General features: G+C 31.8%; 60 protein-coding genes, 1 tRNA gene, 1 other RNA gene and 1 riboswitch (2 of these 63 only partly in view). Of the genes, 32 read left to right on the forward strand and 30 right to left on the reverse strand.

What is annotated here, in order from left to right; translation table 11 throughout:
- A protein-coding gene (locus VRU49_RS09250) for an FUSC family protein (protein ID WP_330146496.1) crosses the window boundary here: on the forward strand, positions 1-997 show its end. The gene continues 1,157 nt to the left of window position 1, outside the view; the window shows 997 of its 2,154 coding nt (coding positions 1,158-2,154); the start codon falls outside the window, past its left edge; its stop codon occupies positions 995-997.
- 1 nt (position 998) lies between these two features.
- Here VRU49_RS09250 and mgtE read toward each other — a convergent pair whose 3' ends face one another.
- From mgtE to VRU49_RS09265, 3 genes are read right to left on the reverse strand one after another with little or no spacing between them, the layout of a single operon-like run.
- Positions 999-2,348, reverse strand: a complete 1,350-nt coding sequence (gene mgtE, locus VRU49_RS09255) for a magnesium transporter (RefSeq protein WP_330146497.1) — start codon at positions 2,346-2,348, stop codon at positions 999-1,001.
- A 35-nt stretch (positions 2,349-2,383) separates the two neighbouring features.
- Entirely contained in the window at positions 2,384-3,502 is a 1,119-nt protein-coding gene (corA, locus tag VRU49_RS09260; protein WP_330146498.1) for a magnesium/cobalt transporter CorA, read from the reverse strand.
- Positions 3,502-4,116, reverse strand: coding sequence for a WbqC family protein (locus tag VRU49_RS09265; protein WP_330146499.1), 615 nt, complete (start codon positions 4,114-4,116; stop codon positions 3,502-3,504). The genes corA and VRU49_RS09265 overlap by 1 nt, the downstream gene beginning before the upstream one ends.
- 38 nt (positions 4,117-4,154) lie before the next feature.
- Between VRU49_RS09265 and VRU49_RS09270 the strand changes: the two genes are divergently transcribed.
- Together VRU49_RS09270 and VRU49_RS09275 are read left to right on the forward strand one after the other, a co-directional pair.
- Positions 4,155-5,030 carry a lysophospholipid acyltransferase family protein gene (locus VRU49_RS09270; protein ID WP_330146500.1) on the forward strand — a complete coding sequence of 292 codons (876 nt, stop codon included), beginning with the start codon at positions 4,155-4,157 and terminating at the stop codon, positions 5,028-5,030.
- Position 5,031: 1 nt separating this feature from the next.
- Positions 5,032-6,063 carry a glycosyltransferase family 2 protein gene (locus VRU49_RS09275; protein ID WP_330146501.1) on the forward strand — a complete coding sequence of 344 codons (1,032 nt, stop codon included), beginning with the start codon at positions 5,032-5,034 and terminating at the stop codon, positions 6,061-6,063.
- Here VRU49_RS09275 and aroQ read toward each other — a convergent pair.
- Positions 6,051-6,479, reverse strand: a complete 429-nt coding sequence (aroQ, locus tag VRU49_RS09280) for a type II 3-dehydroquinate dehydratase (protein WP_330146502.1) — start codon at positions 6,477-6,479, stop codon at positions 6,051-6,053. The two genes, VRU49_RS09275 and aroQ, sit on opposite strands and share 13 nt — an antisense overlap.
- Positions 6,480-6,542: 63 nt before the next feature.
- Between aroQ and xerD the strand changes: the two genes are divergently transcribed.
- The gene (gene xerD / locus VRU49_RS09285; RefSeq protein WP_330146503.1) at positions 6,543-7,436 is read left to right on the forward strand and encodes a site-specific tyrosine recombinase XerD; all 894 of its coding nucleotides are present in this window, start codon (positions 6,543-6,545) and stop codon (positions 7,434-7,436) included.
- On the opposite strand, the gene prmC is transcribed toward xerD, so the two are convergent.
- Complete coding sequence (gene prmC / locus VRU49_RS09290) at positions 7,433-8,320, reverse strand: peptide chain release factor N(5)-glutamine methyltransferase (protein ID WP_330146504.1); 888 nt, start codon at positions 8,318-8,320, stop codon at positions 7,433-7,435. The genes xerD and prmC overlap by 4 nt on opposite strands.
- 21 nt (positions 8,321-8,341) lie before the next feature.
- Here prmC and ribD point away from each other — a divergent pair, with 21 nt between their 5' ends.
- The 16 genes from ribD to VRU49_RS09370 all read left to right on the forward strand — a co-directional run bounded on the left by ribD (position 8,342) and on the right by VRU49_RS09370 (position 20,193).
- Positions 8,342-9,391 carry a bifunctional diaminohydroxyphosphoribosylaminopyrimidine deaminase/5-amino-6-(5-phosphoribosylamino)uracil reductase RibD gene (gene ribD, locus VRU49_RS09295; protein ID WP_330146505.1) on the forward strand — a complete coding sequence of 350 codons (1,050 nt, stop codon included), beginning with the start codon at positions 8,342-8,344 and terminating at the stop codon, positions 9,389-9,391.
- Positions 9,388-10,248, forward strand: a complete 861-nt coding sequence (locus tag VRU49_RS09300) for an EamA family transporter (protein WP_330146506.1) — start codon at positions 9,388-9,390, stop codon at positions 10,246-10,248. Before ribD ends, VRU49_RS09300 begins: the two co-directional genes overlap by 4 nt.
- Complete coding sequence (locus tag VRU49_RS09305; RefSeq protein WP_330146507.1) at positions 10,238-10,852, forward strand: IMPACT family protein; 615 nt, start codon at positions 10,238-10,240, stop codon at positions 10,850-10,852. Before VRU49_RS09300 ends, VRU49_RS09305 begins: the two co-directional genes overlap by 11 nt.
- Before the next feature lie 16 nt (positions 10,853-10,868).
- A complete protein-coding gene (locus VRU49_RS09310) occupies positions 10,869-11,735 on the forward strand; it encodes a nucleoside phosphorylase (protein ID WP_330146508.1) in 867 nt (288 codons plus the stop codon).
- Between the two features lie 55 nt (positions 11,736-11,790).
- Positions 11,791-12,417, forward strand: coding sequence for a hypothetical protein (locus VRU49_RS09315; protein ID WP_330146509.1), 627 nt, complete (start codon positions 11,791-11,793; stop codon positions 12,415-12,417).
- 81 nt (positions 12,418-12,498) lie between these two features.
- Positions 12,499-13,032, forward strand: coding sequence for an RNA methyltransferase (locus tag VRU49_RS09320; RefSeq protein WP_330146510.1), 534 nt, complete (start codon positions 12,499-12,501; stop codon positions 13,030-13,032).
- A gap of 167 nt (positions 13,033-13,199) precedes the next feature.
- Positions 13,200-13,298, forward strand: an RNA gene (gene ffs / locus VRU49_RS09325) — signal recognition particle sRNA small type.
- A 60-nt stretch (positions 13,299-13,358) separates the two neighbouring features.
- Entirely contained in the window at positions 13,359-14,018 is a 660-nt protein-coding gene (gene fsa / locus VRU49_RS09330) for a fructose-6-phosphate aldolase (protein ID WP_330146511.1), read from the forward strand.
- 115 nt (positions 14,019-14,133) lie between these two features.
- Entirely contained in the window at positions 14,134-14,679 is a 546-nt protein-coding gene (locus tag VRU49_RS09335; RefSeq protein ID WP_330146512.1) for a hypothetical protein, read from the forward strand.
- A gap of 12 nt (positions 14,680-14,691) precedes the next feature.
- On the forward strand, positions 14,692-15,216 hold the full coding sequence (locus tag VRU49_RS09340) for a hypothetical protein (RefSeq protein WP_330146513.1): 525 nt from the start codon (positions 14,692-14,694) through the stop codon (positions 15,214-15,216).
- 167 nt (positions 15,217-15,383) lie between these two features.
- Entirely contained in the window at positions 15,384-16,307 is a 924-nt protein-coding gene (locus VRU49_RS09345) for a VOC family protein (protein ID WP_330146514.1), read from the forward strand.
- 11 nt (positions 16,308-16,318) lie between these two features.
- Complete coding sequence (locus VRU49_RS09350) at positions 16,319-16,609, forward strand: GNAT family N-acetyltransferase (protein WP_330146515.1); 291 nt, start codon at positions 16,319-16,321, stop codon at positions 16,607-16,609.
- Positions 16,610-16,618: 9 nt separating this feature from the next.
- The gene (locus tag VRU49_RS09355; RefSeq protein WP_330146516.1) at positions 16,619-17,230 is read left to right on the forward strand and encodes an alpha/beta hydrolase; all 612 of its coding nucleotides are present in this window, start codon (positions 16,619-16,621) and stop codon (positions 17,228-17,230) included.
- Positions 17,231-17,239: 9 nt separating this feature from the next.
- A complete protein-coding gene (locus VRU49_RS09360) occupies positions 17,240-17,788 on the forward strand; it encodes an NADPH-dependent FMN reductase (protein WP_330146517.1) in 549 nt (182 codons plus the stop codon).
- 345 nt (positions 17,789-18,133) lie between these two features.
- A tRNA-Lys gene (locus VRU49_RS09365) sits at positions 18,134-18,206 on the forward strand.
- Between the two features lie 691 nt (positions 18,207-18,897).
- Positions 18,898-20,193, forward strand: coding sequence for a DUF389 domain-containing protein (locus tag VRU49_RS09370; protein WP_330146518.1), 1,296 nt, complete (start codon positions 18,898-18,900; stop codon positions 20,191-20,193).
- Positions 20,194-20,546: 353 nt separating this feature from the next.
- Here VRU49_RS09370 and VRU49_RS09375 read toward each other — a convergent pair whose 3' ends face one another.
- Together VRU49_RS09375 and VRU49_RS09380 are read right to left on the reverse strand one after the other, a co-directional pair.
- The gene (locus VRU49_RS09375) at positions 20,547-20,822 is read right to left on the reverse strand and encodes an amidohydrolase family protein (RefSeq protein WP_330146519.1); all 276 of its coding nucleotides are present in this window, start codon (positions 20,820-20,822) and stop codon (positions 20,547-20,549) included.
- Between the two features lie 21 nt (positions 20,823-20,843).
- The gene (locus tag VRU49_RS09380) at positions 20,844-21,035 is read right to left on the reverse strand and encodes an amidohydrolase family protein (RefSeq protein ID WP_330146520.1); all 192 of its coding nucleotides are present in this window, start codon (positions 21,033-21,035) and stop codon (positions 20,844-20,846) included.
- Between the two features lie 279 nt (positions 21,036-21,314).
- Between VRU49_RS09380 and VRU49_RS09385 the strand changes: the two genes are divergently transcribed.
- Entirely contained in the window at positions 21,315-21,797 is a 483-nt protein-coding gene (locus VRU49_RS09385; RefSeq protein ID WP_330146521.1) for a DNA-deoxyinosine glycosylase, read from the forward strand.
- A 68-nt stretch (positions 21,798-21,865) separates the two neighbouring features.
- On the opposite strand, the gene VRU49_RS09390 is transcribed toward VRU49_RS09385, so the two are convergent.
- From VRU49_RS09390 to VRU49_RS09415, 6 genes are all read right to left on the reverse strand, one after another.
- Positions 21,866-23,503 carry a RagB/SusD family nutrient uptake outer membrane protein gene (locus tag VRU49_RS09390; protein WP_330146522.1) on the reverse strand — a complete coding sequence of 546 codons (1,638 nt, stop codon included), beginning with the start codon at positions 23,501-23,503 and terminating at the stop codon, positions 21,866-21,868.
- A 33-nt stretch (positions 23,504-23,536) separates the two neighbouring features.
- Positions 23,537-26,641: a SusC/RagA family TonB-linked outer membrane protein gene (locus VRU49_RS09395; protein WP_330146523.1), complete on the reverse strand. Its 3,105-nt coding sequence runs from the start codon at positions 26,639-26,641 to the stop codon at positions 23,537-23,539.
- Between the two features lie 344 nt (positions 26,642-26,985).
- Complete coding sequence (locus tag VRU49_RS09400; protein WP_330146524.1) at positions 26,986-27,513, reverse strand: OmpA family protein; 528 nt, start codon at positions 27,511-27,513, stop codon at positions 26,986-26,988.
- A gap of 174 nt (positions 27,514-27,687) precedes the next feature.
- The gene (katG, locus tag VRU49_RS09405; RefSeq protein WP_330146525.1) at positions 27,688-29,958 is read right to left on the reverse strand and encodes a catalase/peroxidase HPI; all 2,271 of its coding nucleotides are present in this window, start codon (positions 29,956-29,958) and stop codon (positions 27,688-27,690) included.
- A 178-nt stretch (positions 29,959-30,136) separates the two neighbouring features.
- Entirely contained in the window at positions 30,137-30,553 is a 417-nt protein-coding gene (locus tag VRU49_RS09410) for a DUF779 domain-containing protein (protein WP_330146526.1), read from the reverse strand.
- A gap of 9 nt (positions 30,554-30,562) precedes the next feature.
- Positions 30,563-32,068 carry an aldehyde dehydrogenase family protein gene (locus tag VRU49_RS09415; protein ID WP_330146527.1) on the reverse strand — a complete coding sequence of 502 codons (1,506 nt, stop codon included), beginning with the start codon at positions 32,066-32,068 and terminating at the stop codon, positions 30,563-30,565.
- A gap of 279 nt (positions 32,069-32,347) precedes the next feature.
- Between VRU49_RS09415 and VRU49_RS09420 the strand changes: the two genes are divergently transcribed.
- Both VRU49_RS09420 and VRU49_RS09425 read left to right on the forward strand, forming a co-directional pair.
- Positions 32,348-33,583 (forward strand): mechanosensitive ion channel family protein, encoded by a 1,236-nt coding sequence (locus tag VRU49_RS09420; RefSeq protein WP_330146528.1) that lies wholly within the window; start codon positions 32,348-32,350, stop codon positions 33,581-33,583.
- 54 nt (positions 33,584-33,637) lie between these two features.
- A complete protein-coding gene (locus VRU49_RS09425) occupies positions 33,638-35,194 on the forward strand; it encodes a SulP family inorganic anion transporter (RefSeq protein ID WP_330146529.1) in 1,557 nt (518 codons plus the stop codon).
- A gap of 21 nt (positions 35,195-35,215) precedes the next feature.
- Here the strand turns inward: VRU49_RS09425 and VRU49_RS09430 are convergent, their stop codons facing one another.
- From VRU49_RS09430 to VRU49_RS09445, 4 genes are all read right to left on the reverse strand, one after another.
- Positions 35,216-35,791, reverse strand: coding sequence for a PhnA domain-containing protein (locus VRU49_RS09430; RefSeq protein ID WP_330146530.1), 576 nt, complete (start codon positions 35,789-35,791; stop codon positions 35,216-35,218).
- Between the two features lie 193 nt (positions 35,792-35,984).
- Positions 35,985-36,143, reverse strand: a complete 159-nt coding sequence (locus VRU49_RS09435) for a YtxH domain-containing protein (RefSeq protein WP_330146531.1) — start codon at positions 36,141-36,143, stop codon at positions 35,985-35,987.
- 63 nt (positions 36,144-36,206) lie between these two features.
- Positions 36,207-36,602: a GreA/GreB family elongation factor gene (locus VRU49_RS09440; RefSeq protein WP_330146532.1), complete on the reverse strand. Its 396-nt coding sequence runs from the start codon at positions 36,600-36,602 to the stop codon at positions 36,207-36,209.
- A gap of 169 nt (positions 36,603-36,771) precedes the next feature.
- On the reverse strand, positions 36,772-37,158 hold the full coding sequence (locus tag VRU49_RS09445) for a GreA/GreB family elongation factor (RefSeq protein WP_330146533.1): 387 nt from the start codon (positions 37,156-37,158) through the stop codon (positions 36,772-36,774).
- 497 nt (positions 37,159-37,655) lie between these two features.
- On the opposite strand from VRU49_RS09445, the gene VRU49_RS09450 reads away from it, so the two are divergent.
- Entirely contained in the window at positions 37,656-38,240 is a 585-nt protein-coding gene (locus tag VRU49_RS09450; protein WP_330146534.1) for a Crp/Fnr family transcriptional regulator, read from the forward strand.
- 193 nt (positions 38,241-38,433) lie between these two features.
- Here VRU49_RS09450 and VRU49_RS09455 read toward each other — a convergent pair whose 3' ends face one another.
- Positions 38,434-39,624 carry a BaiN/RdsA family NAD(P)/FAD-dependent oxidoreductase gene (locus VRU49_RS09455; protein ID WP_330146535.1) on the reverse strand — a complete coding sequence of 397 codons (1,191 nt, stop codon included), beginning with the start codon at positions 39,622-39,624 and terminating at the stop codon, positions 38,434-38,436.
- 57 nt (positions 39,625-39,681) lie between these two features.
- Between VRU49_RS09455 and VRU49_RS09460 the strand changes: the two genes are divergently transcribed.
- Together VRU49_RS09460 and purE are read left to right on the forward strand one after the other, a co-directional pair.
- Positions 39,682-40,824, forward strand: a complete 1,143-nt coding sequence (locus VRU49_RS09460; protein WP_330146536.1) for a 5-(carboxyamino)imidazole ribonucleotide synthase — start codon at positions 39,682-39,684, stop codon at positions 40,822-40,824.
- Positions 40,821-41,300, forward strand: a complete 480-nt coding sequence (gene purE, locus VRU49_RS09465; protein ID WP_330146537.1) for a 5-(carboxyamino)imidazole ribonucleotide mutase — start codon at positions 40,821-40,823, stop codon at positions 41,298-41,300. Before VRU49_RS09460 ends, purE begins: the two co-directional genes overlap by 4 nt.
- A 46-nt stretch (positions 41,301-41,346) precedes the next feature.
- Here purE and VRU49_RS09470 read toward each other — a convergent pair whose 3' ends face one another.
- Positions 41,347-41,910 (reverse strand): YqgE/AlgH family protein, encoded by a 564-nt coding sequence (locus VRU49_RS09470; protein WP_330146538.1) that lies wholly within the window; start codon positions 41,908-41,910, stop codon positions 41,347-41,349.
- 47 nt (positions 41,911-41,957) lie between these two features.
- Between VRU49_RS09470 and pdxH the strand changes: the two genes are divergently transcribed.
- The 3 genes from pdxH (at position 41,958) to ruvB (ending at position 44,863) form a co-directional block, all read left to right on the forward strand.
- Positions 41,958-42,608 carry a pyridoxamine 5'-phosphate oxidase gene (gene pdxH, locus VRU49_RS09475; RefSeq protein WP_330146539.1) on the forward strand — a complete coding sequence of 217 codons (651 nt, stop codon included), beginning with the start codon at positions 41,958-41,960 and terminating at the stop codon, positions 42,606-42,608.
- Positions 42,609-42,923: 315 nt separating this feature from the next.
- Positions 42,924-43,811, forward strand: coding sequence for a 3-hydroxyacyl-CoA dehydrogenase family protein (locus VRU49_RS09480; protein ID WP_330146540.1), 888 nt, complete (start codon positions 42,924-42,926; stop codon positions 43,809-43,811).
- A gap of 29 nt (positions 43,812-43,840) precedes the next feature.
- On the forward strand, positions 43,841-44,863 hold the full coding sequence (ruvB, locus tag VRU49_RS09485) for a Holliday junction branch migration DNA helicase RuvB (RefSeq protein ID WP_330146541.1): 1,023 nt from the start codon (positions 43,841-43,843) through the stop codon (positions 44,861-44,863).
- A 2-nt stretch (positions 44,864-44,865) separates the two neighbouring features.
- Here the strand turns inward: ruvB and VRU49_RS09490 are convergent, their stop codons facing one another.
- Entirely contained in the window at positions 44,866-45,075 is a 210-nt protein-coding gene (locus VRU49_RS09490) for a hypothetical protein (protein WP_330146542.1), read from the reverse strand.
- A gap of 75 nt (positions 45,076-45,150) precedes the next feature.
- Here VRU49_RS09490 and queG point away from each other — a divergent pair, with 75 nt between their 5' ends.
- On the forward strand, positions 45,151-46,080 hold the full coding sequence (gene queG, locus VRU49_RS09495) for a tRNA epoxyqueuosine(34) reductase QueG (RefSeq protein ID WP_330146543.1): 930 nt from the start codon (positions 45,151-45,153) through the stop codon (positions 46,078-46,080).
- A 50-nt stretch (positions 46,081-46,130) separates the two neighbouring features.
- Here queG and VRU49_RS09500 read toward each other — a convergent pair whose 3' ends face one another.
- The 9 genes from VRU49_RS09500 to VRU49_RS09540 form a co-directional block, all read right to left on the reverse strand.
- Positions 46,131-47,087, reverse strand: a complete 957-nt coding sequence (locus tag VRU49_RS09500) for an exonuclease domain-containing protein (protein WP_330146544.1) — start codon at positions 47,085-47,087, stop codon at positions 46,131-46,133.
- 207 nt (positions 47,088-47,294) lie between these two features.
- Positions 47,295-47,900 (reverse strand): thioredoxin family protein, encoded by a 606-nt coding sequence (locus VRU49_RS09505; RefSeq protein WP_330146545.1) that lies wholly within the window; start codon positions 47,898-47,900, stop codon positions 47,295-47,297.
- 20 nt (positions 47,901-47,920) lie between these two features.
- Positions 47,921-48,403: a TlpA disulfide reductase family protein gene (locus VRU49_RS09510; RefSeq protein ID WP_330146546.1), complete on the reverse strand. Its 483-nt coding sequence runs from the start codon at positions 48,401-48,403 to the stop codon at positions 47,921-47,923.
- An 18-nt stretch (positions 48,404-48,421) separates the two neighbouring features.
- Positions 48,422-48,919 (reverse strand): C40 family peptidase, encoded by a 498-nt coding sequence (locus VRU49_RS09515; protein WP_330146547.1) that lies wholly within the window; start codon positions 48,917-48,919, stop codon positions 48,422-48,424.
- A gap of 3 nt (positions 48,920-48,922) precedes the next feature.
- Positions 48,923-51,529, reverse strand: coding sequence for a DNA mismatch repair protein MutS (mutS, locus tag VRU49_RS09520; protein WP_330146548.1), 2,607 nt, complete (start codon positions 51,527-51,529; stop codon positions 48,923-48,925).
- A 79-nt stretch (positions 51,530-51,608) separates the two neighbouring features.
- Positions 51,609-52,343 (reverse strand): menaquinone biosynthetic enzyme MqnA/MqnD family protein, encoded by a 735-nt coding sequence (locus VRU49_RS09525; protein ID WP_330146549.1) that lies wholly within the window; start codon positions 52,341-52,343, stop codon positions 51,609-51,611.
- Positions 52,336-52,986, reverse strand: a complete 651-nt coding sequence (locus VRU49_RS09530) for a histidine phosphatase family protein (protein WP_330146550.1) — start codon at positions 52,984-52,986, stop codon at positions 52,336-52,338. Before VRU49_RS09530 ends, VRU49_RS09525 begins: the two co-directional genes overlap by 8 nt.
- Before the next feature lie 5 nt (positions 52,987-52,991).
- Positions 52,992-54,173 (reverse strand): aminofutalosine synthase MqnE, encoded by a 1,182-nt coding sequence (gene mqnE / locus VRU49_RS09535; protein WP_330146551.1) that lies wholly within the window; start codon positions 54,171-54,173, stop codon positions 52,992-52,994.
- Between the two features lie 83 nt (positions 54,174-54,256).
- On the reverse strand, positions 54,257-54,745 hold the full coding sequence (locus VRU49_RS09540; protein WP_330146552.1) for a hypothetical protein: 489 nt from the start codon (positions 54,743-54,745) through the stop codon (positions 54,257-54,259).
- Between the two features lie 102 nt (positions 54,746-54,847).
- On the opposite strand from VRU49_RS09540, the gene VRU49_RS09545 reads away from it, so the two are divergent.
- Positions 54,848-55,969, forward strand: a complete 1,122-nt coding sequence (locus VRU49_RS09545) for a trans-sulfuration enzyme family protein (RefSeq protein WP_330146553.1) — start codon at positions 54,848-54,850, stop codon at positions 55,967-55,969.
- Here the strand turns inward: VRU49_RS09545 and VRU49_RS09550 are convergent, their stop codons facing one another.
- A complete protein-coding gene (locus VRU49_RS09550) occupies positions 55,970-56,260 on the reverse strand; it encodes a hypothetical protein (protein WP_330146554.1) in 291 nt (96 codons plus the stop codon).
- 212 nt (positions 56,261-56,472) lie between these two features.
- Positions 56,473-56,586, forward strand: a riboswitch (SAM riboswitch).
- A 222-nt stretch (positions 56,587-56,808) separates the two neighbouring features.
- Between VRU49_RS09550 and VRU49_RS09555 the strand changes: the two genes are divergently transcribed.
- A protein-coding gene (locus VRU49_RS09555; RefSeq protein WP_330146555.1) for an O-acetylhomoserine aminocarboxypropyltransferase/cysteine synthase family protein crosses the window boundary here: on the forward strand, positions 56,809-57,671 show its 5' portion. Its footprint extends 451 nt past the window's final position; only the first 863 of its 1,314 coding nucleotides appear in the window; it begins with the start codon at positions 56,809-56,811; the stop codon falls past the right edge of the window.

Raw genomic sequence — 57,671 nt, forward strand, 5'->3', positions numbered from 1 at the left:
CTTTGTAAGTAATTTAACTTTAAAGTCATCTATTTTTAGACATGCCTTACGAGTAAGCATAGTTATGCTCATTGGTTTTATTATTGGTAGAAATATAGATTCTGCACATAGTTACTGGATATTGTTAACCATTCTGGTAATTTCTAAACCAGGCTTTAGTTTAACCAAAAAGCGGAATTATGAAAGGATAATTGGAACATTAGCGGGGTCGTTAATTGGTATTGCCATCATGTATTTTATTAAAGATAGAAATGCATTATTTATCATTTTAATGATATGCATGATTTTCAGCTATAGTTTCCAAAGGAAAAACTATGTTGTAAGTGTTATTTTTATTACGCCATATAGTTTATTGTTATTTTATTTTTTAGGTATGGGTACGCTTTCTGTAGCCACAGAAAGAATATACGATACATTGATTGGTTGTGGTATAGCTTTTACTTCTAGTTATTTTCTATTCCCAAGTTGGGAATCTGAGAATTTAAAAAAGGGAATGTTGGGTGTATTAAATGCCAATAAAGATTATTATGAACAAGTATTACGCTTTTATTTTGAAGAAAATCCGAGTTTAACAGCCTATAAAGTATCCAGAAAAGAACTTTATGTACAAACTGCAAATTTGGCTTCATTATTTCAAAGAATGCTTTCAGAACCAAAAAGTAAACAAGTTCATATTCAGGAGTTACATCAATTTACTTCCTTAAATCATCAATTATCATCATTTATCGCCACATTATCTTTGTATTATAAAGATCATGCTTATAAAATTACAGATCAACAAGAATTAAGAGTATTGGCAGATAATACACTTTATTTATTTTCATTAGCTGAGAAAAGAATAAATAAAAAAACAGATTCTATAGAAAATGTACCATTAATTAGATCTAATAATGAAGAGGTTAAGGAATTAATGGAAGTAAGTGTTTCTGAACAATTTATTCTAATTCAGAAAGTGGTTTACGATATATTTAAATTAACAGAGAAGTTTAAGTTTTAGCTTATAAAAGCAATTTACTTGCGAGGCCAAGTAATAATAAAAACCCAAAAACATCCGTAAAAGTGGATATTATTATAGATGAAGCTATGGCTGGATCTATACCTATTCTTTTCAATAATAACGGAATTCCTGATCCAGTAATCCCCGCAATTACCATGTTTCCTGTCATCGCTAAAAATATAACAATACCCAACATAGGATTACCATCAAAATATAATGCAAATCCTAAAACTATTAATCCAATAACTGCCCCATTTATTAATCCAACCGAAAATTCTTTTAATACGGTTTTATAAGCCTGTTTATCTGTTAAATCGAATAATGAAATTCTTCGAACGGTAACCGCTAATGCTTGTGTGGCAGCGTTCCCTCCCATTCCTGCAATAACAACCATGTATGCAGAAATTATGCTTAATTGTTCGATAGTAGATTCATAATATCTAACAACAAATGCGGCTAAAAATGCTGTAGCTAGGTTTACTATAAGCCAAGGCAATCTAGATTTCACAGCTTCTATCCAATTACCACTTAATTCCTCATCCTCAGAAACCCCAGAAATTTTAAGTATATCTTCTGTGTTTTCTTCCTCTAAAACATCAATAACATCATCAAACGTTACTCTACCTAATAGCTTATTATCTTCATCAAGTACCGGAATGCTGGTTATATTGTATTGAGCAATTAATTTAGCAACTTCTTCCTGGTCGGTATTAGAATAAACATAAACAGCATCAGGCTTTACCAAATCAACAATCGGTGTATTTACTTTAGCTTTTATTATATCTTTCAAAGAAATAATTCCCTTAAAAGTGTTGAATTCATCCACCACAAAAACGGTATAAAATTCTTCTATTTCTTCGCTTTGTCTTATAATTTCGTCAATTGCATTTTTCTTGGTCATCCCCAATTCCACTTTAATAAATTGGGTATTCATTAATCCACCTGCTGTATCATCAGCATATTTCAGTAGATTTCTTATGCTAGAAGCATCTTCAATATTTAAATCATCTAAGATTTCCGATTGATCTTCTTCATCTAATTGAGATAAAATATCTGTAGCATCGTCGTAGTTTAAATCTTCTACAATCTCCGCCCTTTTTTCGGGTTCTAAATTATATAGTAAAGTAGCAGGATCACTTTCTTCATCCATCTCAGAAAGGACATCAGAGGCCATTTCTATAGATAAAAGATTAATAATTCTAACTTTCTCTTCAGCGTTTAGGTTTTCGAATAAAATAGCTATCTCCGAGGCATGATATTCACTTAATAAGGATTTCAAGGCATTATCGTCCTGCAACAAGGCTTCCTTAATTTTGGTAATATCAGTTTTATCTATCTCAAAAGACTGCATCTAATTCGTTTTATCTAATCAAAATTTTAAGTGATTTATCTAAACCATCCTTTTCGCCAAAAATAAATAATTTGGCCAATGGCGATGATAAACATAACGATTAATGTATATAAATATCCATTTGCCGAATATAATTCAGGCATATTTAATGGCAATACTTGTTGGGTTTCTGGATCAACTCTTTCAAAATTCATCCCATAAATTCCAGCAATAAAAGTTAAAGGAATAAAAATAGATGAAATGATGGTTAAAAACTTCATAATTTCATTCATCCTATTACTTATTATAGATAAATACATATCAATTATATTGGCGGATATTTCTTTTAATGATTCTAAAACATCAATTATTTGAACGCAATGATCGTAGGCATCTTTGAAATATAATTTTGAAGATGCACTTATTAAATCATTATCACTTCTAATTATATCATTTAATTTATCGCGCTCTGGCCAAGCTATCCGTCTGATGGTAATAATCTTACGTTTAATTTGCTGTGTGTGAAACATGATGGTTTTAGTTGGACGAATTAATAGTTGATCTTCCAAATCGTCCAATTCTTCTCCTATAGAATTTAATAATTTAAAGTAGTTATCTACTATGGTATCCATTATGGCATACATTAAATAACTGGATCCTGAGGTTCTTATGTTACCTTTTCCTGCGATTAATCTATTTATTACACCATCGTAATTAGATGAATAGGTTTCTTTAAAGGTGAATAATATGTTTTTTTTAAGAATAAAAGCAAGCTGTTCATTGAGTAATTCCTTGCTCTCTGCATCTAAATCTAAAATTCTACTTACCGCATAAATATAATCGGGATATTCTTGTAAAGTTGGACGCTGATAAGTTTGAGTTAAATCTTCTAAAACTAGTTTATTTATGCCATGATTTTTTTCTAATTCGGCATAAAGTCGCAATGATTTTAACCCTTTAATGTCCACCCAATAAAAGTAATCTGGATCTAGAATTATTTCTTTTAATTCACTTAAACTAGATAACTCTATGTTTTTGTAAATCTGATGGTTATAAACATGAAGTAATATAACCGTATCTAATGCATTTGGATCTAAAATAAGCGTACCCGGACTGCTTCCTGGTTCTGGAAACGAATACTTTTTCCGCAATTTTTTCCTGTTTTTATGTTGCATTAAATATAGTTTAAACTTTGTGGTCCTTGGTTAAAAAGTAAATCAATTATACTCAGATTCGGCTGAAATCCGCTTCTATCATCAAATACCTGAAAATAAGGTTTTTGTTTTAATTCTACTACTTTTTTAGCACTAAAACTTCTTCTAAAATCGTTTTCAACAGAATCGTATGGTAAAAATTCTTCTGTGAAATTTAAAGGCTGTTTCTTTTTTAATTTTTCTAATAACCAAGTAAATAATTCAATATTTAAATCGATTAGAAATTCATGTTTTTTAAATAAAATTTTATGAAATTCTGCTTCATAATACTCGAAATAGGCAGAACTACGATAACAACTTTCATAGCTTTTCCAATGTAAACGTTGCCATTGTGCATCGTAACTTATTTTTACATCTTTTAATTTGGTATGTCCCAATGATGATGAACCTCTAATAACAGGAATTATTAAATCTAGTTTACCATTGGGTGATAAAATTGTGGTTCTATTTCTATAAGTTTGCTTTGGAAAATGTTCATGTATTTCTATTAAAAGTTGATTTTGGAAAGCTAAAAAATCTTTAAAATAGCTTACTGGAGGTAGATAAAACAATGGAAAAATAACCGAACTTTGCATAAAATTAAGTGTACTATTTTGTACTGCGTGGCAAATTAATGATAAATAAACTGTTTTCTAAGCTTGGAGTGTTTTTTTTAGGGTTATTATCCTATGTTCCATTTCCTGTTTTATTCTTTATTTCTTCCCTCCTATATTATCCATTATATTATTTAATTAGATATAGACGTAAAGTTGTTCGAAAGAATTTAACACTTTCATTCCCTGAAAAATCTATAAACGAAATTATTAAGATTGAGAAAGAATACTATAGGTTCTTTACAGATATGATATTTGAAAATATAAAGTTTCATAGTATTTCTAAAAAGGAAGTTTTAAAAAGAGTAAAAATTAATGGGATAGAACAATTTAAGAAGCATTATAGTGAAGGTAAAAAAGTAATGCTTTGTGGTGCTCATTATGGGAATTGGGAATTTTTATCATTAGCATTTACAATAGATAACCCTGCTACTACTATGGTTATTTATAAACCATTAAATAACAAGGTGTTCGATAAATGGTATCATTACTGGAGAACAAGATTTGGAACCATTATGGTGCCTATGCGGAATACTTTAAGAGCAATTTCTTTACACCAAAATGAACCTTATACTTTGTGTTTTGCTGCAGATCAATCTCCGTCTAAACAGGAATCACTTTATTTTATTGATTTCTTAAACCAGAAAACAGCTGTAATGTTAGGCGTAGAGAAGATTTCGCGTAAAACGGATAGCCCAATTTATTATTTTAAAACAACTAGGTTGGGAAGAGGTAAATATCAAGTAGATTTAACGCCAGTATGTTTAAATCCTACTGAAACAGTAGATATGGAAATTACTAAATTACATTTTACTATTTTAGAGGAAATAATTAAAGAGACTCCTGCTTATTGGTTGTGGAGTCATAATCGTTGGAAAAATCAACCTACTCAATAATATGGTAGAACCTTTAGTAGCGGTAGTAATATTAAATTGGAATGGGCAATTATTATTGCAAAAATTTCTTCCTTCTGTAGTAAATTCTACCTATAAAAATTTAAAGATTGTTGTTGGCGATAATGCTTCTACTGATGATTCTGTAGCTTTTGTTAAAGAAAATTATCCGTTTATAGACTTAGTTGTTAACGATAAGAATTATGGTTTTGCCGAAGGGTATAATAGGGTTTTAAATGAGGTTGAGGCAGATTATTATATTCTACTTAACTCAGATGTAGAGGTTTCACATAATTGGATAGAGCCTTTGGTAGAATTATTAGAGTCTGACAAATCTATAGGTGCTGCTCAACCTATTTTAAGATCTTATACTGATAGAAATCATTTTGAGTACGCGGGTGCCGCTGGTGGTTTTATGGATGCTTATGGCTATCCATTTTGTAGAGGTAGAATTTTTGACACCTGTGAAGAAGATAAAGGGCAATATGTACAACCGATTGAAATTTTTTGGGCCAGTGGAGCAGCTTTATGTATAAAAAAATCTGCTTGGATTAATTCTGGTGGATTTGATGCTGATCTATTTGCCCATATGGAAGAAATAGATTTATGCTGGAGATTAAAGAATTTAGACTATAAAATTATGAGTTGTCCTTCTTCTGTGGTTTACCATGTTGGTGGGGCTACTTTAACCACTAGCAATCCTTATAAAACGTATTTAAATTTTAGAAATAACTTAATTATACTTCAAAAAAATCTACCTAGCTCAGAAGCTACTAAAGTGATTTTTGTAAGGTTTATACTTGATTTTATAGCGTGGCTAAAGTTCTTATTTACTGGAAAAATTAGACATACCGTAGCTATTTCGAGAGCACATTTTAATTTCTTAAGAACTATTTCTTCCAACAAATTAAAACGAACACAGTTGGTTAAACCATTTCATCAACATACAGGAATTTATAAAAAGAGTATTGTTTACGCTTATTTTATTAATAAAATAAAGAAGTTCAACAACTTAGATAAAAATTATTTGCAGTAATTAATCAGGCTTTCAATTGCCAAATTATAACCAAATAACCCAAACCCTGTAATTACACCAATACAATTTTTCCCGGTTAAGGAATTATGTCTGAATTCTTCCCTTGCGTAAATATTAGATATATGCACTTCAACAACAGGTGTTTTTATGGCAGCAATAGCATCAGCAATGGCTACTGAAGTATGAGTATAACCCCCTGCATTTAGTACTATTCCGTCCACTTCAGAAAATCCCACTTGATGAAGTTGGTTTATTATTTCGCCCTCAACATTAGATTGATAGTAAGCAATATCTATTACAGAATAAATAGATTTAAGTTCTTCTAAATAATCCTCAAAATTTAATTGGCCATAAATTTCTGGTTCTCTTTTTCCTAATAAATTTAAATTTGGACCATTTAAAATAAGCAACTTCATCTTTAGATATTTTAATTTTCTTACAATGTTACGTACTTTGTAGCCTAAACTCAAAAAATAGTCGTGATATTTCAACTCCCCTCTTATAAAGTTTATTTAAGCCTAGAACGCGGATTGTCTAAACATACCGTAAAAGCTTACATAAATGATATAAGTAAGTTATTTTCTTATTTAAGTAACTCAGAAAATACAGAAATTAGCTACGACAATATTACCGATAAACATTTAATCCAATTTCTTGCTGCTATTAATGAATTGGGAATTGAGGCCAGTTCACAAGCCCGTATGGTTTCTGGGATTAAATCTTATTTTCAATTTTTAGTATTAAGTAATTACTTAGAAGAAGATCCTACTATACTCCTTGAAAGTCCAAGGTTAAAAAGAAAATTACCAGAAACTTTAAGTCTTCATGAAATAGATAAAATAATGGAAATTATAGATTTATCTACTCCAGAGGGTATTAGAAATAAGGCAATGATAGAATTACTGTACGGATGTGGACTAAGAGTAACTGAACTTTGTGAGTTAAAAATTTCCAATGTTTATACAGATGTTGAGTTTATTAAAATTATAGGTAAGGGAAATAAAGAAAGATTGGTACCTATTGGTACATCTGCCTTAAAGCATTTAACTATTTATTTAAACGAACGAAGAAAAATAGTAGCTGCAAATGGGTTCAGTGATTTTGTTTTTTTAAATCGATTTAAGAAAAGTCTTTCTAGAATAAGTGTTTTTAATTTTGTGAAAGAATTGGCCTTAAAAGCTGGAATTCAAAAAAATATTAGTCCACATACCTTCAGACATTCGTTTGCTACGCATTTAATTGAAGGTGGGGCCGATTTATATGCTGTTCAAGAAATGTTAGGACATTCTAGTATTACCACAACCGAAATATACACCCACTTAGATCGTGATTATTTAAAATCAGTTGTATTACAATATCATCCGAGAAGTTAATTTATTTTTAGCGCTCTGATCATCCTATCCTTACCCTGCATATCTTTTCTGAGAATCACCTCATTAAAACCAACTTCCTTTAATAAATTAACCACCTCCGCTCCAAAAGCTGCATTAACTTCAAAAAACAAATACCCGTTTGGGTTTAGTTTTTTAATAGCTTGATTAGCAATTACCCTATAAAAAAGTAAAGGATCATGATTATCAACAAATAGTGCCAAATGAGGTTCATTATCTAATACATTAGGCTCCATATCACTTGCTTCTTCCCATTTGATGTACGGCGGATTACTGATAATTATGTCAAAATTTCCATCAATCTCTTTAGATAAAATATCCAATTCAATAAAGTCTACATCAACACCGTTAAGCAAGGCATTTTGTTTTGCTATACTTAAGGCCTCTTTAGAAATATCTATTGCATATAAATTAGAATTAGGTGATTTTTTCTTGATGGTAATAGGAATACATCCAGATCCTGTCCCTATATCCAAAATGCAAAGAGCGTTCGTATGATTTATGCTTTCTAAGCACCAATTAACCAGTTCTTCAGTTTCGGGTCTTGGAATTAAAACATGATGATCTACCTTAAATTTTAATCCATAAAACTCAGCTTCACCAACAACATATTGAATAGGTACATGCTTTTTAATAGAAGATAAAGCATTCATTAATAAACGAATATGCTGTTCATCTAAATTATCAGTTTTATTAATAATCAATGAATTAACTGAGCAATTTAATAGCATTGAAATAAAATGGAGACATTCATTTTCAGAATAAATGCCCGACAATTCTTTTTTATAAATATTTATGGCTTCAGCTAAGATCATTTGCAAAGCTAATAAAGAAAAAGAAATTGTAGATTTTGGTAATTCAGCCAATCACTTTCTTATTTTTGTTAAATGCACAATGAAATTTACATGCAGCGTTGCCTAGACTTGGCCATTAGAGGTATAGGAATGGTTAGTCCAAACCCAATGGTAGGTTGTGTAATCGTACACAATAACGAAATTATAGGTGAAGGTTGGCATGAAATGTATGGATCAGCACATGCTGAAGTAAACGCAATAAACGCTGTATTAAATAGATTTGGAGAGAACGCCGCTTCTATTTTAAAAGAATCAACAATTTATGTAAGCTTAGAGCCCTGTGCACATTTTGGTAAAACACCACCTTGTGCAGATCTTATTATTAAACATCAATTAAAGAAAGTTTATGTAGGTTGCAGAGATCCATTTCCGGCAGTTGCGGGAAAAGGAATAGAAAGAATCCTTGAAAATGGCATTGAAGTAGAAGTTGGCATTAAAGAAAATGCTTGTTTAGAACTTAATAAAAGATTTTTTACTAGGGTTTTAAAACAACGACCTTATATAATTTTAAAATGGGCACAAACTAAGAATGGGTTTTATGCACCGTTAGACAGAAGTCAGAATTGGATTTCCGGAAAAGCAGCCAAAAACTTAGTTCATAAATGGAGAGCCGAAGAGGATGCTATTTTAATTGGAAAAAATACCGCCTTAATAGATAACCCAAGCTTAACCACACGAAATTGGACTGGAAAAAACCCTATTAGAGTGGTTGTAGATAGAAATTTGGACATTCCAAAACATTATAACCTCTATAATAACGAAGCCCAAACTATTATTTTAAATGCCAATAAAACAGATATTTCTAATAATATTCGCTTCATCTCTATTGAAGATATGGACTATTACTTACCTCAAAAAATCCTTTATCAATTGCATTTATTAGATATACAATCTGTTATAATAGAAGGTGGTTCTCAATTATTAAATACCTTTATAAATGAAGGTTTATGGGATGAAGCAAGGGTATTTACCTCCCCAAAAAATTGGGAAAATGGGTTGTTTGCACCAATTATTAAGCAAAAACCATTAGAAAATATTAACGTAGGTAAAGACATACTTAGCATATATAAAAACACCAAATGATTTATTTAATAATTAGCATTGTTTGCAGTGTATCTGTAGGTGTACTTTTAAAACTATATAGAAGGTACGATATTAATATTTATCAGGCGATTAACTGGAATTATGTTGCTGCCCTAATTTTAAGCTGGTATTACTTTAATCCACAGGTAGACTTTACAGTAAAACAACCTGTAAATTTATACATCACACTAGGCATTTTATTACCTTTATTATTCTGGATATTAAATCAATCTCTAAAAACTCAAGGATTAGCAAGAACAGACATTGCACAACGATTATCCTTAATTATACCCTTAACAGCGGCTTGGTTATTATTTAATGAAGAAATATCCTTATTTAAATGTATTGGCTTATTAATAGGCTTAGTTGGTGTAATATTAGTTTTGAGGAAAGCTCAAAGCGCTAACAATAAGAACCATTATATTTATCCAGTTTTGGTATTTATAGGTTATGGAATTGTAGATATTTTATTTAAAATCGTTGCAAAAAACACTAACATCCCCTATCCTACGGCATTATTTCAAATATTTATAATAGCCTGCTTAATAACTTTACTTTTCCTAACCATTCAATTCTTAAGAAAGAAACAAGCCTTCCAATTACATGCTATTATTCCTGGATTAGTGTTAGGTATGTTCAATTTTGGAAATATTTATAGTTACTTAAAAGCTCATCAGCACTATTCTAATCATCCTTCAACAGTATTTGCTGCCATGAATTTAGGCGTTATCTTGATAGGGAGTTTTTTAGGAATAATGGTCTTCAGAGAAAAATTTAAACCACTAAACTACCTAGGGTTTATTTTAGTAATTATTGCTGTAATATTTATAGCCATCGCACAGAAATATGCTATTTAACGACACGTATAAAACCATAAATCAGCCTGCTACGGGCATTTTTAGAGATAAAGGAAGTAAATTTATTGCAACGGCTTATCCTATTAAATCAACAGAAGAAGTAAAGCCAATTATAGAAAAATTAAGAACCGAACATCCTAAGGCTAATCACCATTGTTGGGCATTAAGATTAACAACAGACAGAAGTAATTTTAAATTCAGTGATGATGGAGAACCTTCTGGAACCGCTGGAAGACCCATTTTAAATTCACTTTTATCTGCAGATATCACCAATATTTTAGTCGTTGTAACCCGGTATTTTGGTGGTACATTGTTAGGCGTTACTGGCTTAATTAATGCATATAAAGCTTCAACCATCGAAGTTCTAAATCAGGCAGAAATAGTAGAAAAAACTATAAATGACATATATCAGTTTTCATTTGATCATATTCAAATGAATGCTATAATGCGAATTATCAAGGAAAGAAATCTAAAAATTAGAGCGCAATCTTACACACACCAAAACGTATTAGAAGTAGAAATAAGGCGATCAGCAGTTAAAAACAGTCTGGAAGCAATCGAAAATCTTCGAGACATAGAAATAAAGTACTTATATTCGGATTAATCAAGTATTAAAAATCATGAAAGAATTATCATCCAGCGACTTAGTAATCAATCCTGACGGCAGTATTTATCATTTAAATATTAGACCAGAAGACCTAGCCCATACTATAATAACCGTTGGTGATCCTGATCGTGTAGCTGTGGTTTCTAAATATTTTGATCTTATTGAATTAAAGAAAGGAAAAAGAGAATTTAAAACACATACCGGATATATAGGCAATAAGCGAATTTCAGTAATATCAACAGGTATTGGTACCGATAATATCGATATTGTGATGAACGAATTAGATGCGTTGGTCAATATCAATTTTAACACCAGAACGATAAAACCTAACCCTATATCATTAGATATTATTAGAATAGGAACATCTGGAGCTATTCAGCCTGATGTAGAAATGGGAACCATTCTCGCTTCGACCCATGGTATAGGATTAGATGCACTTATGCATTATTATACTTTAAATTTAAATAATGAGGAACAACTAATACATGATGATTTACAAACCTACTTTAGTGATCTTAATGGCATAAACCCATATATTTCTAAAGCAAGTGAAGATTTATTAGCCTCTATCGGGAAAAACATGGCACAAGGTATTACCGTTACTGCTCCAGGTTTTTATGCACCACAAGGCCGCTTAGTTAGAGCAGAAAATGTACATAAAAATTGGATCGAAAAATTAAATTCATTTAGATCTAATGATTTAAGAATTACCAATTTAGAAATGGAAACAGCCGGTATTTATGCTTTAGCTAAAGTACTCGGACATAAAGCTTTATCTGTAAACGCCATACTTGCAAGTAGAGTTAAATTAGAATTTAGTAAACAACCTGATGTAATTGTAGAAAAGGCGATTAAACAAGTATTAGAAAGATTAAGCTAATCATCACTTAAAACAATTCGAATAAACCAATGTTCTAAATCATTGAAACTCATTTATGAAAAAAATATTTACTCTATTATTTGTTTTAACTATTGTATTTCAAGTAAATGCCCAAAAAAATGAGCGAACAGATCATTTTTACACCATGAGTGGATTTGGTTTTACCTTCCCTGTTGGAGAAACAAATGATTATTTAAGTGCGAAATTTTCTAATACATTAGGCTTAAATATTGCATTAGGACCTACAGGAGGTTGGTTTTTATATCCAAAAGTTAATCTTCATGCCTTTAAATTTGACCAGCTTGTACCAGAAAACGGGAATCCATACTTAGTAAAAAGTGGTCGATCTACTACCTATGTAGCTAATTTAAACTTGGGACATAGATTTACTAAAAATCAATTTTCATATTATGGATATTTAGGATTAGGCGGTGGAATAATTTTAACTCAAAGAGGAGATGTTAACCAAACTAATGGTCATGTTTTATTAAGAAACGAAAGCACTACCCTGGCATCATTAGAAACTGGCGCTGGAATTGAATATAAAATAGGCACTTTTATTTTATTCTCTGAAATGAGCTATTGGCATGGCTTCTCAAAATTAGAACAAAAGGATTTTAATCTTGTACCCTTAACTGTGGGATTTAAAACAGATTTGAGTAAGGTTTTTCGAAAAAATTAATTGCTTTAAAATAACAGAATACCGGCCAGAAATAAATCAATTTCTGGCCTTTGTTTTTTCAAAACCTTATCTTTGTCGAATATGAGAAAACTTAAGACAACCGAATTAAATAGAATAGATATTGATGGATTTAAATCACAAGAAAAACTACCTATTGTAGTTGTCTTAGACAATGTAAGGAGCATGCACAATATAGGCTCCATCTTTAGAACCTCCGATGGATTTGCTGTAGAATGTATTTATTTATGTGGTATTACGGCCAAGCCACCCCATAGAGATATAGAAAAAACGGCATTAGGTGCAACACAATCTGTAGATTGGAAATACTTTGAGCATACAGAAGATGCTTTATTAGAATTGAAAAATTTGGGTTATCAGATTATTGCTATTGAACAAGCAGAAGGCAGCACCATGTTGCATACATTTTCTCCGGATTCGGGTCATAAATATGCTTTAATTTTAGGTAATGAGGTAGATGGTGTTAGTGAAGCAGCAATGCAAATGTCAGATTTATGTATAGAAATACCACAATTTGGAACAAAACATTCATTTAATGTGGTTATTTCAGCCGGAATTGTGCTATGGGATTTCTTTGCTAAAATAAAACTCAGCTAAATTCTAATCTCATTTCTTTAAAAACATAAAATTTAAGGCTGTTTATTTAAAAAATTAAAAATATTTTTAGCACATAAACCCTTAAATTACTGATTATTGCAAGATTTTTAAAGAAATCACCTTTTTAAAAAACTATTTATATCGAATAATTTTTCTACTTTTGTGGTGGGCAAGTCTTTTACGACCAGCTCCTTTCGAACTCCCCCAGGGTGGGAACACAGCAAGGGTAGAAAGTTGAGCGGTGCGATAGAAGTTGCTTGCCCTTTTTATATTCTCTACTACAGTAAAATTCAATACTGACCATAACCTAACTTATTTATTACCTTATGAAATTCTTCATAGACACAGCAAATTTAGATCAAATAAAAGAAGCTCAAGATTTAGGCATTTTAGATGGTGTAACCACTAACCCTAGCTTAATGGCTAAAGAAGGTATTACTGGAGATGAGCATATATTAAATCATTATAAACAGATTTGTTCTATAGTAGATGATAATGTAAGTGCCGAAGTTATTGCTACTACTTATGCTGAAATAATTAAAGAAGGTGAAGCTTTAGCAGCACTAAATCCAAAAATCGTGGTTAAAGTTCCCATGATTAAAGACGGATTAAAAGCAATTAAATACTTTTCAGGAAAAGGTATTAGAACCAATTGTACCTTAATATTTTCACCAGGTCAGGCTTTATTAGCTGCAAAAGCAGGTGCTACTTATGTTTCTCCTTTCTTAGGTAGATTAGACGATATTTCTACGGATGGTTTACAGTTAATAGAGGATATTCGTTTAATATTTGACAATTACGGTTACGAGACTCAAATTTTAGCCGCTTCTATTCGCGGACCATTACACATTGTAAATTGTGCAAAATTAGGGGCTGATGTAATTACAGCACCATTATCGGCCATAACCGCATTATTAAAACATCCACTTACAGATAGTGGATTAGCTACATTCTTAGCAGATCACAATAAAGCAGCAGGAAAATAGATTAGATTTTATCTTTCATACAATACAACTCCAATTAAATTGGAGTTTTTTTTTCCAAAATTATAGTTCCATAATTCATTTATTTTTAATTACTTTAATCTAAAATTGGAGTAATATGAAAAAATCTATCTCGTTAAATTTTATAAAAATAATTACGGCTTTATTTTTATTAATTGCGGTAAATGAAAAATCTTCTGCTCAGCTAACTTACAGCGAAACCATTACCTATTTAGAGAATATAGCCAAGAACACCGAGAATCTCACTAAAAAATATGATGAGAAATTTACTTATCGTATAACCAAGACTAAATTCGGAACCTATAAAACAGATCCTAAAAAAGTATTATTTGAGTACACAAGGGAATTTTCAGATAATACAACAGATGTAATTCAATTTATTTTCAATCCTAAATACATTGAATCTTTTACTAAGGATACAGAAACTTCTACCAATGGATATAACTTTGCTACCGTAAGATTATCTGGAAACTTTGTTCTAAAAGTTGTTAAACAATCTGATGTTAAAGATTATACACAAAATACGTTCTCATTCCCGTACATTTCTGGTGATAATTTAGTTTTTGAAAGATTAAAAGCGGCTTTTTTAAGTCTTAAATCAAAAAGCTTAGCTCAAGATACCTTAGATCCATTTGCCAATTAATTCTACTCCAATATGAAATATTTTATACTTTCTTGTTTCATCTTATGTTCAGTTCTAAACTCTCATGCGCAATTAACTAGATCTGAAACCATAAAATATATTCACGATAAAATTAACGATACTGAGTTTTTAAAAAGGACTTACGACAGTCAGTTTACTTATACTTTGACCGATTTAAGTTTTAAAACATCTTCTTCCCAGCCTAATAAAATAGTCTTAAGCTATAAAAGAAATTTTTCTGATAACACTATTGATTATCAGGAATTCACTTTATTACCTCAATATATTTCATCTTTTGAAAAATCTACTGAAAAAGCAGGTGATGCAGTTGGATTAATGAAGGTAATCTTTACTGGCCCTAATGTTGCGAGTTATTTTAAAAGCACTAACAGTACTATTTATTATACTTCCAAAAATCATATCTTTATCCCATATCTACAGGGTGATCCTATCCACTACGAACGTCTTATGAAAGCACTACAACATTTAAAAACTATTAGTTTAGAAATTTTGGGAAATGACCCATTTGTAAATTAAGTAGTTAAACAACTAAAGACCGAATTTTTTAATACCGAATTAAAAATCAGCCTATTTGTTGGCTAAACGTAATATAATTTATTTTATATTTTAATAATATAAGAAGTAAAACTTTCCTTAAAAACATTGGTTATATTTAACTTAAGTTTTTACAAAACTTCTTAATTATGGAATCTAAAATTTTAGGGCTTCATCACATTACAGCTATTGCAAATAATGCGAAAGTAAACCATCATTTTTATACCCAGGTCTTGGGCCTAAGATTGGTTAAGAAAACTGTAAATTTTGATGATCCTGGCACTTACCATTTTTATTTTGGAAACGAAAAAGGTGAACCAGGTACTATTTTAACATTTTTTCCATGGGAAGGCATTGGAAAAGGAAGAAATGGTAGAGGTTTAGCCACCAATATTACTTATTCCGTACCCACTGGAAGTTTAATTTTTTGGACAGATCGATTAAAATCTTTCAATATTCCATCTCAAATAATTACTAATAATTTTAACGAAAATTTATTGGTATTTGAAGATCCAGATGGTTTAAACTTGTCGTTTAAAGAAGATAATACCGACACAAGATTACCCTGGAAAAATAAAGAAATAGATGAAAAGGCATTAATTTATGGATTTAGTGGAGTTACTTTAACGGTTAAAGATCTAGACCCAACTGCCAAAATATTAACAGATATATTAGATTACGAATACGTACAAGATCATGTTAATGAATTTCGATTCAAGAATAAAAATATTACTACAGCTAACCTAGTTGACATAAAACTTGCTCCTACACCTGGCTATAATGCCGCTGGAACTAATCACCACGTAGCTTTTAGAGTAAAGGACGAAGCAACCCTAATGCATTACCGAGAAAAAGTATTGGCGTATGGGCTAGATATAACCCCAAAAATTGATAGGGATTACTTTTTCTCTTTATATTTTAGAGAACCAGGAGGCGTTTTATTTGAAATAGCCACCGATAACCCGGGTTTCGATGTCGACGAAAGTGTAGAAACATTGGGCACAGCATTAAAACTTCCAAAACGTTACGAATCTTCAAGAAATGAAATAGTAAGAATATTGCCAGAACTTTAAACCTACTTTTTATGTTGGAAACTAAAATTCAATTAAACGAAGAAGGAGACGGAAAAATACTCATCGAAGAAAGGGGGACTGAAATTGCCTTTATGGAAATCAGCATCGCTAAAAACTTCATTACAGTTTACCATACTGAGGTAAATCCTTCGGCAGCAGGTAGAGGATTGGGGAAGAAACTACTCCAATTTGTTGTTAATTACGCAAAAAATAATGATTTAAAAATAATTCCATTATGTCCATTTGTATTGGCACAATTTAAACGTAACGAAGCCGAATACACGGATATTTGGGCAAAATAAAAGGATAAAATGGACCATAATTTCATCACCAAAGGCGATATTAATAATTCTAACAAGGCAGTAATCTTTGTTCATGGAAGAGGTGCAACTGCGCAAGACATCATAAGTTTGGCGGCATATTTTCCAGTTGCAACGTATTATTTAATTGCACCACAAGCCCCCAATAATACTTGGTACCCCTACTCCTTTATGGCTAAAATTGAAGATAATGAACCTTATTTAAGTCATTCATTATCAACTTTAGATAAAACCGTTAAAGAATTAGAAAACAATGGTATTAATACTGAGAACATTTACTTCATTGGGTTTTCACAAGGTGCCTGTTTAACTCTAGACTATAATGCTAGAAATGCTAAAAAATACGGTGGTATTATTGCCTTTACAGGTGGATTAATTGGAGAACAATTAGACCCTAAAAATTATACTGGCGATTTTAATTCGACACCCATTTATATTGGTAGTAGTAACCCTGATCAGCATGTTCCAGTTTCTAGAGTTCATGAAAGTTCAAGCCTTTTAACGAATATGGGGGCATTAGTAAAAGAAGAAATATTCGATTATATGGGGCATACCATCACCAAGGAAGAAATAGATTCTGCAAAATCATTTATTTTTAAATAAATTAGTGTTATGTATCAAATAGTTATCCTATCATCGAGCATTAGAAAAGGCAGGGACAGTCATCGTGCTGCACTTTATTTAGCTAAATTTTTTAATCAGCAAAACGAAATTAAGGCCGAATTACTCGACCTTCAGGCATATAATTTCCCTTTATTTAATGAAAGATTGAGATTTCTGGAAAACCCAGATCAACAAGTAATTGAATTTGCAGAGAAAATTAAAAATGCGGATGCCATTATCATCGTAACACCAGAATACAATGGTGGTTATCCAGCAAGTTTAAAAAACGTTGTTGATTTATTGTATGATGAATGGAAAAACAAACCCATTGCTTTTTGCACTTGCTCATCGGGAAATTATGCAGGGACACAAGTTTTGGTACAAATGCAGTCCATATTTCTTAAAATAGGTGCATTAATTGTTCCTTCTACCCTACCTATAGCACAAGTTCAAAACACATTTAGTGAAAATGGCGAATTAGTAGAAACCGGATTATTGGAAGGAAGAACCCAAAAATACTACAAGGATATTATAAATTATATCGAAAGATTTAATTAATCATAACGAATAGAAAAAAAATAACACTGATAATGAAGTTTTTATAGACTCTAAGGTAATTTAAACCGTTTTTTATATAAAAGCTGATTATAAAATTCTTAAGTTTGTACAAGTTTTAGGATTAAAACTGGCATAATTGAAGGTTTAAAAAAGATTTTTGCGACTCGAAAGTGTCAAAATAGCTCAAATTGAGGATCAGAAAAAAGGAGTAATTAATTTTTTCGCATTAATAATCAGCTTTTTGAAAGAATATTGAAACTTTTATTTGCAAGATATTAATCTTAACCCTATATTTGCACCACTTTAAAGGGAAACACTTTTAAGGTTTAGTTTTAAAAACTAATAGATTCCGTAGCTCAGCTGGTAGAGCATTACACTTTTAATGTAGTGGTCCTGGGTTCGAATCCCAGCGGGATCACAAAAAGCCTCCAAATTTATATTTGGAGGCTTTTTTGCGTTTAAAGGTTTTTGAATACCTCTCCTATTCTAAATTTAGTTAAAAAATGAATCAGTGATTATTCTATGAGATCCTACCACTGCATTGAATTCCGTTTCAGATTACCCCAGATCGGTTCTCTTGGAGGCTAACTTTGAGTACAACGAAAAGTTGCCGATAGGATCTAATGAACCAATCTATGAGATCCTACCGCTGCATTGCATTCCGCTTCAGGAGGAAGGATTGTGGGGAATGTTACTGTAAATTGCAAGTTACAAGACGATACTCATACAAGACTGGGGATCTGTTATCGTTTATCAATTAAGCATGTTCTGAAGAATTATCCCAAAACATGATCTACAATTAAATCCGAATTTTTCGTTTTCAATAGTTGAATATAATACCCGAAAGAAGATTTGTATATTAGATACTTAAATTATAGGTAAAGTATTAAGATTACGAGCAATAAAGCAATTATATAAATATTATTGTACGATTAAATATTTTGCTCCTAAGCAGACAAATTTAACTTATTTAGGTACAAAATAAATATTATAATTTAGGTTTTAAATACCACCATAGGTATTGCTTTTGAAAACAAATTACCTATAACCATTTTGAAAAGTGTTTTAAAAATCAAGGCTGATCAAATAGCGAATAAATAATTCTGTATATGACTAATAAACTATTAAACTTTATCGATCTACACAGCGGAGAGGAACAAAAGAAAAAAGTACTGGAAAATGTTTTCAATAATATATCTTTCAGAGGTTCTAATCTATGGATCTTAGCTTGCGCCATTATTATAGCATCTATTGGTTTAAATGTTAATTCTACGGCAGTTATTATAGGAGCTATGTTGATATCACCCCTAATGGGACCAATTGTAGGTGCAGGTTTTGCGCTTGGCACCTATGATTTTACATTATTAAAGAAGTCTGCCAAAAATTTATTCATTGCAACTGTAGTAAGTTTATTAGTATCAGCTATCTACTTTTACCTTAGTCCTTTTAAAGATGTTCAATCGGAGTTGCTTGCCAGAACATCTCCCAATATTTATGATGTGCTAATTGCTTTTTTTGGTGGATTAGTTGGCGTAATAGCGATTACAAGAGTAGAAAAAGGAAATCCCATCCCAGGTGTAGCTATTGCTACTGCCCTTATGCCACCTTTATGTACAGCAGGTTATGGACTGGCGACATTTAATTTCCAATATTTCGTCGGTGCGTTTTATTTATATACCATTAATTGTTTTTTTATATGCATAGCCACTTTTTTTGTTGTTAAATACTTAAAATATCCAGCTGTAAGTTTTATAGGTAAACGTTTTGAAAAGAAGATAAGATTCGGCATCACAGCACTTATAGTAATTATGATTGTACCGAGTTTCTATTTAGCCTATAATCTTTTTCGAGAGAGAAAATTCACAAATACTGTGGAAGCATTTATTAATAACGAATTTACCAATAAAGGCTATACGGTTATTTACAAAAAATTAAGCTACAACTCCAACCCTAAAACTGTAGATATTGCATTTTTGAACAAGAAATTAAACAAGGAAGAAATCAAAATGTACAATCAACTTTTAAGTAGTAAAGGTTTAAACAATACCATTTTGAATTTTAGACAAGACGATAAAGATAATAAGGAAGAAATTTTAAAAGAAATCAATCAGCAAAATGCTTCAGTTTCTGAAAAAGATATTACGATCAACAATTTAAGAATTGAATTGCAGAAATATCAGATGAATGAACCTGGAATAATTAAGGAACTGAATGTTTTGTTTCCAGAACTTAAAGACGTTTCACTAGGGAAAATTGAAAGAGCTGGAGGTACAGACAGTGCAAAAATTGAATGGTTAGTTCTTTATAAATTGGATATACGTGAAAAAGTATCCAACAAATCAAAAATTGAAAATTGGCTGAAACAAAGATTACAAGTTAATAAGGTTGTGGTGTTGCAAGAATGATAATCTTGAATTGATTTACTCTATTGTATATCAATTCAAGATTAAAAATTTGATCGATGAGATCCTACCGCTTCATTTCATTTCGCTCCAGGAGGACGAGTCGGGAGGGATTCTGCTACATTTCATACCGCTTCAATATGACCAAGCCGTGCCCCCCTATTTAAAATATTATTTTAAAGAGTTTTTAAAGATCTCCCCATTTTTCATAATCATAAAAAGTTCTTCTCTGGATTGGTAATTAAGGATAAATCTTTTAATGGATCGCCATCTACCAATAACAAATCATCGAATACTTGTTCTTCTATTACACCAATTTTCCCTATGTATGGACTTCTTAATCCAGAAAGTTGTAATTATTCACCATTTTGTTGTGTAATCATTTTTAAAATTTCTGCATTGGTAAACCATTTTTGTAGTCGTAGGATATAGCTATTTTGATCTTTATTTAGTTCTGGCTCAAAAAGAAAATCTATTCCCCAAGCTAAATTAACACCCAATTTTTTCGCCAAAGGCCAAACTTTATCTTGCCCTTCTAATACAAGTTTGCGTTTTTCTTTACGTTGCACATCCATATTATCATTGTTGTCCATTAAGTTTTGAAGACTTAACCATACATTTTTTTCAGCCAATAATTTTAAAGTTTCTTCATCCTAAATCTGACCATGTTCTATAGATTTCACACCTTCTTCAACAGCACGCTTTACCGCTCTTGGCATATAAGCATGAACCATAACATATGTCCCCCAATCTTCCGCTGCATCTACTGCAGCTTTCATTTCATCAAATGTATATTGAGTTACATCTATCGGATCGTAAGTAGAAGAAGTTCCGCCACCAGCCATAAGTTTAATCTGAACAATATGCCAACGGTCGTCTTTTGCTATCTGAACTAAATACAGTGAATTTTAATTATCAAAAAGAGAAAAACGCCTATTTAAATCTTGCTTATAATTATATTTCAGCAAAATTAATTGTAGAAAGAATTACAAAATAGAACGGGTATTAACACCTATTTATCTTACCTTTCTCACTAAACCTTAGCGAGTAATTTAATATAGACATAGAACGCTTTAAACAAAATCTATAGGTTTTTTGTTTAGGAAGAACAAATGGTTTAATAATTGAATATTAAAACTTCATTCGAATATATTTCTAATCAGGATGCTGAAGTTTTAATACTTGGCTCCTTACCTGGCGATACATCATTAGCAATTAATGAATATTATGGGCATCCTCAAAATAGATTTTGGAAGATAATATCAACCATCACAAATAGTAAACTACCCAAAACATATTCAGAAAAAATAGAGCTATTATTAACAAATAAAATAGCTTTATGGGATGTAGTTAAAACGGCGGATAGACAAGGGAGTTTAGATACTGCTATAAAAAATGTTTACACCAATCCGATAGATAAATTTATTGAACAACATAAAAATTTAAGGATAATTGGTTTTAATGGTAAAAAGGCGGAGTTATTGTTTGATAAACATTTCGCCAGAATTGAAACTTTAAATTATATCTCATTACCCAGCACCAGTCCAGCTAACAGAAGTATTAGTGAAGAAATAATTCTAAAAATGTGGCAAAATCTAATAGCTTAATAAAGAAAAAAGCCGTTTCAAATTAATGAAACGGCTTCCTCTTAAACTTGCTTATTATTAAATAATTATTAATTAGCTATTGCAGGGCTACTTGAAGAAGGGGTATTAAAAGAGAACTCTGTTACTGGAACATCCCAATAATCCATGTAGTTGTAATCCATAAATGTAGGTAACACAGTAAATCCGCCGTTTGGAGTTGCACCAATCATTGAATTAGGAACCAAAACATTAGCATTGGCTCTACCACCACCAGCAGATGCTTTGGTAATTACACCCCAACGTCTTGCATCATAAAATGCTAAACCTTTTAGTGTAAGACCAATTCTACGTTCTTTTCTTAACTCTTCTAAAGCTTGAGCCTGATTAAGTCCAGTTCCAACTGTAGCAGCTAAACCAGCACCGTTTGCAGCTCTAACTCTGTCTATACGAGCTAAACCAGCTTCAATTTGATTGGTTCTAATATCGGCTTCAGCTAACATAAGTGCATTTTCTTCCCAAGATCCTGCGAAGTTTGCAAATCCTGTTCTTGCATTAGTTGACCAATATCCACCGTTTTGGATTGCTGTGAAGAAATATCTTGTTCCAAACTGAATACCTCTTGCAGAGCGGTTTACTTCTGGCGTTGGTAAAACACTTACACCTTTAACCATACGCTGATCACCTGGTTTAAAATCTTGAACCCAACGTTCAGAAGGATACATCCATCCCGGATTATTAGCATGAGAATTCCACAATAAAATATGTTGCTGATTATTTGGAGAAATACCTTCACCAGCAATTGCCGAAATTCCTAATAAGAAAGTTATATCACCTTCTACCATACCAGCGTTAGCTAAAGTTCTTAATGATGTAAGATCACCAGCGGTTAACTCAGTAACCTTTTTATTTACCAATAGATTTCTAGCTTTATAAGTATTTATACCTCTAACCCACATTTGTGGCGTAATGGTAACATTAGGTGTTGGCTTATTAAAGTTTGGAACAATTGCGTTTAAAGTATTATTATACTCCGAATCATTTGCAGCTAAAGGTGCTAACAAAGCAATCGCTTTATCAAAGTTAGCATTAGCTTCAGTAATCATCTCCTGACGGGTTCTGTATTGAGAATCTGTAGAACCGTCAGTTTTATTATTAATAACACCAGCGATATACATTGAACCAATTCTAGAATAAGCAAAACCTTTCCACCAATAAGCCCAAGCCATAAGTGTAGCTTTTTTAGATGCGCTTAAAGTAATATTAGGGTTTTCTACGGCAGCTAATAAAAAATTAGCCTGGCCATTTACTAAATAAGCCATATTCCACTCATAAACTAAAGCATTGGTTTGCGAACCATTGGTTGCAGCTAAATTATTTAATGCTTTTAATTGAGTAGGCTGATCTATTACTAATACACCAGGTACAACTGTATTGTATGGTGGAGGTAAAGTAATTTTATCAACTTGGTTAACATATCTCCATCCAAAGTTACCTGCAGAAGTCCATTGCTCATCGCCCATAAAACTATGCATATTCATTGAATGTACCAATAAATTATTTCCTGAGTACAACTTTGCCCACATACCTAGGGCAAATTGTTCTACCCCTTTAACGGTTGCCAACGATCCTGCTGGAGTTGGCGAGTTGGGATCATCCAACTGTAAATCAGTTTTTTTGCAATTTGTAAAGAATACTACTATTGCAATAAATGCTATTATTTTCTTCATTTTATTTATGAATTAAAAATTTCTATTGAACAATTAAAATCCAACATTAAGACTAAACTGGAATGATTTCAAGTTAGGAGCTCCATAATAATCAACTCCAGTTTGAGCACCAAAACCTGAGATGGTACCACCTTGATTAGTTAATGCTGCTGTAGCTTCAGGATCTAAACCTTTATACTTTGTGAAAGTTACAAGATTTCTTCCTGTTGCACTTATTGAGATATTTTTAACCCATTTTTGCTTAATAAGATCAGTTAAATCATAACTAATTGATAAATCTCTTAATCTGATATAACTACCATTTTCTATAAAATGTGACAATGGTGTATTGGTATTGTAAAGACTGTTGTAATAAGCTACAAATGCACCTTGTTGACCATTAATATCTACTACTTGATCAAAATCTTTTGACAATCTATCTCTGTACAACCATTGTTTTGTTTGATTGTAAATATCAACGCCTTTAATCCAATCAAACTGAACACCTACTGTTAATTTTCTATAAATTTTAAATTGATTGATAAATGATGCAGTGAAATCTGGGTTTACATTACCTACAACGCTTAAATCATCAGCACTAGTTAATACAACATTATAATTTGCTAAATTAACTACATAACCATTAACAATAGTATAATTTGCCGCGTTTGCAGCTGGAATATATCTAGTTCCATCTGGTTTAAGTTGATCAATGCTAGTTAATGGACTTTGCATATATAAGTTACCTAAATCACCACCTGGAGCAATATTAAATACACCATTCGTAATAGGAACGTTATTAGATACTTTAGTAATTAATGATTTACTTTTTGCCCATCTAATACCAGTATTCCATTCAAAATTTCTAGATTTATGGGTATTGATATCTAATGAAATATCTAATCCATTACCTTCTAAAGCAACTAAGTTATTGATGGTTGCACTACCCCCTGTTGAAGGTGCAACTGGTGCATTTTGAATTACATCATCTGATGTACGTTTCCAATAAGTTGCACTTAAATTTAAATTGCCCAACCAATTACCTTTAGACGGAGTTAAGTTTAAATCAGTACCTACCTCTAACTCGGTAGTAGTTTGAATTTTAAGATCAGGGTTATTAGCCGTATTTCTAGTCACTAAATAAGAACCACTATCGCCAAATCCACCTCTTCCGAAAGTAACCTGTCTATCGTAAATACCTGGTTGAACACCAGCTTCACCATATGCAGCTCTTAATTTCCAGTTAGTAATTATACTATTAGGTGTTTTAAATAATTCTGATGGATTAAAATAAACAGTACCTCTAGGGAATGTAGCTGCCTTACCTTGTCCGCCAAATGCTGATGAATAATCAGACCTAAAACCTGCTGACACACCAAATAAATTACCAAAATCAAAAGTTTGATTTACTAAGAAACCATAAATTAATGATTCACTTAAACTCTCACTACCTGTTCTAGTTGCTGCACTTGAAAGTGTATAAGGTGGATAAGCTGGTAAACTTACTCCAGAAGCTGAGAACGACTCACTTTGAATTTTTCTTAAATCATAAGTAAACTGGGTAGTTGTTTTAAGAGGTAAATTGATATTAAAATCATTTTTAAAATCAGTTCTTAAAAACACACTACCATTACCATAATGCATTCTATAGTTTTGGAATGATCTTGCAATACTTCCGTTAATGTCTGATCCCCAGAATACAGTTTGTGCTCTACCTGTTTGATTGTAGTAGAAACTATAATCTTCGGAAGCTCTACCATCTAAAGAGTATTTAACATCAAACTCAACAAATCTTGGTAATTTATAATTTAAATTAAAGCTTTGAACAATTCTAGGCGTTTTACTATAACGCTCTCTTGCTTCTCTTTCAGAAAGAGAGTTGTTGTTATCAGTTAATGTACTTGGTTTAACTACCAATTGACCTGTTGTAGGATTTCTCCAAGTAAAATCAATCCACTGTAAAGAGTTTACTAAGTTAAATCTACTACCGCCTAATAAATCTTCTTGAGTTCTAATTAATTGGGTAGCACTTCTAAAATTTAAACCTTTTACAGGATTAAAACCGAAATTTAAATTAATGTTTGTTCTCTCTAAATTATTACTAAACACATCTTGTTGAGATAAATGTGATACACCAAAAGTATAATCATATCTTTCTGCACCACCTCTAATATTTAATGAATTAGTATAAGTATTTGCATTTCTATTACCTTGTTTTACGTGATCAAAAGTTGGTAAATTAATTGGTTTATTGTTTTGAACCGTTTTATCCGTAGAAAATGGCATTGCGGTTGGATTAGTCCAAACCCCTATAGCACTTTGAGCAATAGGTTTGCTATTTGCATCTAAAATATTTCCAGAAGCATCTGTAACCCAATGGTGATTGGTTGCTATTAAAGTATTTAATGCAATAACTCTATCATTACTGTATTTTGAACTAAAATCAATAGCTAGTTTGCTATTTTTTTCACCTCTCTTAGTAAAAATTTGAATTACCCCGTTTCCACCTTGTGCACCATATAACATACCCCCTGCTGAACCTTTTACTATCTCAATTCTATCAACAGTGTTAGGATCAAGATCGGTTAAGATATCAGAAGTTGTTTGCACACCATCAATCATAATTAATGGTGTAGTACCAGATAAGTTGGTATACCCCCTTAAAATAATTAATGCTGATGCACCTGGCTGACCACTACGTTGGATAATCTGTGCACCCGCAAATTGACCTTGCAAAGCTTGATTTACGCTTGTAGTTGCACTTTTAGGGAAATCTTTAGAAGATAAAGTGGTCACCTCTATAGGTACTAATTTTTTCGAGGTAGCTACCCCAACCCCGGTAATAACTACTTCTTCTAATTGCTTAGAATCTATAGTCATGGTTACATTGATGATATTGGCTGTACCAATATTTCTTTCTTGTTCAACCATTCCAAGATAAGAAAAAATTAAAGTGGTAGAACCTTGCGGAACTCGAATAGAGTACTTACCATTCGCATCTGTTGTGGTCCCGCCTGATGCACCTCTAACTTTAACCGTTACTCCCAAAATTGGCTCATTTTCTTGAGAAATAACCGTACCAGTTATTGTGCGATCTTGCGCTATTGCATTGAACGCAATAAGCATAAGAACGAATAAACTTAGTTTAAGTTTTTTCATAAATTAATAGATTTAGTTAGTTAATAATCGTTTAGTTAAATTAAAGCTAAATGTAAAAAACATGATATGCAACTTTTTTTTTACTAAAATTGTTAAAGTTTAAATAAAAAACTACTAACTACCTGTATATCAATAATATAAATAAAAACACACAAACATAAAATAATTTAAAATACATAATTTATACTATTGCTTTAATTATTAAACTTAAAAAATATTAAATCATAAATTTGAAATTTTAATAAGTTAAAATTTTTAGAATAATATTTAAATCTATAAACCATAAAAAAAGCCTCAAAACGTATATGTTTTGAGGCTTTTTAAAATAAAATTATTGTTGTAGGTTATTCTACTACTTGAATTTCTGTTCTTCTATTTAATACTCTTCCCGCTTCGGTGTTATTATTAGAAACTGGGTATTTTTCACCATGTCCAACCACTGTGAAATTAGAAGCAGCTAATCCGGCATTTACAAAAAATGTTTTAACAGCATTTGCTCTATCAATAGATAATTTTAAGTTATGTGCAGGTGTACCTTCGGCTGATGAATGTCCATTTAAAATGAATTTAGTATTAGGTGCTTTTTTCATTTCTCTAACTGCAGTTTCTAAAATTGGCAACGATGCTGTTTTTAAAACTGATGAATTAAATTCAAATTGAATATTACTGATATTAAAGTTTGGTTTTTCTATAACTGGAGCAGGAGTTACTGGGGTAACAGGGGCAGTTTCAGCAGGTTTTTCAGCTGGAGCAGGTGTAGCCACAGCCGCAGGAATTGGAGCAGCAACAACAGGTTTTTTAGCTTTACATGAATACAGAGCTATAACGGATAAACTAGAAAAAATTAAGAATAAGTTTTTAGAAAATTTCATGAAATAAATGGTCTTAAGTAATTAAAAAACTAAGATAATTATACTATTCTATTAACGAAACTATTATGAAATTAATATTGTTTATTTGATGAAATTTTCAATTTTTATAAATAAAGACATAAAAAAAGCACTGGAAAATTTTCCAGTGCTTTTATAATTAGAATTAAACTTATATTATTTTAAATCGAATCTATCTAAGTTCATTACTTTAGTCCAAGCTGCAACAAAATCTTTTACAAATTTCTCAGTTGCATCTGCACTTGCATAAACTTCAGCAATTGCTCTTAATTCTGAATTAGAACCAAATACTAAATCGCTACGTGTACCTGTCCATTTAGGTGTTCCAGTTTTTCTATCACTACCTAAGTAAACTTCTCTTCTATTGTCCATAGCTTTCCATTGTGTACCCATATCTAATAAGTTCACAAAGAAGTCGTTGGTTAATTGTCCTTGACGTTCTGTAAATACACCATGTTTAGAACCATCAAAGTTAATGTTGATTGCACGTAAACCACCAATTAAAACAGTTAATTCAGGTGTTGTTAAAGTCAATAAATGAGCTTTATCGATTAATAACTCTTCTGTAGAAACACCAATTCTAGTTGCTTTTCTATAGTTTCTAAAACCATCTGCAATTGGCTCTAACCATTTAATTGAATCTTCATCAGTTTGTTCCTGAGTAGCATCAGTTCTCCCTGGAGCAAATGGAATTGTTAAATCGTGACCTGCATCTTTAGCTGCTTTTTCAATTGCAACATTACCAGCAATAACGATTAAGTCTGCTAATGATACTTTTTTACTACCTGCATTAAATTCTTGTTGAATACCTTCTAAAGCAGATAATACTTTATTTAATTGAACTGGGTTGTTTACTTCCCAATTTTTCATTGGATTTAAACGGATACGAGCACCATTAGCACCGCCACGTTTATCTGTACCACGGAAAGTTGAAGCCGAAGCCCAAGCTGTTCCTGCTAATTCAGATACACTTAATCCTAGGTTAAGAATTTGAGATTTTAAAGATGCAATATCAGCTTCATTAATTAACTCATGATCTACTGCTGGAACAGGATCTTGCCAAGTAAATACTTCTTTAGGCACATCAGCACCTAAATAACGACTAATTGGTCCCATATCACGGTGAGTTAATTTAAACCATGCTTTACGGAAAGCATCTTCAAATTCTGCAGGGTTAGCTAAGAAACGACGACCAATTTTTTCATAAATTGGATCATAACGTAATGCTAAATCAGAAGTTAGCATGGTTGGTCTTACTCTTTTATTTTTATCGTGAGCATGCGGTACAATTTCGCCAACATCTTTAGCTACCCACTGGTGTGCACCACCTGGAGATTTTGTTAATTCCCATTCAAAACCAAATAAATAACTTAAGAATAAATTAGACCATTCTGTAGGTTTGCTCGTCCACGTAACTTCTAAACCTGAAGTAATTGTGTCGCCACCTTTACCTGTACCAAAGCTATTTGCCCAACCTAAACCTTGCAATTCTAAATCAGCATCTTCGGGATTCGGACCAACATGATCTGCTGTAGAAGCACCGTGGGTTTTACCAAATGTATGTCCACCTGCAATTAAAGCAAGGGTTTCTTCATCATTCATCGCCATACGGCTAAATGTATCTCTAATATCTTTTGCAGAAGCAATTGGATCAGGATTACCATCTGGACCTTCTGGATTAACATAAATTAATCCCATTTGTACAGCTGCTAATGGATTATCTAAATCGCGGGTATGTATTTTACCGTCTGCATTATCATCAGATACTAAAACACTATCACCTTCTACTCCTTCAGATCCTTTTGAATAACGAATGTCACCCGCTAACCAAGTAGTTTCTGACCCCCAATAAACGTCTTGATTTGGCTCCCAAACATCTGCTCTACCACCTGCAAATCCTAAGGTTTTGAAACCCATAGATTCTAATGCTACGTTACCAGCTAAGATCATTAAATCGGCCCAAGAAATCTTACGGCCATATTTTTGTTTAATTGGCCAAAGTAAACGACGAGCTTTATCTAATGAAACGTTATCTGGCCAAGAGTTTAATGGTGCAAAACGCTGCTGACCCTCGCCTGCTCCACCACGTCCATCCTGAACACGGTAAGTTCCAGCACTATGCCATGCCATACGAATAAATAACGGACCATAATGACCGAAATCTGCTGGCCACCAATCCTGAGAATCAGTCATTAACGCTTCTAAGTCTGCTTTTAATGCTTCTAAGTCTAAGGATTTAAATTCTTCAGCATAATCAAAATCCTGACCCATAGGGTTGATTTTTGTGTCGTGCTGTTTTAAAATATTTAAATTTAATTGGTTTGGCCACCAATCTTTATTTTGTGTACCTCTTCCTGATGCAGTATTTTTTTGCATACTCCCATTATGGAATGGACATTTACTAATATCTCCTGATTCTTCTTTCATTGTTGTTTTTAATATTTAATGAATAAATTTCGTTTATTTCCTAAATCTGTTTTAAAGATAACGCCTATTATTATGTATTCAAAATCAATAAAATCTATGATAGTATAAATTTTATCTATAGTTTAATTGCAATCTATAAGAACTACTAGATAACCCTTTCAATTTAAATAAATTAAAATTATTGGGCGAACTTCAATGCTTCCAGTTTATCCAAATCGTCCTTAGAAAACAAAGTATAGTGAATAATAAATGTTTTATTTAGCGGGGTTTCTAAAGAAAATCCGCCAGCTCCAAAACCGTCTGTCACGTCCAGCAAAAAATGTGAATATTTCCAATAATCGAATAAATCTTTATCCACCCAAAACTCGCATCCAGCTACTTCTCCAATACACACATCATTCATTCGGAGGTAATACCCCCCTTTTTCGAAACATTGTGGTTGAGTTCCTTCACAACATCCACCTGCTTGATAAAACATTAATTCGCCGTGTGTGGACTTTAATTGCTCTATCAATTCTATTGCCTTTGCTGTAGCCTCTATACGCTTAACCATAGCTGTAAAATAAAAATGCGCAAGAATTAAGTCCTTGCGCATTATGATCAATTAAAAGAATCCTAATTTATTTTTATTGTAGGAAATCAACATATTTTTTGTTTGGCGGTAATGACCTAACATCATTTTATGGTTTTCCCTACCAATACCAGATTGTTTATATCCTCCAAATGGAGCACCTGCTGGATAAGAATGATATTGATTTACCCAAACTCTTCCTGCTTGAATGGCTCTCGGAACCTGATACAATTCGTGGGCATCTCTAGTCCAAACACCTGCACCTAACCCATATAAAGTATCGTTTGCAATTTCAATGGCCTCTTCAACTGTTTTAAATGTGGTAACGGCTAAAACTGGACCGAAAATCTCTTCTTGGAAGATGCGCATTTTATTATGTCCTTTAAATAAGGTAGGCTGAATGTAATATCCTCCTGCAAGTTCTCCTTCAAGTTTGTTCACATCACCACCTGTTAACACTTCAGCACCTTCTTCCTTACCTAATTTAATATAAGATGCAATTTTCTCATATTGAATTTTAGAAGCCTGCGCACCCATCATTACAGTTTTATCTAATGGATTACCAACCTTAATTGCTTTAGTTCTTTCTATAACTTTAGCGATAAAAGCATCGTAAATATCTTCTTGAATTAATAATCTTGATGGAGCAGTACAAATTTCACCTTGATTTAATGCGAACAATACAGCACCTTCAACTGCCTTATCTAAAAATGCATCATCTTCATCCATCACCGATTTAAAGAATATATTTGGCGATTTACCCCCTAATTCTAAGGTTACTGGAATAATATTCTCAGTTGCATATTGCATTACCATTCTACCAGTTGGTGTAGAGCCTGTAAAGGCAGCTTTAGACACTTTTGGATTTGTAACCAATGCTCTACCTAATTCAGAACCAAATCCATTAACAACATTTAATACGCCTGGAGGCAATAAATCACCAATTAATTCCACCAATACCATGATAGAGGTTGGTGTACTTTCTGCTGGCTTTAATACTACACAGTTACCTGCGGCCAAGGCTGGTGCTAATTTCCAAACGGCCATTAATAATGGGAAATTCCATGGAATAATTTGAGCAACAACACCTAATGGCTCATTTACAATTAAAGATACAGTATCACTATCTAATTCCATTAACGAACCTTCTTCTGCACGTATAACCCCAGCAAAATATCTAAAATGATCAATAGCTAAAGGCAAATCTGCATTTAAAGTTTCTCTAATAGCTTTACCATTATCTATCGTTTCTACAGTAGCTAAATATTCAAGATTGTCTTCCATCCTTTGAGCAATCTTATTTAAGATTAAGCTTCTTTCGGTTACAGAAGTTTTACCCCATGTTTTAAAAGCTTCAGCAGCAGCATTAACTGCTAATTCTAAATCCTCCTTAGAAGAATGTGCAGCTTTTGTGAAAACTTTACCATCAATTGGTGATATGTTATCGAAGTATTTACCATTAACCGGCGGCACAAATTTCCCACCAATGTAATTATCATAATATGCCTTAAATTCGGGTCTTTTTACTAAATTTTCCATTTTAATTATTTTTAGAATTCATTAATATTGAATGATTTAATTAATACAATTTACCCATTAGTTTTAAAGGAAATGCAATCTTATTGTCATGAAGCTTTTTGTAGACATATGTCAATGTTTTTAAAACTTTGCCCCAATTTTCTATTAAATTTATCTAAAATAAATTGTAATTACCTAATAGATAATGTATTTACATTTACAACAAAGGAATTTTTAGGCTGATTTTGATATTATTAACTCTAAAAGAGATATAATTTACATTTTATTTATCTTAGACAGATGGAATTTAGAGTAATTTATAACTATTTAATTGAATTAGGAGTTAGTGTAGAATCCGCTAAATATTTAAATGTATTGCTGCTATCATTATTTACTGTTGTATTAATTTATGTAGTCCAAAATATTGTCAGAAGATTATTAAGAATTCTATTAATAAGTATATATCAACGTAGGAAAGTCGATTTTTTTAAACATTTATTAGACAATAAATTTCCGCATTACCTAGCGCTTTCTGCACCATTACTTATCGTGAAATTGGGAATCCCAATTGTGTTTTCCGATTTTAACAGTTTAGTAGATCCTTTAGAAGCATTGGCCGATGTGTATATGGTTATCATGATTATTTGGATGATCATGAGCGTTATAAAGTCAATAAGCGACGAAATGAGGTCTAGTCCGAGTTTCAAAGAGAAACCTATTGATAGTTATATTCAGGTAATCAGAATAATTTTATTCCTATTTGGTGCGGTTATAATTTTCTCAAATCTTACTGGAAAGTCGCCAATTGCATTTTTCACTGCTATGGGAGCCATTTCTGCGGTTTTATTATTGATGTTTAAAGATACAATTATGGGTTTTGTTGCCAGTATTCAAGTTACCTCTAACGATATGGTTAGAATTGGAGATTGGATTACAATGCCAAAGTATGGCGCTGATGGCGATGTGTTGCAAATTAATTTAACGACTGTAAAGGTTCAGAATTTCGATAAAACCATAACAACTATCCCAACTTATGCACTGATTTCTGATTCTTTCCAAAATTGGAGGGGTATGCAAAAATCTGGTGGCAGAAGAATAAAACGTGCAATTTATATTAAGCAATCAACCATTAGGTTTATAGAACCAGATGAAATTGAAAAATTTAAAAAAATACAATCCTTATCTAATTACATTGATCATAGACAAAAAGATATAGATAAAAGTAATGCGAGAATAAATGCAGATAAAAGTTTATTAATAAATGGGCGAAATTTAACTAATGCTGGATTGTTTAGGAAGTATATTGATAATTATTTGATGAATATTTCTGGCACCAATAAAAAAATGACCATGATGACCAGACAATTAGCTCCTACTACTCAAGGTTTACCTATCGAAATTTATGCTTTCACTAATACGGTTAAATGGATTGAATATGAGCATATTATGGCTGATATTTTTGATCATTTATTAGCTTCAGCAAAATACTTTGATTTAGAAATTTATGAATTAGATTTAAGTCCGCTTCATAATTAAGTTTTCTACTGAACAGTATTCAGACCGTATATTTGCATTTCAATTATTCATCCCATGCCAAGACCCATTTTTCAATTATTCGATTTCAATACCAAAATCAATTATAAAAATGAGATTTTAGCAGGGTTAACGGTTGCAATGACCATGATGCCAGAATCATTATCATTTGCAATATTAGCTGGCCTACCCCCTCTTTCTGGTTTGTATGCAGCATTTATAATGGGTTTAATAACCAGTATTTTTGGAGGCCGACCAGGATTAATATCTGGAGGTGCTGGTGCTACGGTGGTGGTTTTAATTGCTTTAATGCAATCGCATGGTATTGAATATGTTTTTGGTGCTGTTGCTTTAGCGGGTGTTTTTCAAATTGTTGTAGGCCTATGCAAATTGGGGAAATTTATAAGACTCGTTCCTCAATCTGTGATGTATGGGTTTGTAAATGGATTGGCTATCATCATTTTTACCGCTCAATTATCTCAATTTAAAGTAGTTAATAACGGAGTTTCTAGCTGGATGCAAGGAACACCTTTATTTATTATGATTGGATTAGTAGCGTTAACTATTCTAATTACCCTTTTATTACCTAAAATTACCAAAGCTGTACCATCTTCATTAGTTGCCATTATTGTAGTTTTTTTAGTCGTTATAATTTTTAAAATAGATACTAGAACTGTTCAAGATATTGCCAGCGTGGGTGGAGGATTTCCCAAATTTCATATTCCAGCCATTCCATTAAATTTAGAAACTTTATACATCATTGCGCCTTATGCCTTAATTATGGCTGGTGTAGGACTAACTGAAGGATTATTAACTTTAAATTTAGTAGATGAGATAACCAATACTAAGGGGAACAGCAATAGAGAAAGTATAGCTCAGGGCGCTGCAAATATTACCAATGGTTTTTTTACTGGTATGGGCGGATGTCCGATGATTGCTCAAACATTAGTAAATATATCAGCAGGTGCTAGAGCGCGATTATCAGGCATTATTGCCTCATTAACTATATTATTTATCATTTTATTTGCTTACCCAATTATAGATAAAGTTCCCTTGGCCGCATTAACGGGGGTAATGTTTATGGTTGCTATTGGAACTTTTGAATGGGTTAGCTTAAGGCTGATAAATAAGATGCCCAAACAAGATATTTTTGTGGGTATAACGGTAGCTGTTATTACTGTATGGCTACATAATTTAGCGCTGGCGGTATTAATTGGTGTGGTTATTTCTGCATTGGTCTTTGCTTGGGAAAGCGCAAAAAGAATAAGGGCTAATAAATATATTGATGAGGACGGAATTAAACATTATGAAATTTATGGACCATTGTTTTTTGGATCCGTTACCTCATTTCTAGAAAAGTTTGAAATAGAAAACGACCCCTCAATTGTTTATATAAGCTTTAAGGAAAGTAGGGTTTCTGATATGAGTGGAATTGACGCCTTAAATAAACTTACTGAGAAATATAGAAAGGCTGGAAAACAATTAAAATTAACACATTTAAGTGCCGATTGTATTCAATTGCTTAAAAATGCAGAAGGAATTATAGAAGTAAATATTCTGGAGGATCCTACTTACCGGGTTGCATTTGAGCATGAAAAATTAAAGCCTTTATAAAATAAAGGCTTTAAAAAATGTTTATTGTTTTCTAAGATATTTAGTCAGAATAACAATTAATTGTCCTTCTACTCTACCTTCTATTTGTTCCGGGTTATCGGGTACTAATCTAATGTTCTTTACAACAGTACCTAATTTAGCACTAATTGAAGAACCTTTAACATCTAAGGTTTTTGTAACCACAACAGAATCACCATCATTTAAAATCATTCCGTTACTGTCTTTATGCACACCTATCTCAATTTGATCATGATGATCACCTGCTTCCTTTGCCCACTCTAAAACTTCGTCGTCTAAATAAAGTATATCTAAATTATCTGATGCCCAAGCTTCATTTTTAAGTCTACTCAACATCCTCCATGCGATGACCTGAATTGCAGGAACTTCGCTCCACATTGAATTTGTTAAACATTTCCAATGATTAGGATCCATTGGTTGAACCTTATTAATTTGATCTGCACAAGTAGAACAAGCCAGTAAAGCATTATCTAAATTTGTTATGGTATCTGGCTTTAATTCAAATACTTTTAAATCGTTTGTTGAACCACAAAGCTCACAACAACTGCCACTTCTTTCAACTAATTGGTCCTTTATCATTTTATTAATTTACTAATTATAGCCCAAATTTAAAAATATTAAACTATTAATTATTGGCTAATCATGTAAATAGATATTTACTAAACTGTATTGATTCAACTTTTTAATCAATCAATTAAATCTATTTTCAAAAATCACACATAAAAAAAGCCATACTAAATACAGTATGGCTCAAAAACTTGGAATTAATTTTTTAATAGGTTTTAAGGTTTTTCACTTTTTCAACCCATTTAGGTGCATTATCTTTAATATCGTCTAATACTGAACGTCCTGTTAATTTGTCTTTATTGGTTACATATTTATAAGCGCCGAATAAAGCTGCACCGATGATAACTTTTTTTAATAGTCCCATAAAATCAAAAATTTAATATTTATAAAACGTTGTTGTTCAATAAAAGTTTGATATTATTATTAATTATAGATTTTCTACTTCTAAAATTTTATAAGTTCTAATTCCTGTTGGCATTTCCCAGGTTACTTCGGCACCTACGGGATAACCTACAATGGCTACACCAATTGGAGAAAGAATAGACAGGGTGCCATTTTTTCTTTTTGCTACCCCATCACCTACTAATTTATAAACAGACTCTTCTCCTGTTTCAACATCAATTAATCTAACTTGCTTGTTTACAGTTACAACATCACTTGGGATGTCTTTTGCTAAAATCTGTTTAGCATTTCTTAATTCTAAATTTAATTTATCTTCGTTGTACTTACTTAGTTTTTTACGATTAACGTGAACTTTTAATAAGTCGAATATACCTCTAGAAAGTACTATAGAATGTTGGGTTGTATTTAAATCTTTATTCATTTTATCAATTTTTTTAATGCATAATTCTACAATTCGCTCTAATTTTTAGAGCGGACAATCCTAAATAAATAGGTCGGCCTCGGTAACTAATCTTACCGAGGCAAAAGCATCAAAAACTTTGAGGTTTAAAAACAATGAATAATTATTTATCAAAACTTACCTTTAAATTTTAAAGTGTTTCATTTAATACTGAAATAATTTCAAAACGCTTTAATCCAGCCGGAAGCTTCCACTCAACAGAATCACCTTGTTTAAAGCCAATTAATGCCGCACCCATTGGGGTTAGAATAGATACTTGTTTTTTAGACATATTTGCATATTGTGGCAATACCAAGGTAAATTCCATTTTATTTTTACTGTCTTTATCTAAAATGGAAACTTTAGAATTTATTCTTACACAATCTAATGGGAAATCTTCTTTCTTAACAACTTTAGCTCTGGCAAGCTCATTAGCTAACGACATTTCACCATCGGCTTTTTTATTTGCATAAGGTTTTAATAATTCAAAATCTTCAGCTGTTATTATTACTTGATTTTCTAATGTTTTATTTTCCATAATCGTATTGTTATGTTTTTTTGTTTAAGGTGAAATTTATAAGTATAAATATTTCTTATAGATAAGTTTTAATTTTATCTATTTTGATTGACAAGAAATTATATAGGATTAACCCCAGTCCTTTTTTCTTTGCGAAATTTTAGGCCTGGGTAGGAATAGGAAAGTCTTTGAAAGAAGAATAAAAATAAAGTCCGTTCTTCTGTTTTTGCAAATAGATAGACATACGCTGTCCTCTAGCAAAACCCTTTAAAGATTTTAGCCATTTAGAAAACATGATATGGTTTAAGACTCTCTCCATTTATAGTTAAAGATAGAAAAATATTTTCAATTTAAAGCGAAATACCCCTTAATTTTAAAATTATGATTTTATTATAACCAAATAAAAATTTATTTTTACTTTTATTGTATTCAAATCGTTACCTTCATAACTTACTTCTATTTTTTTTAACGAAAAATTATTTTATTTCAAAATCTTCAAATTTCAATTTTAATAATCTATGCAATTTCATTCAATGTTTAATTTGTTGGAAAAATATCTTCGTGAAAGAGATAATATAGACGACGAGAAATTGCAGTATATTTTTAAACATTTTAAGAGAATAAAAACAAAAAGAAATCAGATTTTATTAAACTACGATGAAGTATGCATGCACAATTATTTCATCAATAAAGGATGTTTACGCATATTTACTGTAAACAATGCAGGTATAGAGTCGAGTAGAAATTTCTTTTTCGAAGGATCATTTGGTACTGCCTTACCAAGTTTAATTGATCAGAAACCTGCAAATGAATATGTACAAACTATAGAGCCATCAGAATTACTAGTAATTTCTAAAGACGATTATTTTAAACTCATTGAAGAGATTCCAGCCTGCAGAAAAATATATCGCGAAAAAATTGAACTTGGTTATATATATGCTCAACAAAGAATCTATACTTTTCAAGGCATGGACGCTTTAGAAAAAGTTAAATGGCTAATGAATCACCAACCTACTTTCTTATTACGTGTTTCAAATAAAATGGCCGCATCTTATTTAGGCATATCACCATCTACACTAAGCCGAATTAAAACGAAGTTATAAATGTTGACATTTATCAAAATTATTGTCTAAAATGATTTATAATTTTGTATTAATAAAAGGAGTTATCCTTTTAACAGTCAAAAGGTTTAGGTTATACACTGACTGTTCTACTACAATTTATTAATAGTTTTTTTTTAAGTAGTTTACTACTTTACATTAAAAAGGAATCCAATTTATCTTGGGTTCCTTTTTTTTATAGGTTCTGCGCAATTACATATCCGCTTGCCCAAGCCCATTGAAAATTATATCCACCCAACCAACCGGTAACGTCCAAACATTCGCCCCCAAAATATAAGCCTGGCGCAGTTTTACATTCTAAGGTTTTAGAACTTAATTCGGCCGTATCTATGCCACCACGCATAACTTCCGCTTTATCATATCCTTTGTCGCCAGCTGGCTTAACTTTAAAATGATGAATGGTACGTTGAATTTTTTCTATATCATCTTTATTTAAATTCGCCAATTGCTTTTCTAAAGGCAAATAAAGTCCGATTGATTCTGTAAATTTCTTAGTAAAGAATTTATTTAACAAAGTAGATAATAACCATTTACCATTATTAATTCTTTCATTTTCAATGATTTCTTGAATAGAACGATCTGGCAAAAAATCTAAATTAATATATTCCCCCGGTCGCCAATACGAAGAGATTTGTAATATAGCAGGTCCGCTTAAGCCCCAATGTGTAAATAATATTTGTTCTTCAAATGAAATTTTATCGTTGCTAACTCTACAAAAAACAGAATTTCCTGAAAGTTTAGCATACCAATCAGCGTCCTTACCTGTAATAGTTAATGGTACCAAGGCAGGTGCTGTAGGTTGTATTTTTAACCCCAATTTCGTGGCAAATTTTAAGGCATAATCTGTTGCACCCATCTTAGAAATAGGTAAACCACCTGTAGCAATAACAAGTTTTGGTGCCTTTAATTTTTCTTCTTTTATGCCAGCATTATAAATTACCTCGAAACCATTGTCTAAATTTTTAACCTCAATAATATGGGCATTACATATAATATCTTGCCCCAATTCATCACATAACTGGGTAAAAATCTTCACTACATCCTTCGCATTTTTATTTGTTGGAAAAAGCTGACCAAGGGTCTTTTCTTCACCTGTTAAACCATAAGTTTCAAAAAACTGAATCGTATCTTCTACCGTCCATTGTTTAAATGCCGATTTCAAAAAATTTGGGTTATTAGAAATATATTCATCCCCCTCAATGTATATATTGGTATAATTACATCTACCACCCCCAGAAATAAGAATTTTCTTTCCTGGTTTTTCGCTTTTTTCAAGGATTATAACGCGCTTTCCAAGCATTCCGGCCTGAACAGCACACATTAACCCACATGCTCCACCACCAATTATTATTGCATCAACATTCATCTATTGTTATATATTCGTATTTTTGTTGTAAAAATAGCATAATCTCTATAAACACTAATGGCAAAACAAATAAGTGACCTTAAATTAGGAATTCTAGGCGGAGGACAATTAGGTCGCATGTTAATTCAACAAGGTTTGAATTACAATCTAACAACACATGTTTTAGAACCAGATGCGGAAGCACCTTGCAAGGATATTGCATCGAAATTTACGGTTGGTTCTTTAACCGATTACGATACTGTTTATAATTTCGGCAAGGACGTTGATATTATAACGATTGAAATAGAAAAAGTGAATACCGAGGCGTTGGAAGCATTAGAGCGCGATGGTAAAATTGTTTATCCACAACCTAGAGTTATCAATCTAATTAAGGATAAAGGTGTTCAAAAGCAATTTTTTGTAGAAAACGACATTCCTACAGCACCATTTAAATTGGTTTCTTCAAAAAATGATTTACTTAATGCCCCATTTAATTTTCCTTTCATCTTAAAACAAAGAAAAGATGGTTACGATGGTCATGGTGTTATGAAAATTAATAGCGAAGCTGATATAGAACGTGCTTTTGAAGAACCATCATTAATAGAACAATTAATAGATTTCGAAAAAGAAGTTGCAGTTATTGTAGCCAGAAATGAAGATGGCGAAACTTCTACCTTCCCTATGGTTGATATGGAGTTTAATAGCGAAGCTAATTTGGTAGAATTCTTAGTGTCTCCCTCAGAATTTTCACTTGAAATTCAGGAAAAAGGAAAAGAAATTGCAATTAAGATTGCCAAAATTTTAAATATAACAGGCATACTTGCTGTAGAAATGTTTGTCACTAAGGATGGTCAATTGTTGGTTAATGAATTAGCTCCGCGACCTCATAATAGCGGACACCAATCTATTGAAGGGAATTATACTTCTCAATATGAGCAGCATTTAAGATCAATTTTCAACTTACCTCTAGGCAATACCGATTTAAGAGGAAGTGCAGTAATGATAAATTTATTAGGCGAAAAAGAACATACTGGTCTTGCTAATTATGAAGGCCTAAATAATGTCCTTAAATTAAGCGGTGCTAATGTTCATTTATATGGAAAGAAGTACACCAAACCATTTAGAAAAATGGGACACATTACTGTGGTTGATAATGATAGATCGAAGGCAATAGAAAAAGCAAACTATATTAAAAATAATTTTAAAATAACCTCTAAATGATAGCTAAAGTTGGAATAATAATGGGAAGTAAATCAGATCTTCCTGTCATGCAAGATGCTGCAGATATTTTAAAACAATTTGGAGTAGAATTCGAAATAAATGTGGTTTCTGCACATCGTACACCCGAAAAGATGTACACTTATGCCAAAGAAGCTTATTCTAGAGGTATAAAGGTAATTATTGCAGGTGCTGGTGGTGCTGCGCATTTACCAGGTATGGTAGCCGCTATTTCTTCTGTACCCGTAATTGGTGTGCCTGTAAAATCATCTAATTCTATTGATGGTTGGGATAGCATTCTTTCTATTTTACAGATGCCTAATGGTGTACCGGTTGCAACAGTTGCTTTAAATGCAGCAAAAAATGCAGGTATTTTGGCCGCTCAAATTTTAGCTTCGGCTGATGATGAATTGATGCAAAAAATTATAAATTACAAAGAAGAATTAAGATTGCACGTTGAGAAAAACTCAATTATTTAATCTTTTTCTATTATTAAATTAAAGCTCTTTATCTAATTAAGGAGCTTTAATTTAAATTCGGACTAATCGGGAAATTCCTTATATGGGCATATTTCTCTCCTAAGTTGGATAACATTTGTTTCCATAACTCATTTCCTTCCAACAACAACAAACTTTGACTATTAAATTTATCTGAAACTAGCCAAGAATTTTGTTCAACTTCAGTCTCCAGCTGCTGTTTTCCCCATCCAGAATAACCCAGAAACAATCTAAAATCTTCGGTATTTATTTTATTGTTTTCTAATAAGTTGATTAAAATATCAAAATTATCGCCCCAACATAGATCATCTACAATTATCTCCTTTCCTAATTCCTTAAAAGGTGATTTATGAATGAAAAACAAATTATCAATTTCAACCGGACCACCTATAAAAATTGGAATTTCCACTATTTTATTGTTTTGAATAACATCCGAAAGGATTAATGAACTTTTATTATTCAATACAAATCCCAAACTACCCTCATTACTTTTCTCAGCTAATAAAATTACAGCTCTAGAAAAATTCGGATCCGCTAAAAATGGTTCTGAAATTAATATTTTACCCTTATCAGGTTTTATTTCTGTCAACATTCATTTTTTTTTATAAAATTATTAAAAACTAAATATACTTTTGCTTAATGAAGGTTAAAAATGATCCAATAGCTAATTTAAGACAAGATTATAACATGTCTGAATTAAATGAGGCAGATGTGTTAAACAATCCAATTGAACAATTCAGTAAGTGGTTTAACGATGCAGTTAATGCCGAAGTTTTTGAACCCAATGTAATGACATTGGCGACGACTGAAAAGAATGGTAGACCTTCTGCCAGAATTGTTTTATTAAAAGGAATTGAGCCAAATGGTTTTACTTTTTTTACCAACTATTTAAGTAGAAAAGGAAAAGAAATCAAGAAAAATCCATTTGGAAGTTTAGTTTTTCTATGGGCTAATTTAGAACGTCAAGTTAGAATTGAAGGTAAAATAGAAAAATTAGACAAAGAAACTTCTGAAGCTTATTTTAATTCGAGACCATTAGATAGTCAAATCGGTTCTATCATTTCGCCACAAAGTCAACCAATTCCAAGTCGTGCTTTTCTTGAAGAGAAATTTAGTACTTATAAAAAAGAACATGAAGGCGAAACATTAAACAAACCAGCACATTGGGGAGGTTTTATTTTAATACCAGATCGTATTGAATTTTGGCAAGGAAGACCGGGCAGACTGCACGACCGTCTATCCTATTCATTAAAAGGAAAAACCTGGGTTTTAGAAAGATTAGCACCATAAGCTTTAAAGAGTCTAAGAACTGATAAAAATAAAGGTATATCCAAACTTTTATTCCAGTTTCAAAAAGCCGTTTCAGTTAAGCATTCCAATCAAATGGAAATAAATGCACTTAAATAGAATTTTATTGTATTAGATAAAATTTCATCAAAATATTAAGATAATAAATGGGCCCTACAGCCCATTTTTTTTTGAGAGTTGATTTCCTAAAATTCATTTTTCATCTTGTCAAAATATCGTTTCAAAACGATTTCGTTTGTTATTTTAAAACGCTAAAGTTTGTACTTTTTATTAGCTTTGTTCTAAATAAGATACTTAATGAAACAAATAGCAGTTATAGGCTCTGGGACTATGGGCAATGGTATAGCACACGTTTTTGCCCAAGCAGGATTTTTAGTTAACTTAATTGATTTAAATGAAGTTGCGCTTAAAAAAGGTGTAGAAACCATTGAGAAAAATTTAGAAAGACAAGTAAAAAAAGAAACACTTTCTAAAGAACAAGCTTCAGATACATTAAAAAGAATTTCTCCATTAACAGATTTAGTTTCTGGTGTTAAAAATGCTGATTTAGTTGTTGAAGCAGCAACTGAAAATATGGACCTAAAGGTTAAAATTTTCCAACAATTATGCGAAAATTCTCCAGCTCACACCATTCTAGCGACCAATACATCTTCTATTTCTATTACTCAAATTGCGGCAGCAACTAAGCGTAGCGATAAAGTTATAGGTATGCATTTTATGAATCCAGTACCTGTAATGAAATTAGTTGAAGTGATTAGAGGTTATGCAACGAGCGATGAAACCACTCAGCTAATCATGAAATTGAGCAAAGATTTGGGTAAAATTCCTGTAGAAGTGAACGATTATCCAGGTTTTGTAGCGAATAGAATTTTAATGCCTATGATTAACGAAGCCATCATTACCTTAAATGAAGGTGTTGCTGGAGTTGAAGAAATAGATACCGTTATGAAATTAGGAATGGCTCATCCAATGGGCCCCTTACAATTGGCAGATTTTATTGGCTTAGACGTTTGTTTAGCAATCATGAATGTTTTACACACTGGTTTAGGAAATCCGAAATACGCCCCTTCTCCATTGTTAATTAATATGGTTACTGCTGGTAAAAAAGGTGTTAAATCTGGCGAAGGATTTTATAATTATGCCAATGGATTAAAAGATGCACCTGTTGCCGAAAAATTTAAATAAATAGCCATATCAATAGCTATATTTGATACATGAATGAAAATTTAGATCCATCATCTGAAAGATTAACAAATCCCGAAAGAGAATTTGAAAAAGCTTTGCGTCCGCAGGCATTTGAAGATTTTACCGGTCAGGATCAGGTGATGGAAAATTTAAAAATTTTTGTTAAAGCAGCTAAATTAAGAGGTGAAGCCTTAGATCATGTCTTATTACATGGCCCCCCTGGATTAGGAAAAACTACTTTATCTAATATTATCGCAAACGAAATGGGCGTTAATATAAAAGTTACTTCTGGTCCAGTTTTAGATAAACCTGGGGATCTTGCCGGACTTCTAACTAATTTAGATGAAGGGGATATCTTATTTATTGATGAAATTCATAGGTTAAGTCCACTTGTTGAGGAATATTTATATTCCGCGATGGAAGATTTTAAAATAGACATTTTATTAGAGAGTGGTCCGAATGCACGATCAGTGCAAATTGGCTTAAATCCGTTTACATTAATTGGAGCCACTACACGCTCAGGCTTATTAACCTCACCTTTAAGAGCTAGATTTGGCATTAACTCCAGATTAGCTTATTACGACTCTAAACTACTTACATCCATAGTATTAAGATCTTCAGAAATTTTAAATACTAAAATTACAGACGAAGGTGCTTATGAAATTGCAAGAAGAAGTAGAGGTACTCCTAGAATTGCCAATGCATTATTAAGAAGAACCAGAGATTTTGCTCAAATAAAGGGGAATGGTTCTATTGATACAGAAATTGCAAGATTTGCTTTAACTGCACTAAATGTGGATGAACATGGATTAGATGAGATGGATAATAAAATATTAGCTGCAATAATAGACAAATTTAAAGGTGGTCCGGTCGGATTAAAAACTATCGCTACTGCTGTTGGTGAAGACGATGGTACAATTGAAGAAGTTTACGAACCTTTTCTTATCCAGGAAGGTTATTTAATGAGAACAGCGAGAGGTAGAGAAGTTACCGAAGCAGCTTATAAACATTTAAATAGATTGTACCCTGGAAAAACAGGTCAATTGTTTTAAGTCTAAATTTCGGTTCTAAAGAATAAAAACCAAATTGCTAATAAAATAAAAATAGTAATAGGTATAACCCATTTTAAGGCTAAACCACCACCATTTTCATTTTTTTCTTCAACCGCTTCTGGAGATGGGCCCGGATTATTTTTATGTTTATTGTAATCATGCTCAACGGGTTGAGGTGATAAATCTTTCATTTTATTTTTCTGCGATTCCATAATTTTAATTGTTTATTATTTAACAGCTAATTGTTCCAAAAGTTTTATAACAGCTAAACACTATCTTTGTATTGAATGCTTCAAAACAAAATAAAATATAGTCAACTTATTAAAAATGAAGCCCTCAGGCTTGGTTTCCTCGACTGTGGAATTGCTAAAGCTACATTTTTAGAAGAAGAAGCTCCCCGATTAGAATCTTGGTTGAAAAACAATGCCCACGGAGAAATGAAATATATGGAAGGGTATTTCGATAAACGATTAGACCCAAGATTATTAGTAGATGGGGCAAAATCTATTATTTCACTGAGTTTAAATTATTATACAGACGACCAACAAAATGATCCCTTAGCACCCAAAATATCAAAATATGCTTATGGGAAAGATTATCATTTTGTAATTAAGGATAAACTTAAAGCTTTACTTCATTTTATTGAAACAGAAATTGGAGAGGTTGCAGGAAGAGCATTTGTAGATTCTGCTCCTGTTATGGACAAAGCTTGGGCTAAAAGAAGTGGTTTAGGTTGGATAGGGAAAAATTCTAACCTCTTAAGCAAAAAAGGCTCCTTCTTTTTTTTGGCAGAATTAATAATAGATCTTGAGTTAGATTATGATAATGTATTTAACCAAGATTTTTGTGGTACTTGTACGCGCTGTATCGACGCCTGCCCTACTCAAGCTATTACCAATCCATATATTGTAGATGGTAGTAAATGCATCTCCTATTTAACCATCGAATTAAAAAATAATATACCGGAAGAATTTAAAGGAAAAATGCAGAACTGGGCATTTGGTTGTGATATTTGTCAAGATGTTTGTCCATGGAATAGGTTCTCTAAAGTTCATAATGAACCAGATTTTTCTCCAAAGGAAGGTTTATTAGATTTTAGTAAGGATGAACTTACTGAAATTACGGAAGAAGTTTTTAGAAAAGTCTTTAAAGATTCGCCTATAAAAAGAACAAAGTTTGAAGGTTTTAAAAGAAATATTAATTTTTTGAAAGAATAAAAAAAGTGCAACAATTATTTGCTGCATTTTTAACTATATCTATTGACTTTCTATTTGCCAAATTTCATTTTTAATTGATCCAACATATCATTGGTTACGGGAACAACTTTTTCATTTTTAGGATTTCTTTGGAATTTATGTGGTTTAGAATAAACCTTAGCAGTAGTATTTTTTTGTACTGGTTCTGGTTTAGAATTTCCTTTATTCTCATTAAACTCATTCCATAATTCATCCAATTTCTTTTTTGTATATAAAGGAAAATCGCCTTGTTTCATCCAAGCATAATAGCTTGGTTCAGAACTAAAAACATCTATAACTCTTCTTCCCTTATGCTTACCAAAATTAAAGCATGGCTCATTATTTTCATTGTAAACCATTCTACCAGCAAAATCTACTGGATTATTAATATTAGTAAACGTATGCAATTCGCTTACATCATTTACAACAGGTTTAGAAACTTCGCCGTTCTTACTAATAAACTCAGTATCCTTATAACGTTCTAATTGAGCTAATAAAACTTCATAAGTGGCTACAATATCCGCTTCTGCTGAATGCGCATTAATTAGATCCGCATCGCAATAAAATTTATAAGCAGCTTTTAATGTTCTTTGTTCCATTTGATGAAAAATATTTTGAACATCAATAAAGAACCTACCATTCATATCAAAATCTATCCCCACTCTCAAAAACTCTTCAACTAAAAATGGAATATCAAATTTATTTGAATTATAACCCGCTAAGTCAGCATCCCCTATAAAATCTATAATAACAGGCGCAACCGACTTAAAATTAGGTTTATCTTGGACGTCAGCGTCATAAATTCCATGAATTAAAGAACTCTCTAATGGGATAGGCATCTCAGGATTAATTCTTTGTGTATAGGTTTCGGTAGAACCATCGGGCATAGCTTTAAGAATAGCAATTTCCACAATCCTATCTACACCAATATTTAATCCAGTTGCTTCTAAATCGAAGAAAGCTAGTGGACGCTTTAAGTTTAACTTCATTAGTTTGTTTTCCTTCAGGAAATAATCCCGGTTATTTTTAGATTTTATTAATTTAAATTATGCTTCGCCTTATCCAATTTTAAATTAAGATAAGAATACCAATTCCTATTCCTAATATCATAGTTAAGTACATAAGTACCTCTGTAGAAGCAAATTTTTTATACTGAGTCCAAAATCTATCTTTTTCTTCTGACATCTTTATATAAATTAAGTTGTTTTTTTCCATTTAATAGTACAACCAATAGCTTTTGTAAAGGTTGTTTCAGGCTTTTTATTTTGCAGTAAACTGTTTAATGCCAATTCTACAAACTTATCGCCTCCACCCTTCGCATTATCAGTATCACTATCTATAGCACCAATATATTCTACCACATTTCCGTTGGTTCCTTTACTCAAAATAAAAGTATGAGGCGTACGATTTGCACCATATTTTTTGGTGAAAATATGATCTGGATCCATTAAATAAGCAAATGGGAATTTCTTTGATTTAGCCCTTTCTTGCATGTTTACATAACTTTCTCCTGGATGATTAGGATCATTTGGATTGATCGCTATTACCGGAAAACCCAATGCTGAATATTTATTATGTAACGCAATAATTCTATCTTCATAAGCAATAGAATATGGACAAGTATTACAGGTAAAAATCACTATAAAGCCTTTAGCATTGGTGTAATTTTTTAAACTAACCTGCTTTCCGTCAATATTTTTTAAATCAAAATCGGACGCTATGTCGCCAACTTTATACCCTGTAGTTTGAGCATTTACGCTAAAATTGACGATCATGAATAATAATAAAACAAAAACTCTCATAATTAATACGATATAATTTGTTAATTCTTAAATGATATTAAAGTAGATTCCAGCTCTTCAAAATTAAACTCCTTTTCATAAAAGGCTCTCTTTTTAGCATCCGTTTTCACAAATAGTGTTGCTGGAATTGCACCAGACCACTCCTTACTAATTTGATCTATAAAAACCTGCTGATTGCTTTCATTTAAATAGAACAATTCTGATTTAAGTTTATTTTTTTTGATAAAACTTTTAACGGTGGTATTAATTTTAGATTTAAAATCTAAACTTACTAAAACCACTTTTACTTTATCATTTTTATATTTTTCGTTGATTTTTTCAAAATAAGGCAACTCTGCTATACACGGAGAACACCATGTAGCCCAAAAATTTATAACGTAAGTTGTATCCTTCCCTGAATCTAAGCGTTGATTAAGTTGATCAATATTTAGTGGCTTAATTTGAGCAGAACTACAATAACTAATTAAAAGAAGTCCAATAAGAATTTTATATGCCCTATTCATAAAATAAAGGTAATGATTTTAGTTTATAGAGCCTGCTTTAATTAACGACTTTTGATAGATTGGCAAGCTTAAATCATCTACAATAACACCTCTAGTAGTAGAAGCATGAACAAAATAATTACCATTTAAAAATACTCCTACATGGTCTATTTCCTTACCTCCAAAAGAAAAAAATATTAAATCTCCTTCTTTTAGTTTATCCAAATTTTTGGATTTAATAACATTAGATTGATCAACCGATCTGCGAGGTAATTGCTTATTATAAATTTGCTTTTGTAACTGTAATGCAAATCCAGAACAATCTATTCCTTTTTTATCAAAACCACCCAATTTATATGGCGTACCTGTCCAGTTTGTTATAAAATTATACAAACTCTTATTTTTTAAATTAGCCATTGCCATTGCAATTTTTGCGGCATAAGCATCTTTATACGTATTGGGTTTTCTAACGCCACATGAAGCTAAAAACACAAGGCATATTAAAGAAAATTTTAAAAAATAAGATTTATTAAGCATACATTAATTCTTTATAATTCTTTGAATCTCGTCTAACTTTAATAAAGCTTCTACAGGTGTAAGAATAGTTACATCAATATTATTTAACATATCTCTAATTTTCACTAAGGTTGGATCCTCAACTGAAAACATATGTAATTGATAAGCTTGATTTTGAACCTTCTTAATACTATCTTTTATACTTTGACCTTCAGTTCTATCAATTTCTAATTTCTTTAAAATTTCATTGGCTCTAGCAATTAATTTTGGCGGCATACCTGCCATTTTTGCCACGTGTATACCAAAACTATGTTCACTACCACCGGGAACTAATTTACGCAAGAAAATTATCTTATTTCCCAATTCCTTTACAGAAACATTAAAATTTTTAATCCTCGAATGTGTATTGCTTAACTCATTTAATTCATGATAATGGGTAGCAAATAAAGTTTTAGGCTTTGCAGTTGGGTGTTGATGTAAATACTCTGCAATTGCCCAAGCAATAGAAATACCATCGTAAGTGCTGGTTCCTCTACCAATTTCATCTAATAAAATTAAACTTCTATCAGATATATTATTTAAAATACTTGCCGTTTCATTCATCTCCACCATGAACGTACTCTCACCAGAAGAAAGATTATCAGAAGCACCAACTCTGGTAAAAATCTTGTCTATCAAGCCAATACGAGCCACCTTGGCAGGAACAAAACTTCCCATTTGTGCCATTAATACAATAATTGCGGTTTGACGAAGTATGGCCGACTTACCCGACATATTAGGCCCGGTAATGATTATAATTTGTTGTTTTTCATTATCCAGTTCTACATCGTTAGTAATATATTCTTCGCCAGCTGGTAACTTTTTTTCTATTACTGGATGCCTTCCTCCTCTTATTTCTAACTCTTTAGACTCATTAATTTCAGGCTTCGAATAATGATTTTCTAATGCATTAAATGCAAAACAAGTAAGGACATCTAATTGCGCAATTAAAAATGCATTTAACTGAATTGGCTTAATATAACTTGCTGTTTCGTGCACCAAATCGTTATATAACCTAACCTCTATTTGCTGGATTTTTTCTTCAGCACCTAAAATTTGATCTTCGTATTCCTTAAGTTCTGGTGTAATATAACGTTCGGCATTTACCAAGGTTTGTTTTCTAATCCAACCTTCTGGAACTTTATCTTTATGGGTATGTGTAACCTCTAAATAATACCCAAAAACATTATTAAAAGCAATTTTTAAGGATGGAATTCCTGTTGCTTCAGCTTCTCTTTTTTGCAACTCTACCAAATAATCCTTGCCGCCAAATGCAATCTTCCTTAATTTATCTAAATCCTCATCTACCCCATCTGCAATTACATTTCCTTTGATTAGTAAAGCTGGAGGATCTAATTGCAAATATTCGGTTAACCTTTCCCTTATCTTAACACAAGGATTAAGTTGATCTGCAATTCGTTTTAAATATGGACTATCTGCATTTGAACATATATCTTTTAGTTTTTGGATATGTTCTAAAGATTTACGCAATTGAACCAACTCTCTGGGGCCAACTTTAAATAGACCCACCTTAGAAATTAATCGCTCTAAATCACCAATAGGTTTAATTTCGGACTTAATTTCTGCAAATAAATCAGGTTGATCTACTAAAAACTCAACAACACCTAATCGTTCTTGAATGGGTTTTAGATCTTTTAATGGCATTATAATCCATTTTTGTAATAAACGAGCACCCATTGGGGTACAAGTTTGATCTAAAACTTGAAATAAGGTAGAAGCATTATCATTATTAGAATTTAACAACTCTAAATTGCGGCTAGTAAATCTATCTAACCACATATAATTTTCTTCTTCTATCCTTGAAATAGAAGTGATATGACCTAAATTCCGATGCTCGGTTTCTCCTAGATAATGAAGAATTACCCCTGCAGCTACTAATCCTGCACTTAATTTCTCTACCCCAAAACCTTTCATGGAATTCACCTCAAAATGTTTGGTTAATAATTCATTAGAATAATCGGTTGTAAATATCCAATCTTCTAAATGAAAGGTATAAAAGCGATCGCCAAATTCTTCAAGAAACTCCCTTCTTTTACTCTTTTGGAAAATTATTTCAGATGGTTTAAATCCTTGAAGGAGTTTATCAATGTATTCTTTATTTCCTTGTGCAACTAAAAATTCACCAGTAGAAATATCAATTAGCGCAATTCCAATTTGCGATTTATCAAAATATATAGACGCTAAAAAATTATTATTCTTTTGATCGAGGATATTATCGCCATAGGCAACCCCAGGTGTAACTAATTCTGTTACTCCTCTTTTTACTATTGTTTTAGTAAGTTTTGGATCTTCTAATTGGTCGCAAATTGCTACCCGTTGCCCAGCTCTCACTAATTTCGATAAATAATTATCTAAAGAATGGTGCGGAAAACCTGCCAATTCTGAATTAGATGAGCCATTGGCTCGTTTTGTAAGTACGATACCCAAAATTTGAGAAGCCTTTATAGCATCTTCGCCAAAGGTTTCGTAAAAATCGCCTACTCTAAATAATAATAATGCGCCAGGATACTTTGCTTTAATAGCATTGTATTGCTGCATTAACGGTGTTTCTTTTTGTTTATCTTTTGCCAAAACTTAATATTCCAATCTATAAAGATAAGCGCAAAATACCTGTTTTTGTAGTTTGTTGAAAATTTAAGAAATGTTGATTTTATTGGTCGAGTTTCGAGATATATTCTAAGAATAAATTTAATGCTTTTCTCTTTTCTGCATTTAGATCAAAATCCAATTTATTCATCAAATAATCATCATAATCAAAATCAGATCTAACAGGAATTTGATCAATAACCTCTTTCCTTTTACTTAATCCAAATTTTAATGCTTCATTAAATTGAAAAATAAATTCAGGATTTAACTTCTTTGTAGATACCCAGGCCGCATATACGAATGGAAGTCCGGTAAATTTTTTCCAATATTCTCCTAAATCATAAACATAGGCGTAATCGCCTTTTTTGCCAAATGTTCTGTCGCCAATTAATACCCTTGCATCCCATTCACCTTCTCCATCTTTAATAAAGTTGGGTTGTAATTTCCAATAGTTTTTTAAGAGTACTTTGGCTAAATTATTTGATGTTCTAGAATGATTATCCAAGCAAAGGGTTTTAATTTCTTCTATTGGAACATGACTAAATATAAATACAGAATCTACTGCGCCATCAGATCCAATACAATAATCACCAATAATTTCTGCATTAGAAATTTGAGGGATAATTGCTACTGGAACCAATCCTATATCTACCTTACCTTCAGCTAATTTAGTAGCACAATCTGAAGGAATATCTAAACTAAGATCTATTTGTTCTAATACTACTTTTGAGGATTTAATTCCCAATACAAAGGGAATTGAATTGGTGTATGAAACGGCAGAAACTTTTATTTTATCCATTTAAATGATCGAGATGTTTTAAATTATTAAAGGTTTTAATATTAAAATCTCCACCTTCATAATCTAATATATACAGTGATGTATTACTATGTGGAAAGTCCTTCATTTCACATAGTGGCTTTTTTAATAAATAACATAACAATAAACGCATGGCCCTACCGTGCATACAAATAAGCACTGTATTCTCATTTTCTGCATTTAAAATATGTTGTAAAGCAATTTTTTGTCTATCTAAAACCTCATTTGGCGATTCACCATTTTCAGTTTTTGCATTATAATTCCCAGCTTCCCATTCATTGGCTAAATCTGAAAATGCAGCTCTAGATCTAGGTGAACTAGGTTGTCCTTCCCAAATTCCCCAACCCAATTCGTCTAAACCTATTAATTTCTCATAAGGAATGCCCAGATCAATAAATTTTTTAACGGTTTGGAAGGTGCGTTTTAAGGTAGAAATATAAATCTTATCGAAAGGAATATCTTTATAGGCTTCATAAAATGCTTCCCCCTGCTTTATTCCAAATTCATTTAAATCTGTATCCATTCCTCGCCCCTGAACAATACCTTGTAAATTTAAATTGGTTTGTCCGTGACGAATGATATAAATGGTCTTTTTATTTAAGCTGGAAGCTTCTGTATGTTGCATTTCTATTAATTAATAACAGGCAATTTATAAAATTGAGGCTTTTTATCGTCAAAAACTTCATCCGTATAATCCTTTATTACATTATATAAAGTATCTCTTTCAATTGGTTTTCTTTTTACATTTCTTATTAATTCTACCAATTCCTGAGTACTCATTGCGGGCGTTTGTTCTTCTGCACCAGCCATAGAGTAAATTTTTGTGGTATCATCTAATGTTCCATCAATATCATCTACCCCAAAGTTTAAAGACAATTGCGCAGTTTCTCTACTAATCATGGCCCAATATGCTTTTATATGATCAAAATTGTCCATATAAATTCTGGCAATCGCATAATTTCGTAGATCTTCAATAACAGATACTTCAGGAACATGTTCCATCTGACTGTTTTTATTTCTGAATTTTAACGGTATAAACGCTTGAAATCCTTTGGTTCTATCTTGAAGCTGACGTAATCTTTCCATATGATCTACTCTATGCCAGAATTCTTCGATATGACCGTATAGCATGGTCGCATTAGAGCGCATTCCTAATAAATGTGCCTGCTCATGAATATCTAACCATTGCTCTGCATTACATTTATCATTCGCAATTTTTTCTCTCACCTCAGGATGAAAAATTTCTGCGCCCCCACCAGGCATACTATCTAAGCCTGCTTCTTTGAGGAATTTCATTCCTTCGTAATGACTTAATTTAGCCTTTTTAAAAATATAATAATACTCAACCGGTGTTAATGCTTTAATATGTAAATCAGGTCTATGCGCTTTAGTTTTCCTGAAAAAATCAGCATAAAATTCAAGATTTTGCTTTGGAACAACACCACCTGTTATATGAACTTCGGTAACTGCTTCATTATCGTATTTTTTTACGATATCTAGCATATCCTCCACTTCCATCTCCCAACCATCTTCCCTATTTTTAATTAATCTGCTGTACGCACAAAATTTACAGTCATAAACACAAACATTGGTAGGTTCAATGTGAAAATTTCTATTAAAATAGGTGTTATCGCCATGCTTCATTTCGCGAATATAATTTGCCAAAACACCCAAATAAGCTAATGGTCCATGTTGGTAAAGGTAAACTCCCTCATCAAAACTTATTCTTTCATTAGCCTGAACTTTTAATGCAATTGCTCTTAAGTTAGGGTCAAGTTTACTATCGTTTATTAATACATCTAAATTCTGCACGGCTGATTAATTTTTAAAACAAAAATACAATAAAAAAGCCTGTGAAAATAGTTCACAGGCAATCTTAATGTAAATCCTTTGTCTTATTTTTCGGATTTAACAAAATTCAATACAATGTAAGCATTACCTGCACTGGTTTCTACAGGAGATCTCAATACCATACTTTCCTTGGTTACAGAACTCAATATTAGTCTAAATCCGTCTTCAACCAATTTTGGTTTTTCTCCTGCTTCTATTTTTTTAAATTGAAAAGTATCTTCTGCGGGTGATGCAGACCAATATATATTTTGTTTGATGGATGCACAATTTTGACCTTCATTTATAAGATAATAACCACTGCCGTTATTAGGCAAATACCATGTACTACCAATAAAACATTTCGGATTTTGCTCCTTAAATAAGCTTTTAACAGTTACTTCATTTATTCCTTCATAACCAATATTTGCCAATTGCCACGTACCAAGTATATTAGCTCTTTTATTTACTGTTGCTGTAGAATTCATGGTGGATGAACAAGCTTGTAAAAGCAAAAAAAATGCTATGCATGCATAAGAAATTGATCTGATTTTCATCTGTAAAGGTTTTAAAATTATATTTTATGAAATTAACATTTAACGCTTGAAAATGTTCTAATTAAACAAATATAAAATTAGCTTTGTACACACTAAAATTTTATGAAAAAGGAAACACTTGCAATACATGGAGCTTCAATAGAAAAATCGTCTACAGGCGATGTTTCACCATCCTTACATTTAAGTACAACATTTTTTAGAGATGAAAATGGTGGTTATCCAGGTGGACACATGTATACAAGGGTGAGTAATCCGAATAGAAAGCAATTAGAACACACTTTATGTTCATTGGAAGGTGGAGAAGACTGTGCGGCTTTTTCTTCTGGTAATGCTGCCGGAATGACTATTTTCCAGGCACTAGAGCCTAATAGCCATATAATTGCACCTGACGACATGTATTGGGGTTTAAAAAAGCAATTACTTACTATTTTTAATAATATTTTAGAATTCAGTTTTGTTGATTTAAATAATAAAGAAGAATTAAAAAATTATTTACAACCAAATACTAAAATGATTTGGGCAGAATCACCTTCAAATCCTTTAATAAAAGTTTATGATTTAGAGTGGTTGGGGAATTTCAGTAAAGCAAATAAGCTAATTTTTGTTTGCGATAGTACTTTTGCCTCACCCTGCCTTCAAAATCCAATTAAGTATGGGGTAGATATTGTTTTGCATTCTAGCACAAAGTTTATAGGTGGACATAGCGACGTTTTAGGCGGAGCTTTAATAACTGCTAAAAAGGACGAATTTTGGTCAAAAATTAAAAACATTCAAGAAATAGGTGGCGCAGTTCCTAGTCCTTTCGATTGTTTTCTACTTTTAAGAAGTATTAAAACATTACATTATAGAATGTTAGGTCATGCTCAAAATGCTCAATTATTGGCTGAATATTTAGAAAATCATCCAAAAATAGAATCCGTATTATACCCGGGCTTAAAATCTCATCCTAACTATGAAGTAGCATCAAGGATGATGAAATCTGGTGGTGGTATGCTTTCTGTAACGATTAAAGATGGTGAAAAGGCTGCTTCATTTATTGCCAACAACTTAAAATTATTTGCTCAAGCTACAAGTTTAGGTGGCGTAGAAAGTTTAATTGAGCATAGATATTCTGTTGAAGGACCGAATAGTTTAACTCCAAAAAATTTATTAAGAGTATCTGTTGGTTTAGAAAATATTGAAGATTTAATTCAGGATTTTAGCGATGCATTAGATAAAATCTAACTAAAAAATATTAGCGATTCCTTTTACAATTTTTTCAAAACCATTAACAAATAATTTTACTGCAGGGAAATCATCAAGTAGTTGATCCTTCTGTAATTTTCCCTTTGGTTTCTTTTTGTTGTTTTTCTTAAATTTTATACTATCTGTTTTAACGGTTTCTTCTTGCTGTATTTTTTGAAAACTCATTAAAGTAACTGACGAAAGTGTACAAATAGAAATATTTGTTCGTGAATACGCATTACCAGAAAGCGTTATCAAAATAAAGGCGGCTATTATTATTAATGTTTTCATACGCTTAACTTAATAGACGAAATGTTTGATAATAAGTTGCATCCAAATTTTATAAAAAATTTAAACTACAGAAAACCAAATATTTACCTGTTTAATATTTAAAATTACATCAATTTAATTAAAATTAAACAAAATAAAATTTGCTTAATTATATTTTTTTAACCTATCTTTGAAATATTATTTGGAAACAAATAAAAAGTCAACATAAAGTTGATTTATAAAGAAGTGGCGAGAGACAGGCTCTATAACCCACTGACAACCCTCCCCCAAAGGAGAAGGTGCCAATTCCTGAACTTCAATCATGGTGATTGAGGTGTATATAAACTTAACTAAAATGATTAATTACTTATTTAAGTGCCCAGCAATTAAGCACACATTCGAACACAAAATTTTCTTTGGCAATTTCACATTTTGTCAATTTTATATGTGCTGCTACAGCATATAATTATCTAAAATTCTTCCTTTTTTATTGCGATCAAAAATCTGGGAGGCCCTAGAACAGGGTACGCCAAAATTATATTTAATCTTCATTATTAATTAATATCATCATGTCACAATCTTATAAATTTGAAACTTTACAAATTCACGCTGGTCAAGAAGTAGATCCAACAACTGGTTCTAGAGCAGTACCCATCTACCAAACCTCATCATACACTTTTAAAAATGCATCGCATGGAGCAAATTTATTTGCCTTAAAGGAATTTGGGAATATATATACCCGAATTATGAATCCCACTACCGATGTTTTTGAAAAAAGAATTGCCGCATTAGAAGGTGGTGTGGCTGCATTAGCAGTTGCTTCTGGTCAAGCCGCCCAATTCATCGCACTTACCAATATTCTACAAGCTGGCGATAATTTCATTTCATCTTCACATGTTTATGGCGGAACTTATAATCAGTTTAAAGTGAGTTTTAAACGGTTAGGTATAACTACCAAATTTGTTAATATAGATGAACCCGTTAACATTGAAAATGCAATCGATAATCAAACTAAAGCCATATATATTGAAACTATTGGTAATCCTTCTTTCAGTATTCCAGATTTCGAAAAAATATCAGCCATTGCTAAAAAACACGATTTACCTTTAATCGTAGATAATACTTTTGGTGCAGGTGGCTATTTGTTTAAACCTTTAGAAAATGACGCCAATATAGTGGTAGAATCGGCCACAAAGTGGATTGGTGGTCATGGAACAAGTATTGGAGGAGTTATTATTGATGGTGGAAATTACAATTGGGGTAATGGTAAATTTCCTCAGTTTTCTGAACCTTCTGAAGGATACCATGGATTAATTTTTAATGATGTTTTTGGTATTGGAAGTGATTTTGGTAATATCCAGTTTATCCTAAGAGCAAGGGTTGAAGGGCTAAGAGATATTGGCCCCGCCATTTCGCCTTTTAACTCGTTTTT

The organism is Pedobacter flavus, assembly GCF_036324285.1.
Lineage (GTDB): Bacteria > Bacteroidota > Bacteroidia > Sphingobacteriales > Sphingobacteriaceae > Pedobacter > Pedobacter flavus.

Excerpts from the sequence above, each read along its gene's own strand:
- queG (WP_330146543.1), top strand. The coding sequence starts at position 45,151 with ATGCTTCAAAACAAAATAAAATATAGTCAACTTATTAAAAATGAAGCC.
- VRU49_RS09525 (WP_330146549.1), bottom strand. The coding sequence starts at position 52,343 with ATGGATAAAATAAAAGTTTCTGCCGTTTCATACACCAATTCAATTCCC.
- fsa (WP_330146511.1), top strand. The coding sequence starts at position 13,359 with ATGAAATTCTTCATAGACACAGCAAATTTAGATCAAATAAAAGAAGCT.
- VRU49_RS09490 (WP_330146542.1), bottom strand. The coding sequence starts at position 45,075 with ATGGAATCGCAGAAAAATAAAATGAAAGATTTATCACCTCAACCCGTT.
- VRU49_RS09455 (WP_330146535.1), bottom strand. The coding sequence starts at position 39,624 with ATGAATGTTGATGCAATAATAATTGGTGGTGGAGCATGTGGGTTAATG.
- katG (WP_330146525.1), bottom strand. The coding sequence starts at position 29,958 with ATGAAAGAAGAATCAGGAGATATTAGTAAATGTCCATTCCATAATGGG.
- VRU49_RS09435 (WP_330146531.1), bottom strand. The coding sequence starts at position 36,143 with ATGGGACTATTAAAAAAAGTTATCATCGGTGCAGCTTTATTCGGCGCT.
- VRU49_RS09430 (WP_330146530.1), bottom strand. The coding sequence starts at position 35,791 with ATGATAAAGGACCAATTAGTTGAAAGAAGTGGCAGTTGTTGTGAGCTT.
- ruvB (WP_330146541.1), top strand. The coding sequence starts at position 43,841 with ATGAATGAAAATTTAGATCCATCATCTGAAAGATTAACAAATCCCGAA.
- VRU49_RS09345 (WP_330146514.1), top strand. The coding sequence starts at position 15,384 with ATGGAATCTAAAATTTTAGGGCTTCATCACATTACAGCTATTGCAAAT.
- VRU49_RS09530 (WP_330146550.1), bottom strand. The coding sequence starts at position 52,986 with ATGCAACATACAGAAGCTTCCAGCTTAAATAAAAAGACCATTTATATC.
- VRU49_RS09390 (WP_330146522.1), bottom strand. The coding sequence starts at position 23,503 with ATGAAGAAAATAATAGCATTTATTGCAATAGTAGTATTCTTTACAAAT.
- VRU49_RS09410 (WP_330146526.1), bottom strand. The coding sequence starts at position 30,553 with ATGCGCAAGGACTTAATTCTTGCGCATTTTTATTTTACAGCTATGGTT.
- VRU49_RS09420 (WP_330146528.1), top strand. The coding sequence starts at position 32,348 with ATGGAATTTAGAGTAATTTATAACTATTTAATTGAATTAGGAGTTAGT.
- VRU49_RS09355 (WP_330146516.1), top strand. The coding sequence starts at position 16,619 with ATGGACCATAATTTCATCACCAAAGGCGATATTAATAATTCTAACAAG.
- VRU49_RS09310 (WP_330146508.1), top strand. The coding sequence starts at position 10,869 with ATGAAAGAATTATCATCCAGCGACTTAGTAATCAATCCTGACGGCAGT.
- VRU49_RS09305 (WP_330146507.1), top strand. The coding sequence starts at position 10,238 with ATGCTATTTAACGACACGTATAAAACCATAAATCAGCCTGCTACGGGC.
- VRU49_RS09480 (WP_330146540.1), top strand. The coding sequence starts at position 42,924 with ATGAAACAAATAGCAGTTATAGGCTCTGGGACTATGGGCAATGGTATA.
- VRU49_RS09445 (WP_330146533.1), bottom strand. The coding sequence starts at position 37,158 with ATGGAAAATAAAACATTAGAAAATCAAGTAATAATAACAGCTGAAGAT.
- VRU49_RS09545 (WP_330146553.1), top strand. The coding sequence starts at position 54,848 with ATGAAAAAGGAAACACTTGCAATACATGGAGCTTCAATAGAAAAATCG.
- VRU49_RS09505 (WP_330146545.1), bottom strand. The coding sequence starts at position 47,900 with ATGAGAGTTTTTGTTTTATTATTATTCATGATCGTCAATTTTAGCGTA.
- VRU49_RS09400 (WP_330146524.1), bottom strand. The coding sequence starts at position 27,513 with ATGAAATTTTCTAAAAACTTATTCTTAATTTTTTCTAGTTTATCCGTT.
- corA (WP_330146498.1), bottom strand. The coding sequence starts at position 3,502 with ATGCAACATAAAAACAGGAAAAAATTGCGGAAAAAGTATTCGTTTCCA.
- VRU49_RS09320 (WP_330146510.1), top strand. The coding sequence starts at position 12,499 with ATGAGAAAACTTAAGACAACCGAATTAAATAGAATAGATATTGATGGA.
- VRU49_RS09510 (WP_330146546.1), bottom strand. The coding sequence starts at position 48,403 with ATGAATAGGGCATATAAAATTCTTATTGGACTTCTTTTAATTAGTTAT.
- VRU49_RS09340 (WP_330146513.1), top strand. The coding sequence starts at position 14,692 with ATGAAATATTTTATACTTTCTTGTTTCATCTTATGTTCAGTTCTAAAC.
- VRU49_RS09395 (WP_330146523.1), bottom strand. The coding sequence starts at position 26,641 with ATGAAAAAACTTAAACTAAGTTTATTCGTTCTTATGCTTATTGCGTTC.
- purE (WP_330146537.1), top strand. The coding sequence starts at position 40,821 with ATGATAGCTAAAGTTGGAATAATAATGGGAAGTAAATCAGATCTTCCT.
- VRU49_RS09470 (WP_330146538.1), bottom strand. The coding sequence starts at position 41,910 with ATGTTGACAGAAATAAAACCTGATAAGGGTAAAATATTAATTTCAGAA.
- VRU49_RS09350 (WP_330146515.1), top strand. The coding sequence starts at position 16,319 with ATGTTGGAAACTAAAATTCAATTAAACGAAGAAGGAGACGGAAAAATA.
- VRU49_RS09265 (WP_330146499.1), bottom strand. The coding sequence starts at position 4,116 with ATGCAAAGTTCGGTTATTTTTCCATTGTTTTATCTACCTCCAGTAAGC.
- mgtE (WP_330146497.1), bottom strand. The coding sequence starts at position 2,348 with ATGCAGTCTTTTGAGATAGATAAAACTGATATTACCAAAATTAAGGAA.
- VRU49_RS09450 (WP_330146534.1), top strand. The coding sequence starts at position 37,656 with ATGCAATTTCATTCAATGTTTAATTTGTTGGAAAAATATCTTCGTGAA.
- VRU49_RS09300 (WP_330146506.1), top strand. The coding sequence starts at position 9,388 with ATGATTTATTTAATAATTAGCATTGTTTGCAGTGTATCTGTAGGTGTA.
- VRU49_RS09425 (WP_330146529.1), top strand. The coding sequence starts at position 33,638 with ATGCCAAGACCCATTTTTCAATTATTCGATTTCAATACCAAAATCAAT.
- VRU49_RS09460 (WP_330146536.1), top strand. The coding sequence starts at position 39,682 with ATGGCAAAACAAATAAGTGACCTTAAATTAGGAATTCTAGGCGGAGGA.
- VRU49_RS09415 (WP_330146527.1), bottom strand. The coding sequence starts at position 32,068 with ATGGAAAATTTAGTAAAAAGACCCGAATTTAAGGCATATTATGATAAT.
- VRU49_RS09370 (WP_330146518.1), top strand. The coding sequence starts at position 18,898 with ATGACTAATAAACTATTAAACTTTATCGATCTACACAGCGGAGAGGAA.
- VRU49_RS09500 (WP_330146544.1), bottom strand. The coding sequence starts at position 47,087 with ATGAAGTTAAACTTAAAGCGTCCACTAGCTTTCTTCGATTTAGAAGCA.
- VRU49_RS09515 (WP_330146547.1), bottom strand. The coding sequence starts at position 48,919 with ATGCTTAATAAATCTTATTTTTTAAAATTTTCTTTAATATGCCTTGTG.
- VRU49_RS09550 (WP_330146554.1), bottom strand. The coding sequence starts at position 56,260 with ATGAAAACATTAATAATAATAGCCGCCTTTATTTTGATAACGCTTTCT.
- VRU49_RS09270 (WP_330146500.1), top strand. The coding sequence starts at position 4,155 with ATGATAAATAAACTGTTTTCTAAGCTTGGAGTGTTTTTTTTAGGGTTA.
- VRU49_RS09335 (WP_330146512.1), top strand. The coding sequence starts at position 14,134 with ATGAAAAAATCTATCTCGTTAAATTTTATAAAAATAATTACGGCTTTA.
- VRU49_RS09440 (WP_330146532.1), bottom strand. The coding sequence starts at position 36,602 with ATGAATAAAGATTTAAATACAACCCAACATTCTATAGTACTTTCTAGA.
- VRU49_RS09380 (WP_330146520.1), bottom strand. The coding sequence starts at position 21,035 with ATGGCTGGTGGCGGAACTTCTTCTACTTACGATCCGATAGATGTAACT.
- VRU49_RS09540 (WP_330146552.1), bottom strand. The coding sequence starts at position 54,745 with ATGAAAATCAGATCAATTTCTTATGCATGCATAGCATTTTTTTTGCTT.
- VRU49_RS09275 (WP_330146501.1), top strand. The coding sequence starts at position 5,032 with ATGGTAGAACCTTTAGTAGCGGTAGTAATATTAAATTGGAATGGGCAA.
- ribD (WP_330146505.1), top strand. The coding sequence starts at position 8,342 with ATGCACAATGAAATTTACATGCAGCGTTGCCTAGACTTGGCCATTAGA.
- aroQ (WP_330146502.1), bottom strand. The coding sequence starts at position 6,479 with ATGAAGTTGCTTATTTTAAATGGTCCAAATTTAAATTTATTAGGAAAA.
- VRU49_RS09315 (WP_330146509.1), top strand. The coding sequence starts at position 11,791 with ATGAAAAAAATATTTACTCTATTATTTGTTTTAACTATTGTATTTCAA.
- VRU49_RS09360 (WP_330146517.1), top strand. The coding sequence starts at position 17,240 with ATGTATCAAATAGTTATCCTATCATCGAGCATTAGAAAAGGCAGGGAC.
- pdxH (WP_330146539.1), top strand. The coding sequence starts at position 41,958 with ATGAAGGTTAAAAATGATCCAATAGCTAATTTAAGACAAGATTATAAC.